Source organism: Flavobacterium limicola, assembly GCF_003634755.1.
GTDB classification, from domain to species: domain Bacteria; phylum Bacteroidota; class Bacteroidia; order Flavobacteriales; family Flavobacteriaceae; genus Flavobacterium; species Flavobacterium limicola.
Window position 1 is genome coordinate 57,672 of record NZ_RBXA01000003.1, and the last position, 57,671, is coordinate 115,342.

Here is a 57,671-nt window from a genome sequence, read left to right on the forward strand (position 1 = left end):
GCCAATACGCGCGAAAACGATAAACAAAGAACAAAATCCGGCATTTGAAATCCACATTTTTTGTCCTGTGATTTTGTAATGTGTTCCATCTTCTGATAAAACGGCTTTTGTTTTTCCAGAATTAGCATCCGATCCTGCGCCTGGTTCTGTCAAACAGTATGCACCAAACCATTCGCCAGAAGCTAATTTAGGAACGTATTTTTGTTTTTGTTCTTCTGTTCCGTATAAAGTGATTGGCATCGTTCCAATTCCGGTATGTGCTCCAAAAGCAGTGGAGAAAGATCCCGTTGCTCCCGAAATATAATCACAAACTAACATTGTGGAAACAAATCCCATTCCTAATCCGCCATAAGCCTCAGGAACTGCAACTCCTAAAAGTCCTAAGTCTCCTGCTTTTCTCATGGTTTCTTCTGTATAGGCATAATCTTTTTTCTCAAAACGATCTTTATGTGCCCATAATTCTTTGTCTACAAATTCTTTTACAGAGTCACGCATCATTAATTGCTCTTCTGAGAAATCTTCTGGAGTAAAGATATCTTCGCACTTTGTTTCTTTAACCAAAAACTGACCGCCACGGGTTACGTTTTTTTCAATTGTATCTGCCATTTTTTTATTTTTTTATGTGTTTTTATTTATAATCTAAATCCTCAATAAACGGATGGAAATCTATGACTACAAAAGTTCGTAAATACCTGCTGAACCTTGACCAGTTCCAACACACATACTTACGATACCGTATTTGCTGCCTCTGCGTTTCATCTCGTCAAATAATTGAACCGATAGTTTTGCTCCTGTACAACCTAGTGGATGACCTAATGCAATTGCTCCACCGTTTACATTTACAATATCTGGATTTAGTCCCAATTCGCGAATTACCGCTAATGATTGTGAAGCAAACGCTTCGTTTAACTCAATTAAATCAATATCATTCAACGTTAATCCCGCTTGTTTCAATGCTTTTGGAATCGCTTTCACAGGACCAATTCCCATAAGTCTTGGTTCAACTCCAGCCGAAGCAAAGTTTACCAAACGAGCAATTGGTTCTAAATTAAGCTCTTTTACCATTTCTTCACTCATAATTAAAACGAAAGCAGCACCATCACTCATTTGAGAAGAGTTACCAGCAGTTACACTTCCATCGGCTGCAAATACAGGTCTTAACCCTGCTAAAGCCTCGACAGATGTTCCTGCTCTAGGTCCTTCATCTTTATTTACAACATAAGATTTAGTTTCTTTTTTTCCGTTTTCATTGATAAAAGTTTGTTCTACTGTAATTGGAACAATTTGCTTGTCAAATTTACCTTCAGCTTGTGCTTTTAAGGCTTTCATGTGAGAGTTAAAGGCAAACTCATCTTGGTCAGCTCTAGAAACATTATATTTGTTGGCAACTGCTTCTGCAGTTAGTCCCATTCCCCAATAGTAATCTTCATTTCCTTCTTTTGCTACAGCATAATCCGGAGATGGTTTGTAACCACCCATTGGAATAAAACTCATGCTTTCTGCACCACCTGCAATAATGCAGTTAGCCATTCCAGACTGAATTTTGGCAGTTGCCATTCCAATTGTTTCTAAACCAGATGCACAATATCTGTTTACGGTAACACCAGGTACATCTTCCACTTTTAATCCCATTAGAGAGATTAGTCGTCCCATGTTTAATCCTTGTTCTGCCTCTGGCATTGCATTTCCTACCATGACGTCATCAATATGAGTTTTGTCGAAATGCGGCAACTCATTCATCATGAACTGAATCGTTTCAGCGGCCAATTCATCAGGACGTTTAAATCTAAACACGCCTTTTGGAGCTTTCCCCACGGCTGTTCTGTATGCTTTAACTATATAGGCTGTTTTCATATTTGTTTTAAATTTTGAATTATAAATTTTAAATTACTGTTGACTTAAATTGTACGAAACTTTTAAAAATCAACATTTATAATTTAAAATAATTAATTACGAAGCGGTTTCCCTTTGGTTAGCATAAATTGAATTCTTTCTAATGTTTTTCTTTCTGTACAAAGTGACAAGAAAGCTTCACGTTCTAAATCCAAAATATATTGCTCTGTTACTAATGTTGGTTCTGACAAATCTCCACCAGCCATTACGTAAGCTAGTTTGTTAGCTATTTTTCTATCATGTTCTGAAATGTATTTTCCGGCTTGCATTTGGTCTGTTCCTACTAAGAACATTCCCAATGCTTGTTTCCCAAGAACTTTTACGTCATTTCTACGAATCGGTTGTGTGTAACCTGCTTCTGCCATTAATAAAGCATGTTTCTTCGCCTCGGCAATTTGACGGTCCTTGTTCACTACAACGATGTCTTTTCCGTGCTGTAATAGTCCAGAATCAAAAGCCTCGTAAGCAGATGTTGATACTTTTGCCATTGCAACGGTCATGAAATATTCTTGTAAAACATTCAATTCTACATCATTTTTATGGAATAAATCAGAGGCTCTTAAAGCCATTTCTTTAGATCCACCGCCGCCAGGAATTACTCCAACACCAAATTCTACTAACCCCATATACGTTTCCGCTGCAGCAACAACTTTATCAGCATGTAAGCTCATTTCGCAACCACCGCCAAAAGTCATTCCGTGTGGTGCAACCACAACTGGAATTCCCGAGTAGCGTACGCGCATCATGGTGTCCTGGAACATTTTGATTGCCATATTCAACTCATCGTATTCTTGCTCGACTGCCATCATGAAAATCATTCCGATATTAGCTCCAACAGAGAAATTCGCTGCTTGATTTCCAATAACCAATCCTTGATATTCTTTTTCAGATAAGTCAATCGCTTTATTGATAGCTTGTAAAACGTCACCACCAATCGTATTCATTTTAGATTGGAATTCTAAATTCAAGATTCCGTCTCCTAAATCTTGTATAATTGCTCCGCTGTTACTCCACACTTTTTTGCTCTCGCGTATGTTGTTCAGTATGATAAATGCATCCTGACCTGGAACTTTAGTTTGTGATTTTGTTGGGATATTATAGAAATAGGTAGCACCTTCTTTAATAGTATAAAAACTAGAAATTCCTGAAGCTAACATATCAGTTACCCAAGCAGCAGGTTGAAGACCTTCCGCTTTCATTATTTCGATTCCTTTTTCGACACCAATGGCATCCCAAATTTCGAAAGGACCATTTTCCCATCCAAAACCGGCTTTCATCGCATCGTCAATTTTGTACAACTCATCTGATATTTCAGGAATTCGGTTCGAAACGTAAGCAAACATTCCTGCAAAACTTTTTCTGTAAAATTCTCCTGCTTTGTCTTTACCTTTTACCAGAACTTTGAAACGGTCAATTGGTTTATCAATCGTTTTGGTCAGTTCCAAAGTAGCGAAAGAAGCTTTTTTAGCAGCACGGTATTCTAAAGTATCTAAATCAAGAGACAAAATTTCTTTTCCTTCTTTTTTGTAAAAACCTTGACCCGTTTTGCTTCCCAACCATTTGTTCTCCATCATTTTGTTGACGAAGTCCGGAAGTTTGAACAACTCGTGTTGCTCGTCATTTGGGCAGTTTTCATAGATTCCGTTGGCAACATGTACCAAAGTATCCAATCCAACTACGTCAACAGTTCTGAAAGTAGCCGATTTTGGACGACCAATAACCGGACCGGTCAATTTATCCACTTCTTCAATAGTAAGTCCCAATTCTTTTACCAAATGAAACAAACTTTGAATCCCGTAAATACCAACTCTATTTCCAATAAATGCCGGAGTATCTTTGGCCACGACCGAAGTTTTCCCTAAGAATTTGGAACCATAATCACTTAGGAAATCCAAAACTTCTGTTGAAGTTTGAGGACCAGGAATGATTTCGAATAATTTTAAATAACGCGCAGGGTTAAAAAAGTGAGTTCCACAGAAATGCTTTTGAAAATCATCACTTCGGGCTTCGCTCATAAAATGAATTGGAATTCCTGAGGTGTTTGAAGTAACCAAAGTTCCTGGTTTTCTGAATTTTTCAATTTGTTCAAAAACCATTTTTTTGATGTCCAAACGCTCCACTACAACCTCAATGATCCAATCGGCTGCTGCGATTTTCGCCATATCATCAGTTGTATTTCCAGTAGTAATTCTGCTGGCAAATTTCTGATTGTAAATAGGGGATGGTTTCGATTTCAATGAATTGGATAAATGCTCATTGACCAATCGGTTTCTTACAATTTTGCTTTCTAAAGTAAGTCCTTTTTTGGCTTCGGATTCGGTGAGCTCTCTTGGAACGATATCCAAAAGTAAGACTTCAACTCCAATGTTGGCAAAATGACAGGCAATTCCTGATCCCATAATTCCGGATCCAATCACTGCAACTTTTTTAATTGTGCGTTTCATTTTCTATTTTTTCGGTTTGATTAAATATATTTTTGTCTAAAATTAATTCGTTGATTGTTTCCGAGACTTCTATAAAATGCTGGAGTTTTTCATCGGAAATATGTTGTTTTACAGTTTCATTGAATTTTAAAACCGTATTCTTAGATAACTCTCTTTTTTCTTTACCAAATTCAGTGAGGTAAATCAAGACACCTCGGCCGTCCACAGGATTTTTCTTTCTAATAATCAGCCCTTTTTCTTCCATAGATTTCAAGGTTCTAGTAAGGCTGGTGGCCTCCATTCCCATTTTTGGTCCTAAAGATGTAGAAGGCGTTCCTTTATCTTTATCCATACTTAACAAAGCAAAACCTGTTGCCATGGTTGCACCGTATTTAGATGCTTCTTCATTATACATTCGTGATACTGCTTGCCAGGTTGCACGTAAAATGTAATCTATTGTTTTGTCTTTCATAAATAACTATATCGATTTCAAATATAATAAAAAATACTATGCACGCATAATATATTTAAACATTTTTTTGTTAAAAAGTATTAAATATAAAAAAACTCTGCTGAAATACAGAAGATTATACTGTTTTTTATGACTAATTATTTTTTGGGTCTGTCCCTTCGGGTCGGGCTGTACGTTGTATCTTTTATATAGTCCCGACGCATCGGGACTATATAAAAGGATGCCACTTCTATGCCTCACATAAAATGGGTGTTGGACACTAATTAAGATTTATAACTTAATTAGTGAGACTACGAGTTTTCGTAATTATAAGTAGTTTCATATAATTTAAGGATAACTGATAGAACGTAGAAAAAAGACTAATTTATTTCCCTGTTGGAAGAATCAAGTCTTATAAATTTTAGATATAATTTGTGATTAGGAATGATGCGGGTTTATTGTATTTAGAATTTAAATATAATCGTAACAATAAAGTAGAAAATTAATTGATGATAAAACGAAAAAACCACGAATATCAATTCGTGGTTTTTTCGTTTTTAATTGTTTTTCCCTTGCTTTCAAAAGTTGAATGAAGAGTATTAACTAGGTTTTTTCTTAAATCTAGATGTAGATTTTATGAAATAAATCAATATACTTATCCATTATTATTTTTCGTTTTAATTTTAAGGTAGGAGTAAGATGTCCACCTTCAACCGACCATAAATCTGGAGTAAGTTCAAAACGTTTTATTTTTTCCCAATTACCAAATTTTTCATTTAGGCTATCAATTTCAACTTGAATCCTTTCGATTACTTTTTCGTTAGCGACTATTTCTTCATTGCTTTTTCCGATGTCGATTCCGTGAATAACCGCCCATTCTTTTATAAAATCAAAACTGGGTTGTATCAATGCAGCAGGCATTTTTTGTCCATCACCAATGACCATGATTTGTTCAATGAAACGGGATTGTTTCATCGTGTTTTCAATTAATTGTGGTGCAATATATTTACCTCCCGATGTTTTGAACATTTCTTTTTTACGGTCTGTGATTTTTAAAAATCCTTCTTCGTCAAATATTCCAATATCACCAGTATGAAAATAACCATCGGTAATTACCTCATTTGTGAGTTTTTCATCTTTATAATATCCCATCATCACGTTAGGTCCTTTGCAAAGGATTTCTCCATCTTCGGCTATAATGACTTCAACATTGTCAATGACTTTTCCAACAGTTCCTACTTTGAAACCTCGATTTCTTATGTCGTTAACAGAGATTACAGGAGACGTTTCTGTTAAACCGTATCCTTCCATAACTGGGATTTCTGCGGCTGCAAAAATACGGGCTAATCTTGGCTGTAAAGCCGCACTTCCAGAAACCATCAAATCTAGATTTCCACCCAAACCTTCTTTCCATTTGCTAAAAATAAGTTTTCGTGCAATTTTAAGTTGAAACTCATACCACAAACCATTTTTTCCATAAGGTTCATAGATTAACCCCAAATCAATTGCCCAGAAGAATAATTTCTTTTTAATCCCGGTTAATTCAGTTCCTTTTGCATAAATTTTATCATAGACTTTTTCTAGAAGTCTTGGTACGGCAGTGATTACGGTTGGTTTTACTTCTTTGATATTATCACTAACTTTATCAATTGATTCGCCAAAATATATCGAAACACCATAATATTGATATAAATACAAAATCATTCTTTCAAAAATGTGGCATATTGGTAGGAAGCTCAACGCTTTACTGCTACCTGCTTCAAATGGGATTCTAGAGGCACTACTTAAAACATCAGAAACAATATTGTGATGAGAAAGCATAACTCCTTTTGGTCTTCCAGTTGTTCCTGAGGTATAAATTATAGTTGCTAAATCTTCAGGTTTTACATTGTTTTTACGGTCTTCAACAACATCTTGATTGCTTTGATCTTTACCTAATACAAGTAATTCAGTCCAGTTTTTAGTCCCTTCAATTGTATTGAATGAATACACTTCTTTTAGCGAAGGAACTCTATCTTTAATTAAATTTACTTTTCTAAGGACTTCCTCATCAGATACAAAACAATAAATAGCACCAGAATGATTTAAAATATATTCATAATCATCTTCAGAAATGGTAGGGTAAATAGGGACGTTTTGTGCACCTGTTTGCAAGATACCAATATCCATAATATTCCATTCGGTTCTATTATTAGTTGAAATTACGGCAATTTTATCATTCTTTTGAATCTCCATCCGAATCAATGCCCTTGAAATCGTATTGGCTTTGTCGATATATTCGGTTGTCGATGTTTTTTCCCAAACTCCGTTGTACTTAGTGACCAAAGCATCTGGAATATTGAAATTTTCTTGTTGATAATATGGAAAATCAAAAAGGCGAGTGATATTTATCATTATCTAAAATATTGTAATTTATTGCAAATTAAATAAAAATTAACAATAAATTTTGGTTTATTTAAATTAAATATTTATTTTTAATTAAATTATTGGTATTCAGCGAAATCGATTTCTTTGAATTAGATTTATTGAATGAATTTTAGTAAAAAAGCGTTCACTGTTAGGTGAACGCTTTTATAAATTTAAAAAAACAGGTTAAATTATTTTTTATCCATCCATTTTCTGGCATTGACAAAAGCTTCATGCCAAGGAGAAACTTCATCATCTCTATCTTTTGGATAATGTGCCCAGTTCCATTGGAACGTAGAACGCTCAATGTGTGGCATCATAACCAAGTGACGTCCTGTTTTATCGCAAAGCATCGCAACGTCAAAATGAGAGCCGTTTGGATTAGCAGGATAGCCTTCATAGGCATATTTAGAAACAATATTATAATTTTCTTCACCCATGGGTAAGTTAAATTTTCCTTCTCCATGCGAAACCCAAACTCCAAGTGTGCTTCCCGCTAATGAAGTAAGCATAACCGAATTGTTTTCTTGTACCGTAACCGATGTAAAAATACTTTCATGTTTATGGCTTTCGTTGTGCAGCATTTTTCCGTGAACTTCGTGCTCGGGATTAATCACTTCGAGTTCCATAAACAATTGACAACCGTTACAAATCCCCACTGATAACGTGTCTTCACGTTTGAAGAAATTGTCTAAAGCGGTTTTTGCTTTTTCGTTGTATAAAAATGCTCCTGCCCAACCTTTGGCAGAACCCAATACATCCGAATTCGAGAATCCTCCCACAGCACCAATAAACTGAATGTCTTCCAATGTTTCACGACCAGAAATCAAATCAGTCATGTGAACATCTTTGACATCAAAACCAGCCAAGTACATCGCATTCGCCATTTCACGCTCCGAGTTACTTCCTTTTTCACGGATAATAGCTGCTTTTGGTCTTGCTTGAGAAGCGTCTATAACTGGTTTTTTTCCTGTGAAATGTGCAGGGAAAGTATAATTTAAAGCTTGGTTTTTATAATTTTCAAAACGCGCTTGAGCCGTTCCGTTTTTCGATTGTTTTTGGTCTAATAAAAACGAAGTCTTGAACCAAATATCTCTGTATTCTTTTATGTCAAAAGTCAAATGGCCAAGGTCTAAAGTTGCTTCATTCGTAGCAGTTCCTAATTTATAGAAAGAAACATTATTTGCGTTTAATTTAGATTCTACTTCAGCATCTGATTTCGCTTGAATGACAATTCCAATATTTTCAGAAAATAGGATTTTAACCAAATCTTTTTCTTCGAATCCCGATGCTTCGGGAGAGAAATCTATTTTTGCTCCCAAATTCACATCTGCAAAACACATTTCTAATAAAGTCGTGATCAAACCACCACTTCCTATATCGTGTCCTGCAAGGATATTGTTTTCTAAAATTAATTCTTGAACGGTATTAAAGGCTCTTTTAAAAAATGCAGCGTCTTTAATTGTTGGCACTTCTTTTCCAATAGTATTCAATGTTTGTGCAAACGAAGAACCGCCTAATTTAAAATCATCTTGGGATAAATTGATGTAATAAATAGAACCACCGTCTTTTTGTAAAACGGGTTCTACTACTTTTCTAATATCGGTACAATTTCCACCTGCTGAAATAATTACCGTTCCCGGTGCAATTACTTCTTCATTTGGATATTTTTGTTTCATGGAAAGTGAATCTTTTCCGGTTGGAATGTTGATTCCCAATTCGATTGCAAAATTCGAACACGCTTCTACTGCAGCGTATAAACGAGCGTCTTCGCCTTCGTTTTTACACGCCCACATCCAGTTTGCCGAAAGTGAAATTCCTTTTAATCCGTCTTTTATTGGAGCCCAAACAATGTTTGATAAAGATTCAGCAATAGCAGTTCTTGTTCCTGCCACCGGATCAATTAATGAAGCAATAGGCGAGTGCCCAATCGCAGTGGCAATTCCCTCTATTCCTTGATAATCCAAGGCCATTACACCACAATTATTCAATGGCAATTGCAATGGACCGGCACATTGTTGTTTGGCTACTTTACCACCTACACAACGGTCTACTTTATTGGTCAACCAGTCTTTACAAGCAACCGCTTCCAGTTGAAGAACTTGCTGTAAATAGGTGGAGATATTTTTCTCGTCGTATGTTACATCAGTATAGTTTCTCTCAATTGTTTTGTCCGTCATCACTACTTTTGGAGAACTTCCAAAAAAGTCTTCCAACGCAAAATCCATTGGTTTAGCGCCAGTTGATTTTGATTCGAAAGTAAAACGGTGATCTCCGGTTACGTCTCCTACTTGATACATTGGGGAACGCTCACGGTCAGCGATTTTTTGCAATAAATCGATGTTTTCTTTGGCGATAACCAATCCCATTCTTTCTTGAGATTCGTTACCAATTATTTCTTTTGCCGAAAGGGTAGGATCTCCCACAGGCAATTTGTCTAAATCAATTAATCCGCCTGTTTCTTCCACTAATTCCGAAAGACAGTTTAAATGTCCTCCGGCTCCGTGATCGTGAATCGATACAATTGGATTAATATCACTTTCTACCAAACCACGAATGGCATTGGCAGCACGTTTTTGCATTTCCGGGTTCGAACGTTGAATCGCATTCAATTCAATTCCTGAATTAAAAGCGCCTGTGTCAGCTGAAGAAACTGCAGCTCCACCCATTCCAATTCTATAATTTTCACCACCAAGGATAACAATTTTATCACCTGTTTGTGGTTTTTTCTTAATCGCTTGGTCTAATTTTCCATACCCAATTCCACCCGCTTGCATAATCACTTTGTCGAAACCTAGTTTGCGTGCGTCTTCTTCGTGTTCGAAAGTTAGGATAGAACCTGTAATCAACGGTTGTCCAAATTTATTTCCAAAATCAGAAGCTCCGTTTGATGCTTTAATCAAAATATCCATTGGTGTTTGATACAACCATTTTCTTTCGGTCATACCGTTTTCCCAAGGTCTGTTTTCGGCTAAACGAGAATATGAAGTCATGTAAACTGCCGTTCCAGCCATTGGCAAAGAACCTTGTCCACCTGCTAAACGGTCCCGAATTTCTCCACCAGAACCCGTTGCAGCACCATTGAAAGGCTCTACAGTTGTTGGGAAATTATGTGTTTCTGCTTTTAAAGAAATAACAGAATCAAATTCTTTTACTTCATAAAAATCAGGTTTGTCAGCACTTTTTGGCGCAAATTGTTGTACCCGTGGTCCTTTTACAAAAGCAACGTTGTCTTTATAAGCCGAAACAATATCGTTCGGGTTTTCTTGAGATGTTTTCTTGATTAATTTGAACAATGAAGATTCTTTTTCTTCTCCGTCAATTATAAATTTTCCGTTGAAAATCTTGTGACGACAGTGTTCTGAATTGGCTTGTGAGAAACCAAAAATTTCAGAATCCGTTAGTTTTCGTCCTAATTTGATCGCTAGATTATCTAAATATTCCACTTCTTCCGGACTTAAAGACAATCCTTCTTTTGCATTGTAAGCAGCAATATCATCGATGTCCAAAATGGCTTCCGGAAGCACATTGATAGTGAAAATATCTTGATTTAACTCGGTGTATTTTTGCGAAAGCATCGGGTCAAAATCAGAAAAATCAGCTGTTGCTTTATGAAATTCTTCGATTCTAATGATACCGGATATTCCCATGTTTTGGGAGATTTCCACAGCATTAGTGCTCCAAGGCGTTATCATAGTGGCGCGAGGGCCAACAAAAAAATCCGTCAGTACGGATTTTTCTATTTTATTTGAATCGGCAAAAAGCCAGTTTAGTTTTGAAATGTCTTGAGCCGAAATTTCGTTTTGCGTGTGTACGGCAAAAACAGTTTTGCTTTGGTTTTCAAAGAAATGGATCATTGTTATGTAGTTTGTTGTATTGCGGTGCAAATTTAGACAATTAAGATTAAATTTTGGCTATAAAAAAAGCGGCAAATTTGCCGCTTTTTGAATTAGTTGATTATTAATTTCTTTATGACCGAATCCGAATCGATGCTGACGCGAACCAAGTACGTTCCTTTAGCAATGTTTGGCAGCGTAATTTCTGATTTGGTGCTGTTTTCTTCGCTGTAAATTTTCTGACCAATGATAGAATAAATTTCGATAGAATACATTTTATTCGAATTATTGACAGAGAAAGTTCCCTGGGATGGATTTGGATAAATAACAATTGCATCGATATCTAAAACAGTTTCTGTTTTCGACTCTTTTGCAACGATGCGGGTTCCTAAATTGTTACACGTATCAGATGTATAAGAATCCCATTGGGTCGTTTTATTGAAAGTAGTCGTAGGAGAAGTAACAGTTGCTTTTCTTCGTAGGGTTTGATCCGCTGCAAAGTTTGCTGTTCCGCCGTTAAAAGTTCCAATGATGTCAATTAAGACTCCATTTTTGAATAACCCCACAGCATCATTTCCGTTAAAAGCCATCTCAGTTGCTGCTGTAGAAAGATTAGCGGAACTTATTGGATAGCAACTGGATGCCATTAAACTATTTATGATGGTAAATTTACTTCCGTTATTCAACGTTCCGGTTAAGGATAGTCCTGTACTCCAGGCACCGGCTCCATTGGTTTGTTTTTTGATGCTGTAAATCGATAAATTAATCGCTGCGCCAGTTGCATTTGAAATTTCCAACGCTTTATTATTTGAAGAACCTTCAATATATTCAGAAAATAATAAATCGGTTGCAGTCGAACCAGTTGCAGCCGTTGTGACATTCAGGGTATTACTCGTTGCAGAAATATTCCCTGCGGCATCTTTAGCTTTTACAGTGAAAGAATAGGCTGTTGAAGCGGTTAATCCCGTAATAGTAGTGGTAAGTCCAGTTACTGTTGTTTTTAAAGCGCTGTTCATATATACATTATAGCCAGTTACAGCTGTATTGTCAGTGGAACCTGTCCAGCTAAGCGAAATTGTAGTAGTTGTTTTTGCAGATGACACTAAATTTGCGGGAGTTGTAGGAGCTTGTGCATCAGCAGTTGGATTCCATATTGCCTGAACGTATTCAGGGTGATCAATATAAGGATTTCTATTGTTTTGGATGGCGTAAATGGCATTGTTACGAGCAATTTCTCTGGAACTCACAGGGTCTTGATTGTGCCATGTTATCAATAAGTTTAAAAAAGCTGTAGTGAAAACCTGATTACTTGTGCCATTAAACATTGCATAGGAATAACCGGCTACGGTATTCTCGTAACGTGTTGCAAAATAAAAATACATACGTGCAATATCACCTTTGAATTCATTGATAGGTTCGAAAATAGGCCCGGAATAACCAGAAGTTGTACTTGATCCAAGTTTACTTCCGTTTAAGGATGTCCAAGTTGCTGTAGTCACCGGTCCGTGTGGATAATTAGAACGCTGACCATTTACTTTCCCATCAGTAGGTGTGATAAAATGTGCATCCGAAACCATAGGTGCGGCAGAATTAAAAGTTGATTGCGGAATAATGTGTTCTCTGTTGTAGCAATCACCTTCAACACTATAAGTTCCGCATCTTTGTGTTGTTCCTGCAGAATAGGTGTAAGGATCTGTTCCTGTTGGTTTTTCGGAATACATGTCTAATATTGTAGCATCATTTTCATAGTAGTAATCACGATCAGATGTTTGGTAAGTTGTGTACAATCCGGCATATCCTTTATCAGTGTGCCCTTTTATAATGTTATAAAGTTGTGTTTTTAATGTGTAGCCAGTTCCTGTGGCTGTTGTGTAATAATTACTCGGGATTTGGGCGATACCAACCGTGACGAATAACAATAATAAGGCAGAGTAGATTTTCTTCATAATTTAAATTTGTTTTGGTTATTGGGGTTAATTTCAGATTTTCAAAACTTAAAATTTAAATTTTTAAAACACTGAACTGACGCAAATTTATAACTTTTAATATCGTTTGTGTTAAGAAATTGTGAATATAATTATGGTTTTCTTAATATAATTATGAACATTGTAACGAAAGTAGTTTTAGTCTTACTTTGGAAAAAATAGAAGTAAAAATTGAGGAAGGTATTTTAAAATGGTATTGAAAAATTGAAAACAAAAAAAAGCGGCAATTGATGCCGCTTTGAATAAATAGTTCGTTTTTTAAACTAGTTTACAATAAGTTTTTTAGTAACCGATTTGTTATCATTTGTTATTTTAACTAAGTAAACTCCTTTTTGAAGATTGTTTACTGTAGCAGAAGAGCTGTTTGTGTATTCTTTTTCAAAGACTTTTTGTCCTAAAACTGAAAATACTTGAACAGAATATTTTTCATTTGAATTTTCAAAATTTATTTTGACATTCCCATTGGATGGATTTGGATAGATATTGAATTCATTTGTATCAAAATCAACATTAGAAAGGGTTGCCAATGAATGACTACCAATTCCATCACAAGTATTATTTGGATAAGAATCCCACTCAGCAGTTTTATCAAAAGTAGTGTTTGGACCTGTAATACTTGATTTTCTTCTTAATGTTACATCAGCTGCAAAGTTGGTTGATCCTCCATCAAATTTTCCTATGATATCGATTAACACTCCATTTTTAAATAATCCCATAGGATCATTTCCATTGTATGCTTCTTGAGCTGATGATAGATTGGCATTTGCCACTGGATAACACGTTGTAGCCATTTGTGGATCTACTAACACAAATACAGCACCTGAGTTTAGTGTTCCTGTTAGATTAAGTCCTGCACTCCAAGCTCCGGCTCCATTTGATTGTTTTCTTATTGAATAACCTGTCAAATTAACTACTGCTCCAGTAAAGTTAGCAATTTCTAACGCTTTGTTAAATCCGCTTCCTTCAACATATTCTGAAAAGAATAACTCTGTAGCTCCCGATCCACTTGTTGGGGTTGCAGTTGTTGTTCCGGTTACTATTGCACTTGCTACAGATGAATTTCTTTCATCATCTCTTGCAATTAAATAAAAGTTGTAGCTAGTGGAAGCTAATAAACCAGAAACAGTTGCAGTGAGTCCAGTATGAGTAGATTTTAAAGTGTTATCAACATACAAGTCATAGCCAGTAACAGCAATATTATCTGTAGCGGCTGTCCAGGTTAATGTTATAGCGTTTGATGTAGTAGTAGTTACCGCCAAATTTGTTGCGGCGGTTGGAGCTTCTGTATCTGCAGGTTGTGTAGTCCAAACGGCTGCTACATAACTTGGATTGTCAATGTAAGGATTCCTGTTGTTTTGACGCGCATAAATTGCGTTGTTACGCGCAATTTCTCTAGCACTAACCGGATCTTGATTGTGCCAAGCCAGTAATTGATTTAAAAATGCTGTGGTAAATACTTTCCCCGTAGAATTATTGAACATCGGGTAATTGTATCCGGCTACAGTATTTTCATAACGTGTTGCAAAATAGAAATACATTCTGGCAATATCGCCTTTGAACTCATCTATTGGTTCAAAAACAGGACCTGTATAACCAACAGTTGTGCTTTCACCAAGTTTACTTCCATTAAGAGTAGTTTGAGTAGCAGTTGCTACTACAGAATGCGGATAATTAGACCGAATCCCGTTCACTTTTCCATCTGTAGGAGTGATGAAATGTGCATCAGAAACCATTGGTGATTGTTCATTGAACACAGATTGTGGTATAATGTGTTCTCTATTGTAGCAATCTCCTTCATTAGTATAGTTTCCGCATCTTTGCGTAGTTGCTATAGTGTAAATGTAAGGATCTGTTCCTGATGGATTCTCGGAATACATGTCCAATACAGAACCGTCGTTTTCAAAGTAATTATCAATATCTGACGTTTCATAAGTAACATACAAGCCTGCATAATTTTGTACTGTATGGTCTTTAATGATGTTGTACAATTGAGTTTTCAACGTGTAGCCAGTCCCTGTGGCATTTGTATAATACCCTGCTGGTGCTTGCGCAAAACCTGCTGTGAAAAGAAATAAAAAGAATAGCGAGTAGATTTGTTTCATAGTTTAATTGGATTACTTAGTTTAAAATTAATTTGATTTATGGATTAAAATTTTGACAAAACTACTATTTAAATTGATATTGGAAGTTACTAAATGTTTAATTCGATTAAGATTCTTTTTTATTTTTAAATAGTTAGGATGCGCTAATTCAGAGTTATTTATTTTGGAAAAGCTTTGCTTTGATACGCACCTAAATCAGGTGGTAAAGTTCTAGTGTTTCCTATAATATCAAACGGGATCAGATACGCTGAATTCCCTTTTGCGTAAGCGGCCGAAGTTTCATCGATATTAAATTTGTTCTGTGAAATATTGAAAAATTTTGGATCCTTGTTCAAAATTATCGAGTTGTAATGTGCGGTATCCGTATTGAATTGATAATCGGGATTCGCTGTAAACTGATTGGATACGTTATCAAATTTTATCAGGCAATTGTTGAATTGGTATTCAAAAACGGCTCCTGTTTTTTTGGTTAAATTCATTTCATTGGAATATGAACCATAAATAATGCAATTGTTAAACGTGGCTGCTGTTAAATCTTTCGCTTCCGGAATTGCTCCCAAAATATAATTACTTACTAAAACGGCCACCTGTTGCGAGCTGTTCCAATTATTATTGAAAGTGGAATGAGTAAAACTATAATTTCCGCCATAGGTACAGGCTAAACTGACTAATCCGGCATTATTAATGACAACATTTTCGCCATTTATTTTTGCGGTCTGCGCCAAAATACCGTAGTTGCTACTGTTATAGATTTGGGTGTTTTTTACAGAAACTGTTGTACCATCGTTGTTTTGAATTAACAATCCAATCGTTGCATTTTTGATGGTGAGATGATTCAAAGTATTATTGGTGCTTCCATCAGTAAGCCAAATGGTTCCCCATTGTCCAGGAACATCAGAAAAATCAGGCTCTAAACGGTCTCCTTCAAAAATGACTTCGTTTTCGAGTTTATCCGTTGTTGATAGAGTTCCATTAATATTGATTGACGCATTATTGGCTACAATAAGTCCAGAATTAGCGTGGAAATGTATTCGAGTTCCTGCTTCAAAAGTGGCTGTTTTATTTGAAGGAACCGCAGCATAGCCATAAATTACATACGGTTTGTCATTCGTAAACTGCAATTCGTTCCCGTTGACAGGGTCATTTTCATCTAGATAAAATCCATCAATTTTTTCGTTTCCAATAGGAAGTGTTTCAGTAGTTCCATCAGCAAAACGCTTTGGATACAGGAAAACAGCATCTTGTATAAGTGTTACCAGTTCTACATTTTGAAGATTTTCGCCACTGTCAAACTGAATTTGATCAGTGTACAAAAAATCAGAAGCATTGGCGTCAGTACTATTTGCGGTTGTTTCTATGAAAATATACAAACTGTCTTTTGCTAAAAGGTCCACATTGTTAAAAATTTTCCCGTCTGTTCCCTGCATTCCGTCAACGGAGATTCGGTATTTTGAACTCAAACCTTTTCCTAATTTAATGCTTGGAATCGTAATGTCATTTTTACTTTTGTTGTACACTTTGAGTCGGTACGTGCTTGAACCGATGTTAGAGAAAACAGTGTCAAGATAAATCGTGTCCTTGGAAAATTCTAAATCTCCTGTGCTAGCTACGGTCTCAAAATCAGAACGGCAGGAACAGATAGTCAATATGATTCCAATAAAAAACAATACTATTTTGGGACTCATTTGGTTATATTTTTTGTAAAAATAGGTAAAATCTATTTCGAAATCAGAATAACAATAGTATTTACTGTTATGTGACTTATCTTTTAATTATTTTTACATTTTTAAAGATAAAAACATGATATTCGACAAAGAAAAAATACTTCATTATTGCAATCACGTTTCTAAAAACACCTTAATGGAAACGTTGAATATTAAATATACGGACGCAGGAGAAGATTTTCTTATTGCAACAATGCCCGTCAATCCTTCTGTGCATCAGCCAATGGGATTATTGCATGGAGGAGCATCGGTGGCTTTAGCAGAAAGTGTAGGCAGCGCCGCATCTATGATTTATGTAAATTCAGAACTAAGCGAAGTCCGCGGAATTGAAATTTCAGCCAATCACTTGAAAGCAAAACGGGACGGAATTGTAACGGCAACCGCTAAGATTGTTCACAAGGGCCGAAGCATTCATCTTTGGGAAATACGAATTACGGATGAAAACAATAATTTAATTTCACTTTGCAAGCTGACGAATATGGTTTTGCCAAAAAGAAAAAGCGAAAATAAATAATTGAATTTAATTTTAGCTAAAGCCAAAAATCAGTTTCAGTCAAATTGACCAAGATGGTTTCGATACTATTAAGCAAATCAAAATGCCTTTAGGTTTAGTGGAATTTATATTTTAATACATTATATATGATCGATTTTTTTATAAAAGTAAAGCAACAAAAAGCTCAAAATCTACCTTTTGTGTTATACCGAAAACCAAATAACATCAAATTAATAGGTTTTTTTCAAAATAACGACCACTTATATTTTGCCGAGAATTTTGAAGAGACGGGATTTGTTTTTGCTCCTTTTGAAGGAAGTCAGATGATACTGATTCCTAGAAATCAATCGGTAAAATGGGAAACCCTGATTACTTCTTTCAAGGAAAATGAAGATTCAGATTTCATAGATTCAGAAGACATTCAAGCGAAAGAACATTTTGAAAGTCTTGTCCAAAAAGGAATTGATGCTATTGCAAAAGGGACTTTGAAAAAAGTGGTCTTGTCACGAAAAGAAATTGTTGGTTTGTCAAATTTTGATTTAGTTTCAATTTTCGAAAAATTAATTCAAAATTATCCCACCGCTTTCTGCTATTGCTGGTTTCACCCAAAAATAGGCTTATGGATGGGCGCTACACCGGAGCGATTACTAAAGGCTAATACGAATACTTTTTATACAATGTCATTAGCTGGAACGCAAAAGCTTCAAGGTGATAAAGAAGTTGTCTGGGAGAAAAAAGAAATGGAAGAGCAGCAATTTGTTACCGATTTTATTTTGGATAATCTAAAGGAATTGACTTTAGAAGTTTCCGTTTCAAGCCCTTATACTGCGCAAGCGGGAACTTTAGCACATATTAAAACCGATATTGAAGGGGTTATTAATGACAATTCAAGTTTGAAGGAAGTTGTTTCTGTTTTGCATCCAACACCCGCTGTGTGTGGATTACCAAAAGAGGTTGCTAAAAATTTTATTTTGGAAAATGAGGGCTATGACCGTGAATATTACACCGGTTTTTTAGGCGAATTAAACAAAGAAGGATTCAATAAAGGAGAAATAAAATCAGATTTGTATGTGAATTTGCGATGCATGCAAATCAAAGATAATCAAGCGCATTTATATATGGGTTGTGGTATTACAAAGGACAGTATTCCTGAAAACGAATGGAGGGAAAGTGTCAATAAGTCAATGACTATGAAGAAAATATTGGATTTGAAGTAGTATTCGCAACTTTAAACATTAAACAAAAAAACATTAAACGAATTTTAGATGAAATTAGATATACTTGCTTTTGGTGCGCATCCTGATGATGTGGAATTGGGTTGTGCAGGAACCATTTTAAAAGAAATTTCTTTAGGAAAAACGGTGGGAATCGTTGATTTGACCCGTGGTGAATTAGGAACTCGTGGTTCAGCGGAAATCAGGGATCAGGAAGCCAATGCTGCTGCAAAAATCCTAGGAGTTTCTGCACGTGAGAATCTGGAAATGCGGGATGGGTTTTTTGTCAATGACGAAAAGCATCAATTGGAAATCATAAAAATGATTCGCAAATACCAACCGGAGATTGTTTTGTGTAATGCTATTGATGACCGACACATTGATCATGCAAAAGGAAGTAAATTAGTTTCTGATGCTTGTTTTTTGTCTGGATTGATGAAGATTGAAACTGTGCTAGAAGGAGAGAAACAAAAGGCTTGGAGACCCAAATTAGTGTACCATTACATACAATGGAAAAATATTGAACCGGATTTTGTGGTTGATATTACTGGTTTCACCGATAAAAAAATCGAATCTATTTTGGCTTACAGTTCTCAGTTTTACGATGCAAATTCTGAGGAACCAGAGTCCCCAATTTCAAGTAAAAACTTCTTGGAGAGCCTGAATTACCGTTCTAGAGATTTAGGAAGGCTCACTGGGGTCGATCATGCAGAAGGTTTTACGGTAGAAAGATATTTGGCAGTCAATAGCTTAGGAGATTTGATATAAATTTCGTGTAATTTTTTAAAAAAAATATTTGCAAAAGTAAACTTATGTCGTATATTTGCCACCGCTAAGCAAATGGTGGTTGTAGCTCAGTTGGTTAGAGCATCGGTTTGTGGTACCGAGGGTCGCGGGTTCGAGCCCCGTCTCCCACCCAGAAAGCAAAAGCTTCGAAGAAATTCGAGGCTTTTTTTGTGGAATAAAGTCTCGTGGATTGTAGGTGCTATTTTCTGGCTTGAAAATTGTAAAAGGGAAATAGTATTAGAGAGGTGTTAAAAAAGTCATGTAGGATTTCGGACATACATTCTTCTGTTAGGGGTTATATTCTGTGATTTACAGAAATCGTGTTTTCTTTTGTGTATCTTTGAACGCATTGCATAGTTAAATCAATCGAAAATAAGCTTTCAAAATTTTAAATATTATTTACATAATTTAATGGAAAAAGAGAAAATCAATTCTAAAATTCTTAAAAGTAATTACATTCCAACAGCCGAGTTTTACAGCCAAATAATAGATAGTTTACAAGATTATTCGATTTTTACTCTTGACAATGAATTTATAATTAATAGCTGGAGTTCAGGTTCAACCAAAATATTTGGATATGAAGCTGACGAAATTATAGGACAGCATTTTGATGTTATTTTTACTGAAGAAGATGTACAAAATGGTATTCCGCAATCAGAAATTCAAGCTGCATTAAAAGAGGGGAGAGCTACGGATAACAGATGGCATATTTGTAAAGACAGGAATGAATTTTATGCTTATGGTTTGGTTTTTCCGCTTATTGGAATTGATGGCGACATGTTAGGTTACGTAAAAATTCTACGAGATTTGACGGAGAGAAAGAAATCGGAGGATGCCATAAAAAAATATGTAAAAGAACTGGAAGACCTTAATACGCACAAAGAGAATGTTCTTGCAATTGTTTCTCATGATTTAAGAAGTCCGTTATCTGGAATTATCGGAACGGCTGAGTATTTGAAAACAAATTTTGACAGATTAGAATCCAATAAGGCAAAAGAAATGCTTGATTTGCTTCAAAAAACTGCAGTAGATGAGTTAAACATGCTGGATAATTTAGTGGAATGGGCTAGAATAAAATATGCCTCGGAGGTGTTTTCTCCGGCAAAAATTGAACTTTTTGATTTTGTACAAAAGGGTTTTGAATCATTGAAGGAATCGGCTTCTTTAAATTCTATAAATCTCCTTAATGAAATCGAACCCAACATCAGTGTTTTTGCAGATGGAAAAATGTTGCTTTCTGTTTTTCAAAACATAATTTCTAATGCCATCAAGCATTCTTTACCTGGAGGGGAAATTACCGTTTTGGCGAAAATTGAAGTGGAAAAAGTAATAATTCAGATAAAGGATTCAGGAATTGGAATGTCAAAAGAGGTGCAAAGTAAACTTTTTACCCCACAAATGAGTACGCTTTCTAAAGCAAGAAAAGATAACAAAGGTGCCGGAATTGGATTGTTGTTGGTGAAAGGGTTTTTAGAAAAAAATGATGGTGAAATATGGGTTGAAAGTATTGAAGGAATTGGTTCTTCATTTTATTTTACATTGCCTATTGAGGAGCCTTTGTATAAAATTGATAGTTCAGATAAAATAGAATTTGACGAAAGGGTTTAATAAATAAATGATAAAAAAAAGAGCTTTGAAGTGATTCAAAGCTCTTTTTTTATGGGGTTTGCACAAGGGATAGCAGTGGAAATCCTTTATACCCTGTCAGGGTTAAAAAAACCTGACAGGGTATAAAGATTGTAGCGTATAGCCCGACCACGCTGTAACGCTAGTGAAAGCGTGGATGTGCCCAAATATTTAATCTATTTTTTATCTACGATAGGTCTTTCGGTGCGGTTTGCCAATTCCCAAGCGGTAACAAATGCAAATTTTGCTCTTTTGGTCAACGCATCGTATTCGATTTTGTCTGGACTGTCTGTAGGTTTGTGGTAATCAGCATGCACTCCGTTGAAAAGAAATACCGATGGAATTCCGTGTTTAGCAAAGTTGTAATGATCCGAACGCTCATAGAAATGGTTTGGATCTTTTGGGTCGTTGTATTTGTAGTCTAAATTTAATTGGGTGTATTTAGCGTTTGCAATGGTACAAATGTTATCTAAATCAGTTGATAATCTGTTTGCGCCAATCACATATACGTAATTATTACTGTCAGCATGTGCTTCGTCACGACGGCCTATCATGTCAATATTGATATCGGTAATGGTGTTCGCTAACGGGAACAAAGGATTTTCTGAGTAATAGCGGCTTCCGTGCAATCCGTGTTCCTCGCCGGTTACATGAAGAAACAGGATAGAACGTTTTGGGCCGTGTCCTGCTTTTTTAGCGATTTGGAACGCTTGTGCAATTTCAAGTAAAGCAACAGTTCCGGAACCATCATCATCGGCACCGTTATAAATTTCTCCATTTTTTGTACCTACGTGATCGTAATGGGCTGAAATCACCAAGACTTCATTTGGTTTCTCAGATCCTTCAATATACGCCCAAACGTTTTCGGAATCTGGTAAATTTTCATTTCGCTTGGCATTCAGGAAAGCAGCAGGAATTTTTTGGTAAAAGTCTGAAGCGCCAGTTGGGAAGCTGATGTCGTTTTTCTTGTATTGATCGATGAGGTAAACACCTGCTTTTTTCTGACCTGCAGACCCGGTTTCTCTACCTTCCATTTCGTCTGAAGCTACAATGTACAAGTGCGTTTTTAGTTCATCCGCGGTAATTGTATTCATGTATTTTGTTGGGTCGACATGAGTGACACTCGCCTTTTGAGTCGTACAGCTTATGGTTAAAGCAACCATTAAACCTAATAAAGGGATTTTTTTCATTTTTTAATGTAAATTAATAAAGGTGTAAATAGCAAAGATTGATAATATGATAATAATTAGCACGAAGTTAATAAAAAATAGCAGACTGCTTTTTATAAAGGATATCAAGCGGGTTTCACCATAAAAACGATGATGTGCTGGATAGAAATAATAAATCATCCATCCAATACCAATAAAATTAATTACTATTTGTATGAAAGAAACGAGACTCGATTCTGAAAATGGTGTCAATCCTTTGTTAATTATAAACAATAACAAAAACAGCAATAACAAAAAGGAAAAGTAATGTAAGGTAAAAATCCCATGATCAAAATAATACCAGCGTTTCTTATTGTGGAAAAGCCAGAGGAAAAGAGCAAAAATAGGCATGAATACAAAAAGTACTTTTGGTAAATTATGGGTAAAGGAGCTTATGAATTTTTCAATAATTTCGCTTTGTGTATTATTTTCTTTAACGATTTGGATTTTTTTATTCATCCAATAACTAATATCGGAAAGCTTTTCAGATTTAGGGGAATGCTTTTGAATAGAGTCTAATTGTTCTACAGATTCGTATCCAAAATTAAATAATTGAATATCTCCTTTTGTGTTAGTTAGGTTCTTTTTGATTGAATCATTTATGGATAAGGAATTCTGAAATGCTTTGCTTTTAGTGGTAATAATAGATTTCTTTTCAAGAGTTTTATCTGAAGAATTGTTGGCAGTAGGAAAAATGGCAATCAATAGAAAAGTGATAAAGCTTATAAAAATGTACAATCTGACCGGAGCCAAATAAGACAATCTTTTTCCGGAAAGGTATTCTTTGGTTAGCGCAGCAGGTTTGAATAAAAGATTTTTTATGGTGCGCCAAAAAGCGTTTTCATAATGTGTCAAGTCCTCAAAAAAGTGGATAAAGAGATGGTGAAACGTTTTTCGGGTATCGGTGTTTTCTTGTCCGCAATTAGGACAGAATCTATTTTCAACCACATACCTGCAATTGAGGCAGGTTTTGTCGGTCCTGATTTTACTTTTTGACATAAAAAAAAATAGTATAAGTTCTAGATTTTTGTTAAATTTCAATTGATAAAACTAACAAAAATCTAGAACTTATACTGTTTTTGAAAAAAATATATTTTCTGAATTATTTCAAAACTTCTTTTAAGAAAGAATTCATGCGTTCCCAAGAACGTTTGGCAGCTTTTTCATTGTATGCCGCACCTTTAGAATTATCATTTCCAGCTTCAGGATCTGTAAAAGCATGTACTGAATTAGCATAATAAATCATTTCCCAATCTGCTTTTGTGTCTCTCATTTCTTGTTGAAAAGCGGCTACTTCAGCAGCTGGAACATACGTGTCATCTGCACCGTGTAAAACCAAAATTTCTGCAGTGATTGGATTATTTACTCTTGCGGCATCACGACCTAAACCACCGTGAAAAGAAACTGCACCTTTAATTTTCATTCCTGCTCTTGCCGCTTCAATAACACCAGTTCCTCCAAAACAATATCCTATCACAACAATATTATCTGGATTTGCACCTGCTTTCACTAATTGATTTAATGCAAGCTGAATGCGTCTTTGGTAATCAGCCACATTATTTTTGTAAAAACTGGCTTGCTTTCCAGCTTCCTGAGTGTTTGTCGGGTAGTTTCCTTCTCCATAAATATCGGCCACAAACGCATAATATCCCATCTTTGACAACTTCTCAGCTGATTGTCTTGCGTGCGTATCTATTCCTTTCCAAGCTGGAAGTATTAAGATTCCAGGTTTAGTTTTGCTTCCTTTTTTCGGAGCAATTGACAATCCATTTAATTTTTGATTTCCGTCTGTGTATTTTACTGCTTTCAATTGTGCAAAACCGCCATTGGAAAACAAAAGAAATCCTAATAAGGCAAAGAAAGTATTTTTCATATTGTTTTTTTTATTTTTACAAATATCTCAATTAATTTATTCTGAAATTATAACTGTCATTTTTTTAATTGATAACAGTATTTTTAATTCTTATAATAAACCGAGGAGTTATTACTCTCCCGGATGATAGGTTTTTTCGGCATTTTTTTGGACATCATCTTTGTAGAACAAAACGTCTTTTAACTGCCCTTTTCGATACATTTCAGCTTGGTCGTAAAAATGTTTAGATTTTGGATCACCACTGTTTCCGCCTGCAAGTATTGATTTTGCTTTTATCTTTGGTCCAAATTCGACTGCGCACACAAAACTGTTGCCGTTTGTTCCATAGCGTTTTTTAGTATCTTTTTGGTAATTGCTTTTATAAGCGGGTAAACTTCCCCAAAGTGCCGGTCCATAACCTATGGGCAAACTTTCAAGAGCATCGTTATAAATCAGATTAATGTCGCCGGAAGTTCTTTGGAAACGATTGATTTCTCCCCAAGGAATTTGCCAGGTCCCAAATTTAATTTTCAAATCGTTGACCACCATTTGCAATTGCGGAATCAGTTGATCCGGAAAAGCATTTTTTGTAAAATTCATGGTGTTTTCCACTTGGTCGAGTTCTCCTTCATCAGTATACACTTTTTGAATAATTGGATCTAATTTATAAGCCCATTCCACAGCCAGAGTTGTAGCCACAGAATTTTCCTTGGCGTAATAATCCCAATTTTTTAGTAGTGTTATCGGTTCTGAAAGTTCTGTGTAAAGTGGATCTTCAATGCTGATATTTTTCTCGAAACTAGAAATTAACGCTGGAATCAGAAATTCGAAAGCCGTCAGTTTCGTGTCATAACCGTCAGCAATTACTTTGTCTAAGGTATATTTATCACCTTTGCTCAATAATCGAACGGCATTTAATCCTCTAAAACTTTCTCCGTCCGGAGCCATGTACGGCACGTAATTTTCTTCTTTTGGACTGTTCTCACCTGCTACAGTGTAAGGTGTAGAATTGCAGTTTTGCAGCCAACCGTTTATTGGATTATAGGAATGTACCGTTTCTGAAACGTCGTGTAATCCTTTCCATTGTGTTGCCGGAGTTGTGCCGTCCATCACTTTTGACCAATTCAGTTTTTTGTCCCGAATAGGAACAAAATTTCCGTGCCAATACGCAATATTTCCTTCTTTGTCAGCGTAAACAGTATTATTTGATGTGTTTGCTTTCAAATCCATTGCTGATTTATAGTCTGCAAAGCTTTTTGATTTTGTTCGTATCCAACTTTGTTCCAGACTTTTCATCGAACGATTATTCGATTTTAAGCTAATCCATTTTCCGTCTCTTTTGGCCATGATTGGACCGTGAATGGTAAAATAGGTATTAAATATTTTAGGAATTAATTTCCCGTTTTCCAAATATTTGATAGTTATTTTTTTCTCGATAATCGGAACTAACTTATTGTCGTATTCGTAAAATAATTTGTTGTTTTTGGTCACGATTTTTTCGGCATACATATCCGCTACATCCACATTTGAAGAGGTATGCATCCAGCCGCAATTCTCATTAAATCCTTGGTAAATGAAAAATTGTCCCCAAGTCACTGCTCCGTAAGCGTTCAATCCTTCTTCGCTGCTCATTTGTATTTCTGGCCTATAATAAAAAGAAGTATGTGGATTAATGTATAAAATGGAGTTTCCCGATGCCGTTTTTGATGGAGCAATTGCAAAACCATTAGAACCTGTTTGCACGTCTTTTTCTCGTTCTATGTAGGCCACTTTATCGGTATTTCCAGAATAAAAAGCTTTCAATTCTCCGGTTGAAAGATCAGCGGTGCTTATGGCTCCAATACTTCCATCGGTCCAAAGCAACGGGAACCATGGTTCAAAACGAGTCAATAAAGCGGGCTTTACCTCGGGGTGATTGTGCAGGTAAAAGTTGATTCCGTCCGCATAACTGTTTAATAATTTTCTCAACCAAGGTGCCGCTTTTTTATAATCGGCTTTTGCCTCTTCGGCGTCCATCAAAAGTTTAATTTCTAGATCATTATACAAAACCGACTGTCCTTTGATTTCCGAAAGGCGTCCGATTTTTTCAATATAATTCATTTCTACCCGCTTGAAATCGTCTTCACATTGTGCGTATAACATTCCAAAAACGGCATCCGCATCGGTTTTTCCATATACGTGTGCAATTCCCCAATTGTCTCTGATAATGGTGACTTGTTGCGAGAGTTTTTTTAATCGTTCTATTTCTTGGCTTGATATTTTTTGTGAAAACATCGAGAAACTAAAACAAAAAACTAGGATTGTAAGTGGCAAATGGTTCTTGAAGTGCTTCATTTTTATGGAATATTATGTTAGAGACTTACATTTCTTTTGAAAGCACAACCCAATTCAATTATTGAATCCGTTTTGGCAATGCCGGGAATAGTATCAATTTTTTCATAAAGAACTTTACGCATGTGTTCGTGGTCTTTGGCAATAATTTTTATGTAAAGGGTAAACGATCCGGTAATGTAATAACACTCGGTTATTTCCGGTATTTTTTTCAGTTCTTCAATAATCCTATCTGAATCCTGGTCTTTATTCAGCGTAATTCCTGTAAAAGATCCCCAATCATATCCTACCTTTTTTTCATTGATTACAGGTTTTATTCCAGTAAGTATTCCTTGTTCCATTAATCTGTTGATGCGTTGATGCACCATGGTGTTTGATATTTTTAAGTTGGCAGCAATGGCTGAATAGGCCATTCTTCCGTCTTTCTCTAATTCTTTAATAATATTAATATCGAATTCGTCCAGTATTTCCATATTTGTTTAATTGTATGATTATGCTTTTTCTGTTTGTCTAAAAGTACTTATTTTTATTTATTTTTAAATTCATCTGTAAATTGAATTGTAAATTTAAAAATGACTTATTTTTAACCTAAATTAGATAAATATTTTTAAATAAACACTTTTTAAAAGTCAAAATATTTATTTTTATTGGTAAATTAAAAAAAAATAGTAATTTTGTTTTTTTAAACAGTAAATCTGAAACATCATGACACATACAGAACAAAACCTTTCTTCAAAATCTGAAGCGTTGATAGCAAAAGAGAATCAATATGGTGCACACAATTACCATCCTTTACCTGTAGTTTTAGAAAGAGGTGAGGGCGTTTATGTATGGGATGTGGACGGAAAAAAATATTATGATTTTTTATCGGCATATTCAGCTGTAAATCAAGGACATTGTCATCCAAAAATTGTAGGCGCTATGATTAAACAAGCACAAACATTGACGTTGACGTCACGTGCTTTTCACAATGATCAATTAGGACCTTTTGAGGAATATGTGACCAAGTATTTTGATTTTGATAAAGTGTTGCCAATGAATACTGGTGCAGAAGCTGTTGAGACTGCTTTGAAATTATGCAGAAAGTGGGCGTATGAGGTTAAAGGAATTCCTGAAAATCAAGCACAAATTATCGTTTGTGAAAACAATTTTCACGGAAGAACTACAACAATCATTTCATTTTCCAATGATGAAACTGCCCGTAAAAGCTTCGGACCATTCACAGCTGGATTTATTAAAATTCCATACGATGATGTCGAAGCATTGGAAAACGTTTTAAAATCAACCAAAAATATTGCTGGATTTTTAGTGGAACCTATTCAAGGTGAAGCAGGAGTTTATGTTCCGAGTGAAGGATATTTAGCAAAAGCCAAAGCACTTTGTGAAGCACATAATGTTTTATTTATTGCAGATGAAGTACAAACAGGAATCGCCAGAACCGGAAGATTATTAGCAACTTGTGGAAATTGCGATTGTAAAAAAGGATGTGAAAACAATCCTGAAGTAAAACCAGATATCTTAATCCTAGGGAAAGCAATTTCTGGTGGTGTATATCCTGTTTCGGCAGTTTTAGCGAATGATCACATTATGAATGTGATTAAACCAGGACAACACGGCTCTACTTTTGGCGGAAATCCAATAGCGGCTGCAGTTGCAATAGCTGCGCTTGAAGTGGTAAAAGAAGAAAATTTGGCGCAAAATGCAGCTTACTTAGGTGAAGTTTTAAGAACGGGACTGAATGCCATTGCATCTAGAAATCCATTAATTACCTTGGTGAGAGGAAAAGGATTATTGAACGCCATAGTTGTCAACAGTGATGAAGAATCTGATTTGGCTTGGGATATTTGTATGAAATTCAGAGATTATGGATTATTGGCAAAACCAACACACGGAAATAAAATTCGATTTGCGCCGCCATTAGTAATTACGGAATCTCAAATACACGAATGTTTGGCTATTATCGAGAGAGCATTAAACGATTTCAGATAATGGGAAAAACAATAAAATTAATAAAGAACAGATCCGATATTGGGGCTGGAACAAGAGGATCAGACTTAGGAATTGATGCTATCGAAATTGCTGCAATTAATAAAAACAGCGATTATTTTAATCAATTTGAGTTTGAAGATGTAAAAACGCATAACGAATCCATATATGATAAAAATCGAAGTTCTTCTGCTAAAAGGATTGAGCACGTTGTGGAGCAATGCAACCGAGTTTGTAATGCAGTTAAGAAAAATATAGAGGGGAATTATTTTCCAATAGTATTGTCGGGAGATCATTCTTCGGCATTAGGAACTTTAAGTGGTATAAAAGCAGCATATCCAGAGCAAAATATTGGTGTGTTTTGGATTGATGCACATGCTGATTTGCATTCGCCTTACACTTCGCCATCTGGAAATATTCACGGAATGCCATTGTCTGCAGCGCTTGGCGATGATAATTTGAGTTGTCAGAATAACGAAGTCCCTGCTGAAACACAGCAACATTGGGAGGGCATGAAAAATATTGGCTATAACGGACCTAAAGTTTTAGCCGAAAATCTGATTTATTTTGGAGTTCGTGATACCGAGGAAGAGGAAGACAAGCAAATTGAAAAATTGCATATCAAGAATTATAAAGTTGATGAAGTGCGTTATAGAGGATTGCAAACTTGTGTCGCTGAAGCTTTATCAAAACTCACGCATTGTGAAGTTTTGTATATTTCTTTTGATGTGGATTCCATGGATTGCGATATGATTTCCTATGGGACAGGAACACCAGTTCCAAAAGGTTTTGATCAATATGAAATCATAGCGATTATCAATCAAATTATCCAAACTAAAAAAGTGGTTTGCATTGAATTTGTAGAAGTAAATCCATTATTGGATACTAAAGGAAATAAGATGGCAGAAACTGCTTTTGAGGTTTTAGAAGCCATAACTTCAGAACTTATTTTGCCTATCGAATAGTTCCTGTAAAAAATTTGTAAAAGCCCGAAATCAATTTTAGATTCCGGGCTTTTTTAGTTACTAGATGTAAATAATAAGCAATGGTTATGAAATCAATATGATTCGATTTATTGTTGTTTCTAATTCATTTATCAGTTTACATTATTATTGGTTTTCAAATGGTTTCAAAAAAGTAATTCAGTTCTTAAAAAAATTAACCATTTCTTGTCAAAACAAGGTATTTTTATCAAGAGATTATTGTTGTTTTTTAAAATTTAGTAAGTTAGAAATTTTGCAACTTTACAAGTTTTAGTATCTTTGGCTTCCTATGGAGCCAATAAAAATTATAGAATGTCCACGCGATGCTATGCAAGGTATTAAACCATTTATTCCTACGGAAAGAAAAGTTGCTTACATTCAATCATTATTGCGTGTAGGTTTTGATAGTATTGATTTTGGGAGTTTTGTTTCGCCCAAAGCAATCCCGCAAATGCAGGATACAGCCGAAGTTTTGGCACGACTTGATTTGTCTCAAACCCGAAGCAAACTCTTAGCGATTATTGCTAATACACAAGGGGCAACTCTGGCAGCAGTTCATCCTGAAATACGATATTTAGGTTTTCCATTTTCGATTTCTGAGAATTTCCAAATGCGGAATACCCACAAAACCATAGCCGAATCATTAATCACTTTACAGGAAATTCTGGAAATTGCAGCTAAAAGCAACAAAGAAGTGGTGGCGTATTTATCAATGGGTTTTGGAAATCCATACGGCGATCCTTGGAGCGTTGAAATAGTAGGAGAGTGGACTGAAAAATTGGCCATTATGGGAGTGAAGATCCTCTCACTTTCGGATACGGTGGGAAGTTCGACTCCTGATGTAATCTCGTATTTGTTTTCGAATTTGATTCCAAAATATCCCGAAATAGAATTTGGGGCGCACCTTCATACCACACCTGATAAATGGTTTGAGAAAATTGATGCTGCTTACAAAGCAGGATGCCGTCGATACGATGGTGCTATTCAAGGTTTTGGTGGTTGTCCAATGGCTACAGATGATCTTACGGGTAACATGCCTACGGAGAAATTATTGTCCTATTTTACGGCGCAAAAGGAATTTACAAATATGAGTCCAATGAGTTTCGAAAGCGCTTACAATGAGGCTTCAATGTTGTTTGGGGAGTTCCATTAGAAATTAGATAAATGAAAATACAATTGAACTCATTACATTGTTGATACTAAGTTTAGTATTGATGCGTTGAGTATAATATCCACTAAAATTACTTTTAATTTATAAAATCATGAAACTACCTGCTTTAAATAGAGTTGTAGGCCTATTAATTCTTCTATTATTTTCTTTTTCATGTGCAAGTGATTTAGATTATGATCAGGCGAATGATTTAAAACTGGAGCCTGTTTTTGTCGCTAATTTAGCGTATTTTGATGTTCCAGCAAATGGATTTGTTACTGATGGAGTAGAGCAAAGTGTCATTTTTGACACGCCAACCGTTGATGTGTTCAATGATGATTTTTTTAGAGATAATTTGAAAAAAGTAGAGTTTTTCTTTGAAATGGAAAACACCATAAATAGAGCTTATTCAGTAGATTTAGTATTTTTAGACAATAATAATCAACGGGTTCATGCTACTAATTTTACTGTCCCGGAATACGCGGGCGCAGAAAATAAAGTGACCAAGACTGAAATATTCGAAAATGCCCAACTTGACTTATTAAAAAGAACTACAAAAATTGTTTTTACACTGACGATGTTGCCGGGTGCTCCATTGAATGAGAATAGTTCAGGTAGATTAAAATTGCGTTCAGGTGTAACCGCTTATTTAGTAGTAGAATGAGAAAAATAATCCTGATTTTTGTTCTATTCCTGGCGATAGATTGCTTTTCACAAAACAAACAAATTTTATATAATTTTACTTCAGTTCCTCAGTCTTTGATGACAAATCCGGGTGCAGATTTCAAGTACAATTGGTACGCTGGAGTTCCTTTATTGTCTGGGATTTCTGCCAATGTAGGTTCAAGCGGTTTTTCGGCGTATGATTTATTTGCGGATAATGGAGTCGATTTTAATGTGAAATTACGCAATGTGGTATTTTCTACCACCCGAAAAGATAAAGTAGCAATAAACGAACAAATAGAAATTTTTAACGGAGGTTTTAAAATAGCAGGAGAGGAAAGTGATTCCTATATTTCGTTTGGAATGTATCAGGAATTCGATATGCTGAGTTATGTTCCTAAAGACATTGCCATTTTAGCTTTGGATGGAAACAGAGACTATTTGGGTAAAGTCTTTAATTTGGGCGATTTGAGTGTCAAAGCAGAAATGCTATCCGTATTTCACCTTGGATTTCATAAAAACATCACCGAAAAGATTATTTTAGGAGTCCGTGGAAAAATTTATTCCAGTATTTACAATGCTAATTCTACAAATAACTCCGGTTATATTTATACGATTCCTTCAGATACAGGAGTTTATGAACAGATGATTTATTCACAATTACAGCTGAATACATCTGGAATTGCTCCATATGATGATGAAGATTATGAGCCAAATGTGGCCAAAGATATTACCAAAAGAGCCCTTTTAGGTGGTAATTTAGGTTTGGGATTTGATGCCGGTTTTACCTATTATCCAAAGAAAAACATACAGCTTACCGCCAGTGTTATTGATGTAGGATTTATTAAACACAGCAAAGAAGTGGAAAGTTTAACTTTTAAAGGAACGTATAAATACGAAGGTGTGGTTCCAAATTTCAGCTCGGGAAATTCAGCAGGAGGTGGATATCAAGAATTTAAAGATGCTATTCCTTTGGACACGTTATATGCGGATTACACAACTTGGCGTCCATCAAAGTTCAATACTTCGGTTCAATATTCTTTTAATGAAGAAAGACCGGAAGATTGTAATTGTCTTAATTATGACCCGGAAACGACTTATAAAAGTGCGGTTGGCGCCCAGTTATTTGTGATGTCTACGCCACGAACGCCATTAGTTGCTTTTACCACGTATTACCGAAGAAAAATATTCAAGGCTTTACAAATGAAAGCGACGTACACACTAGATTCGTATTCATATAAGAACATAGGATTGGGATTGTCCAGTCATTTTGGACCTGTGAATTTCTATGTTCTTGCCGATAATCTTTTAGAATATAGCGATGTTACCAAGGCAAATAGTCTTTCTTTTCAACTGGGACTGAATGTTATTTTTAAGAATACTAAAAAATAAATTTCAGAGATTAAAATTGGACTTTTCTTCGTTTAAATCCTTTGTAAATTTCGATCCAAAGCACCGAAACAAGACCCACTAAAATACTTAATCCTATTTGGAATCCCGAAACCCTTTCGAACTGGAAAAAAGCAGCAAATAATGGTACAAACAACAAGGAAGCTGTAATTAGAATGGTTACGCTGATGATCATTAAGACCAAATTGTTTTTGTATTTTAATGTTGTAAATATCGAGTAATAAAAAGAACGATTCGTCAGCGTCAGAAAAATGTTAGACGAAATTAACGTCAGAAAAACTACTGTTCTAGTTGCGCTTTCGGAACAACCTGTAGCTACACAATATTGATAGACAAACAAAAGTCCCGCAGTAATTACAAGTCCTTGAATGATACTGATCGTAACTTCCTTAAGTTTGAAAAAAGTATTGGTAAAAGGTCTTGGTTGTAACAGCATTAAATTGCGTTCCATAGGTTCATTTTCATAAATTATAGAACAGGTTGGTCCCATAATAATTTCCAAAAAGATGACATGAACCGGGGAAAAAATATTGGGGTAAATCCATCCCAATGCCAAAGGAATAAAGACAATCATGATGATTGGAATGTGGATGGAAATGATGTACTGGATGGCTTTTTTTAGATTGTTGTATATTTTTCTGCCCATGGCAATGGCGTCAATCATTTTAGAAAAATCATCGTCAATTAGAATTAGATTGGCGGCTTCTTTGGCAATTTCGGTTCCCTTTTTTCCCATGGCAATTCCAATGTGCGCTGATTTTAAAGCAGGTCCGTCATTAACACCGTCACCCGTCATGGCTACAATTTGATTGTTGTCTTTGAGTGCTTTTATAATTTTGAGTTTGGCCTCGGGAAACATTCTTGTAAAAATGGACGTTTCCATTACTTTTTCTCGAAGTGTAGCATCGTCCATGGCCATTAATTCATCTCCATTTAGCGTTTTATCCGCATTTCTGAAGCCAATTTGTTTGGCAATTGTGGCGGTTGTTTCAGCATTATCGCCCGTTACAATTTTGACTTGAATTCCAGCTTTATAAAAAGTTTCGAATACTGCTTTGATATTCGCTTTTGGAGGATCGTAAAACGCAACCAATCCTTTAAATGCAAAAGAAAATTCTTGTTGCTTTTTAGGATAATCAGTACCTGAAAATTCAGCTAAACCAACACCCAATACGCGATATCCTTGCAAAGCCATTTTTGTCATTGCAGATAGAATTTGTTTTTTTTCGTTTTCGGTTACATATGAAGTGGCAATCAATGCTTCGGGAGCCCCTTTGGCAGCAATATATCTCGTTCCATTTTTATTTTCGAAAACATGGGTCATCATCGGTGGCTTTCCATCCAATGGATATTCGTGAACTAATTTAAAATTAGGGCGTTCATCTGTTATTTTTAGCTTCGAATATGCTTCGTGCAATGCAATTTCCATCGCATCAAACGGAATGGGTTCGCTGGCCCACATGGCCAGACTCAATAATTCGATGTCACTATTATTATTATTATTATTAGTTTCATCACTGTTGCTTCCTTTAATAGTATCATCAGATAACGTGTACCATTGCGCCAGACTCATTTTGTTCTCAGTGATTGTTCCCGTTTTATCCGTACAAATTACGTTTGCGCTTCCTAAGGTTTCGACCGTTTTTGTCTGTTTTACAATGATTCCCATTTTCATTAAACGCCAGGAGCCTAGTGCCATAAAGGTGGTGAATGCTACCGGAATTTCCTCAGGAATGATGCTCATGGCCAAAGTAAGCGCTTTCAACAGGCTATCTAAAACATTATTTGAATTGTAATAATTGATAACCCATACAAAAACAAAAATCACCAAGCCAACAAGCGACATTTTTTTGACAAAATTCCCCATTTGGATTTGCAACGGGGTTTTTTCTTCAACGATTGCCTCCAGACTTTTACCGATTTTACCCAATTGGGTTTTGTTACCAATAGCAGTTACTTCGCAAATTGCCAAACCACCAGTTACAATGGTTCCAAGAAATACGGTGTTATTTTCGGCAGTTTCATTTTTAAATACTGCCATCGATTCTCCGGTAAGAATAGATTCATTTACTGCAAAATCATTGGATTGAAGAATAACACCATCGGCAGGAATAAAAGTTCCTTCTTCTGTTTGTATGAGGTCACCTATGACAATTTCCTCGCTTGGAATTTCGGTAATTTCTCCATTGCGGATGACTTTGCTTTTGGGTTGTGACAGTTTTTTTAAAGCTTCAATTGCCGTTCTGCTTTTGGATTCCTGATACAGTGAAATTGTGGAAACCAATATAATTGCTGCACTCATGAAAATTCCGTTTCCGTAATCTCCTGTAATAAAATAAATACTGGTTGCGGTGAGTAAGAGGAGAAACATAGGTTCTTTTACCATTTCAAAAAGGGATTTCAAGAACTGATTTTTATCCTGATTCACGATAGCATTCGAACCAAAATTTGTTCTCGAAAGTAAAACTGCCTCATTTGAAAGTCCTTTTAATTCTTGTTGAGTTTCTGTCATAGCAAAATAAATTAAACGGATTTTCTGGGTTGGAAAGCAAGGGGTAATTTAGAACCAAAGAATTGACTTTGAACTGCAATTTAATTATTTATTGGAAAATGATAGCGATTTTTTGCTTAAAATTATCTATATTTGCACGCAATTAAACTCCAACTACAATTGCAATGATCGCACACAACTCTAAGATTATCGGTGAAGGATTAACTTACGATGATGTTCTATTAGTTCCCAACTACTCAAATGTGCTTCCTCGCGAAGTGAGTATTCAATCCAAATTTTCAAGAAATATAACGCTAAATGTTCCTATTGTATCCGCTGCTATGGATACCGTAACCGAAAGTGCTATGGCAATTGCTATGGCTCAAGAAGGAGGAATAGGCGTTTTGCATAAAAATATGACTATCGAGCAACAAGCTGCGAAAGTTAGAAAAGTAAAACGTGCAGAGTCTGGAATGATTATCGATCCGGTTACTTTGCCATTAACTTCGACAGTTGCCGATGCTAAAAACGCAATGAAAGAATTTGGTATTGGAGGTATTCCAATTGTAGATGAAAATCAAATATTAAAAGGAATCGTTACCAATAGAGATTTACGTTTCGAAAAAAATAGTTCAAGACCTATTGTTGAGGTAATGACCAGTGAAAACTTGGTTACTGTTGCTGAAGGTACTTCTCTGGAACAAGCAGAAGTAGTTTTGCAAGGTCATAAAATTGAAAAATTACCTGTTGTAAATGATAAATATGAGTTGGTTGGATTAATCACTTTTAGAGACATCACTAAATTAACCCAAAAACCAATTGCTAATAAAGATGTTTATGGTCGTTTGCGCGTTGCTGCAGCGATTGGTGTAACAGGTGACGCAGTTCAAAGAGCAGAAGCATTAGTGAAAGCCGGTGTTGATGCCATTATTATTGATACCGCTCACGGGCATACGCAAGGTGTTGTGAATGTGTTGAAAGAAGTAAAAAGTAAATTTCCACAAATAGATGTTATCGTAGGTAATATTGCAACTCCTGAAGCAGCTAAGTTTTTAGTTGAAAATGGAGCAGATGGTGTGAAAGTAGGAATTGGTCCAGGTTCTATTTGTACTACTCGTATTGTTGCAGGTGTCGGTTTTCCTCAGTTTTCTGCTGTTCTTGAAGTGGCTGCGGCGATTAAAGGAACTGGAGTTCCAGTTATCGCTGATGGTGGAATTCGCTACACGGGTGATATCCCGAAAGCAATTGCTGCCGGTGCTGACTGTGTGATGCTAGGTTCATTATTAGCAGGAACAATGGAGTCTCCAGGTGAAACTATCATTTTCGAAGGTAGAAAATTCAAATCCTACCGTGGAATGGGTTCTGTTGAAGCGATGCAGGAAGGTTCAAAAGATCGTTATTTTCAAGATGTTGAAGATGATGTGAAAAAACTAGTTCCGGAAGGAATTGTAGGTCGTGTTCCTTACAAAGGAGAGTTGAACGAAAGTATGCAACAATTCATTGGTGGTCTTCGTGCCGGAATGGGATATTGTGGTTCAAAAGATGTTCCAACGTTGCAGGAAACCGGTCGTTTTGTTCGTATAACTGCCAGCGGAATCAATGAAAGTCACCCTCATAATGTAACAATTACGAAAGAAGCTCCAAATTATTCAAGATAGTTTTTAGTTTTTTAAAACAATAAAAAAGGCATAATCAATTCCGTTAGCGGTTTTAATTATGCCTTTTTCTTGTATCTGAAAATCGTTATTCGGAAGTGTCAGCTAAGTTGTTTTTCAAATGTTCGCTGTCCCAACTGTGGTTCGTTGCCGCAACTTGCGAATAGATATCAGTTTTTAAAAGCTGTTCCTGTAATTCAATTTCTTCTTTTATGGTAATCATATACGCCATTTTATCATGACGTTTTTCGGCTAATTTTCGGGTGGTAATTTCATCATATTTTATAAACTGCTGACCTTGTCTGGTAGCCGAATATTTTCTGTGACCTAATTCTACCAATGCATCAACGCCCATGTTTACGGCACTATACAATGTTTCCCGATAGATATGTTGCACTTTATGATCGATTAATTCATACGCATCGTTTCTATTTCGGGCACGAGTTAGTATTTTTAAATTCGGAAAATGCTTTTTCAAAGTTTCAATCACTTGTAAATTTACCGTAGGATTATCTATAGCAGCAACGAAAATTTTAGCATTCTCACAACCTGCGGCTTTCAATAATTCCAGTCGTGTTGCATCACCATAATACACTTTGAAACCCATTTTTCGCAATAAATCAATTCGATCAGAATCATAATCCAAAATGGTTGCTTTCACTTTATTAGCTCGCAACAAACGTCCAACTGTACTTCCAAAATGACCAAAACCAGCAATAATAACAGGGTTGTCTTCGTCTATAAAATCATTATCCTTTTTAGTTTCGGTTGTTTTTTCTTTATACCTTGAATTCGGATAAATTAACCGCTCATTTATCAACAGTAAAAAAGGAGTTGCCACCATACTCATTGCAATTACTGCCATTATTTGATTGGCTAACATGCTAGGAACAATATTCAACTGCATGCAAAAACTCATAATTACAAAGCCAAATTCTCCCGCTTGGCTTAAGCCAAAAGCAAACAATAAATTTTGATCGATGTTTTTTTTATGAAATCTGCTGATTACAAATAAAACTCCAAATTTTACAAGAGTCAGTATTGCTCCAAAAGCAAAAATAAAAAGTGGATTTTCAATAATTAATTGGAAATTTATCGATGCGCCTACGCCAAGGAAAAACAATCCCAAGAGCAACCCTTTGAACGGTGCAATATCGCCTTCTAACTCATGGCGAAATTCAGAATTCGCTAATACGACACCTGCCATGAAAGCCCCAAGCGCAGGACTTAAACCGACTAATTGCATGGCATAAGAAACGCCTACAACTAGTAATAATGCTGATGCTGTAAACAATTCTTGCAACCTTGTTTTTGCAATGATGTGTAATAACGGTACAAAAACATAACGACCTGCAAAATAGATTGTAGATATTATTCCGAGTACAATTAATGTTTGTAACCAGCTTGGAAATTCCGTAATTAAGGATTGTGGCGCATCATTTGTCGTCTCCAGATTTACTGTTGACAGAAGCGGTAAAAAAGCTAAAATTGGGATTACCGCAATATCCTGAAAAAGTAAAACCGCAAATGAAGAACGTCCAACAGAGGTGTTTGACAATCCTTTCTCCTTCAAAGTTTGTAAAACAATAGCTGTAGAGGATAATGCCAATGCCAATGAAATAGCCAATGTAGTTTCCCATTTCCAGTCCATAAAAAATAGGCATCCCAAAAAGAGTATGAGCGTTGTTCCAATTAATTGTGCCGAACCCATTCCAATAATAAATTTCCGCATTTTCCAAAACTTGCTGGGTTCCAGTTCTAAGCCAATCAAAAATAACATCATCACAACTCCAAATTCAGCAAAATGCATGATGTCCTGACCTTCTTGACCAATAAATCCAAGTACATAAGGACCAATTACGATTCCGGCTAATAAATAGCCCAAAATAGAACTTAACCCTAATTTTTTAGCAATTGGGACACAAATCACCGCTGCTGTTAAATAAATGATTGCTTGTAATAAAAAATTGGTATCCATCTTATGTTAGTATTGTAGCAAACCATTCGTTCAAATAATAGTATTGCAAAATTTCATCGGTATCTAAATCATTATTTTCTAAATAGTCCAGAAAATAACCGTAAACCAATCCGTTTTTTTCATAATCTTCCTTAGTCATGTTGTGTGTACCATGAACTACAAAAGGAGGTAAATAAGTCATATTACAAACTTTTGCCGTTTGATTAAATGGTTCTAATAATTCAAGAACAGTGTATCTGTCACTGCCTGTTTCGCAATAATTTTCTTTGTCGCCACCAGTTGTAATAACCTGAAAAATAATTTTATGCTGCAACATAGTCCCTTTTTTGCCATAAGCCCAGTTGTGTTCCAGAACCATGTCAATCCATTGTTTCATCAATGGCGGACAGCTATACCAATACATGGGATGATGCCAAATGATAATATCGTGCTGACTTAACAACGCTTGCTCTTTTTTTACATCAATATCAAAATCGGGATATTCCTCATATAAATCATGAAAAGTTATGTTTTCTGAACTGGGAATATTTTTCACCAAGGCTTTATTCGCATGTGATTTCTCAAAAAGCGGATGGGAAAATAGGATTAAGATTTTGTTTTTTGACATGAAAAATATTTTTGCTGTTTATTTTTTTAAATTAAGGCTTAATATCTATTTGATTTTTAATGCAATATGTAATTTTAAAACATATTGAAAGATATAAAATATTGGTTAATTCTAATACTATAATTTTTTTTAGAACCTATTTTTTTATTTAAAAACAGAAAATCCTGTCAAAACAAAATCGTAACTTTTATTCTGACAGGATTTAATTAAATAGATATTAGGTAAGTAATTTTTCCAATAAAATTGATTTGGAATCATAATTATTAACGCATTTATCGAATGTTTAATTTTTGAAAAACGTGGTTAGTAATTTTTTGCTTCCCACCACCCAAAGAATATCATTTTTTTCTAAAATCATATTGGACTCTGGATTCAAGATTCGTTTTCCACTTCTTTCAATTCCCACAATCAAACCATTTGTTTTTTCACGTAATAATGAGTCGCGGATATTTTTACCAATAAATTCTTCTTCCTTAAGCTCTAATTGTTTCAAAATAATATCGGTGTCCGTGACTTTTTCAGGGATTTCTATTTCATTTTGATGCAAATACGATTTAAATTCCTTGACTTGGTTATCTGTTCCAATGACACAAATTTCATCACCAGGAAATAAACGTTCATTTTTATTGGGGATATTAATCATGATTTCCCCGCGCTTTATGAAGGCGATATTAATACCTAATTGCTCCCGAATGCGTAATTCTTCTAATGTTTTTCCGGCAATATTGGATGTTGGCGCAATATCAAAAGTGGTCATGTGTCCGTCCCACGGTGTCAAATCGCTTCTGCTTCTAATGGCTTTTTTGATTTCTCGCGCATTAAGGTTTTTTAAGAAATGATCTTCTATTTTATGATATTGTGCGTTTAATTTTTTCGGAAAAACAAAATAAATGACAACAGCCGCAATTAAAGCTATAAATGCAATTATTGGAGAGAAAAAGATATTCAATAAAAATCCAATATAGAAAAGAGTCAACACCATTCGCAACAAAATCATCATCAAAATGGGACCGCGATATTTGCGTTCCTCTCTTAAAATAGCTACTTCTTTCACTGCAACTCGGCGTAAAGAAAGAGCCCATAAAAAAGGGGAAAGTATTACTATTGTAATTAATGCAGCAATTATATTTCCAAATTGTGAGTCTTTTACTAAAGGTAAAATGAATTTAGACGAAAGTAAAATAACTGCGACTATAATAACGGAATGTATAATTACCTGTGTCAGAAAAGCGCGTACCACGATTTGCCAGTTGCTTACCAGTTTTATAGATTGTGCGTTGGCACTGTAGCGTTCAATTTTTTTAATCCATTTCCGAGGCAGTTTCTTTTCCAGATATTCAGAAAACGGAGTAGAGAATTTCACCATAAAAGGCGTGGTAAAAGTTGTTACTGCTGATACTGCCACTACAATAGGATAGAGGAAATCACTCGTTACATTCAACGTCATTCCCAGCGTGGCAATTATAAAAGAGAATTCCCCAATTTGCGATAAACTCATTCCGGTTTGCACCGATTGTTTCAGTGGTTGTCCAGAAAGTAAAGCACCAATCGTAGAACTGATGGACTGTCCCAAAATCACCACAAAAGTCAAAATAGCGACTGGTAAAGCATATTCGTACAACGTATCTGGGTTAATTAACATACCTACTGACACGAAAAATACGGCTCCAAAAAGATCTTTTACGGGTTTAACTAAATGTTCAATATGTTCTGCCTGCGTTGTTTCAGCAATGATAGAACCCATGATGAATGCACCTAAGGCAGGCGAAAAACCAACATTGGCAGCAAGAATAACCATCATTAGACACAAAGCCAGTGAAATGATTAGCAGCATTTCATCGGTCAAAAGACTTTTTGCTTTTTTAAGTAATGTTGGGATGAAAAAGATACCGCCAACAAACCAAATGGTCAAGAAAAATATTAATTTAAAAACAGACAATAGCAATTCACTTCCTGAAAACTGTTGGCTAACCGCAATTGTTGATAGTAAAACCATCATTAAAATGGCAACTAAATCCTGGACAATAAGCGAACCAATAACGATTCCAGCAAATTTTTGGGTTTTTACTCCGAGTTCGTCAAAGGTTTTCAGGATAATTGTAGTAGAGGAAATGGAAAGGATTACTCCTAAAAATATGCTGTCCATAGGTTTCCAGCCAATCCATTGACCTACTAAATAACCGATGGAAACCATTGCAAGGATTTGTGTTATGGCTGTAATTGATGCTGTTCCGCCCACTTTCATCAGTTTTTTAAAACTGAATTCCAGTCCTAAACTAAATAACAAAAAGATTACTCCAATCTCGGCCCAAACTTCTACGCTTTTAATATCTTTTATGGAAGGGAAAAAATCAAAATGGTTTCCAGCCAAAAATCCGGCTATTAAATAACCGAGTACTAAAGGTTGTTTGATTTTTTTAAATAACAATACGGCCACCGCGGCGGTCATTAGGATTAATCCTAAATCACTGATTAAGGGTTGTAAATGGTGTGAGGCGTTTGCTACTGTTTCTGCGGCATTCATAGGCGTTTACTCTTTTTTTAGGTTTTTGTGTATTGTGGTAAGATATAAAAAAACTTTAATTTTGAAAGTATAATTAATGCTAAAAACGGCTTTTTATGATTTTTTTAGCAACAAAAATCCCGTTGAAAAGAATTTAGTGTTCCTTTTCAACGGGATTTTATAAAATCGAATAATTTTGTTAAACTATATTCCTAAGAAATTGCTTGGAGTGATTTTCATTAACTCTGCTTTAATTTCGTCCGAAACTTCTAAAGTTGCAATAAAACCGTGAATTGCGTTTTTATCAATCGCTTCATTGGTTCTTGTCAATCCTTTCAACGCTTCATACGGATTAGGATATCCTTCACGACGTAAAATGGTTTGAATCGCTTCAGCAACTACGGCCCAGTTTTTCTCTAAATCTTCGTGGAATTTTGGTTCGTTCAATAACAATTTGTTCAATCCTTTCAAAGTAGCTTCAAAAGCGATTAAGGTGTGTCCCATTGGTACACCAATATTTCTCAAAACCGTACTGTCCGTCAAATCACGTTGTAATCTTGACAATGGTAATTTAGCCGATAAATGTTCGAAAATCGCATTGGCAATTCCTAAATTCCCTTCTGAATTTTCAAAATCGATAGGATTAACTTTGTGTGGCATAGCTGATGAACCTATTTCTCCCGCTTTGATTTTTTGTTTAAAATATTCCATTGAAACGTAAGTCCAAATATCTCGGTCTAAATCAATAATGATTGTATTTATTCTTTTCAACGCATCAAAAAATGCAGCGAAGTGATCGTAATGTTCAATTTGTGTAGTAGGGAAGGAGTGGTGTAAACCAAGATTTTCCTCTACGAATTTACCACCAAATTTTCTCCAGTCAATTTGTGGATATGCCACGTGATGCGCATTGTAATTTCCGGTTGCACCGCCAAATTTAGCAGCAAAAGGAACATTAAACAACAAACGCATTTGCTCTTCTAGACGCTCTACAAAAACACCAATTTCTTTACCCAAACGCGTTGGAGAAGCCGGTTGTCCGTGCGTACGCGCAAGCATTGGAATGTCCTTCCATTCGATACTTAAATCTTTCAATTTTGAAGTCAAAGTAATCAATGAAGGCATGTATACTTTTTCGAAAGCTTCTTTTGTTGAAAGCGGAATCGCAGTGTTATTAATATCTTGTGATGTCAATCCAAAGTGAATGAATTCTTTATATTGGGATAAGCCTAATTTTTCAAAAGCATCTTTGATAAAGTATTCCACCGCTTTTACATCGTGGTTGGTTACTTTTTCGGTTTCTTTAATCCAAAGCGCATCTTCAGTAGAGAAATTTTTATAGATGTTACGTAAACTTTCAAATACATCTGGGTTTACGGTTGTAAGTTGTGGCAAAGGCACTTCGCACAAAGCAATGAAATATTCAATTTCAACCAATACGCGGTATTTGATTAAGGCTTCTTCAGAGAAAAATGGAGCCAAAGAAATAGTCTTGTTTCTATATCTTCCGTCAATTGGCGATATAGCATTCAATTCGTTTAAAGTAGTCATTGTTTAGTTGTTTGTTCGAAAGGCACAAAAATAGTTATAAGTTATAAGTTATGGAGTATAAGTTTATATTTTTATTGCAATTATAATTCATTTTTTGCCATTGTCATTGTGTTTGTCATTGCAATTGATTGAGTAATTTTTCTTTCATAAAAGCAACACCTGTTGAAGCCACTTCTGGAATGACTTCCAATGGGTATCTAAGATTTGGGATTTTTATCGGTTTTGGATCAATATAAAAAATAGGTGTTTCCCGACTCGTAAAATCGATTAATCCTGCTGCTGGATAGACTTGCAAAGAAGTCCCAATTACAGCAAAATAATCCGCACTTTGAGTGAGTGTTATGGCTTCATCAAGCGCAGGAACTTCCTCGCCAAACCAGACAATATGCGGGCGTAATTGATTTTTATTTTCGTCTAAATCGCCAAAATTTAAATCGTCCTGCCAATCCAGAATATAATCTGGGTTTTTGGTGCTTCTGACTTTCAATAATTCGCCATGCAAATGCAACACATTAGAACTTCCGGCGCGTTCGTGCAAATCATCCACGTTTTGTGTGATTATGTACACCTCAAAATCCTTTTCTAATTCAGCCAAAATTTGATGACCCAAATTAGGTGCAACTTCTTTGAGTTGTTTTCGTCTTTGATTATAAAAATCTAGCACTAAAGCCGGGTTTTTATGCCAACCTTCCGGAGTGGCGACATCCTGGACATTATGACCTTCCCAAAGTCCGTCACTATCGCGAAATGTTTTGATGCCACTTTCGGCACTGATTCCTGCTCCAGTCAAGACGACAAGTTTCTTTTTCATTTAATGGATTTTTTTTAAGGGTTTAAGTTTCTTAGAACATAAAATTTATTTTAAAGCATTGTAAAAAAAATAAACATATAAGTCATATGAGTTTAAATAAGTAATCATATAAGTAAATAAAATAGGTTTATATGAACTTAAGCAATGCGCTTGAAATAATATCCTATAAGTTTTTAGAGCAAATTTAATCATTACTGAGGTTTTGATACTTTAAAATAAGGCAATACATTGATTCAATTACTTATATTACTTATATGTTTATTTTTATAGAATATGCTCTTAGCTTATAAAGCTAGTCTTTTTTACTATTTTTGCAAAAAAATAATTCCCAATGATTGATTTAGAGTATCTCGCTTTTCTTGAAAATATTTTAACTGATAACCGCAAAGAAAAATTTCTGAAAGTCTTGGAAAACAGAACCAAACATTTTACCATTGCTGTCGAAGATATTTTCCAAATGCACAATACCAGTGCGGTAATGCGCAGTTGTGAGATTTTTGGAATTCAGGAATTGAATGTGATCGAGCAACGCTACGGAAAAAGTATCGATAAGGAAATTGCGATGGGCGCTCAAAAATGGGTCGACATCAATACCTTTGACAGTATTACGAATTGTCTGGATACGTTAAAAAGTAAAGGCTACCAAATCATTGCTACCACGCCACATGAAAATGATTGTTTGATGGAAGATTTTGATATCTCAAAACCCAGTGCTTTATTTTTTGGAACAGAAAGAGACGGATTATCCGAAGAAATTTTGAAACGCGCCGATGGTTTCCTTAAAATCCCGATGGTAGGTTTTACAGAAAGTTTGAATATATCGGTTTCGGCGGCAATCATCATTCAAAACCTCACGAATCGATTGCGCAATTCAAACATTGATTGGCATTTATCTGAAAATGAAATTTTAGAAAAGCGTTTGGCTTGGGCCAAAAATTCCATCAAAGACATCAATCGAATTGAAGCGCGGTATTTTGAGGAAAACCCAAGATAGTATAAACAAACGCTTAAATTAGATTCTTACGGTTTGCTGAGTTATTGCGAGGAGCTCTAGCTGTTAGCAACCGTAATTTATTTGATTTTTCAATTTGTAGAAAATTCGGTGCTTTCGATTCCGCTATTTTGTGTAATTATTTTCACGAGTTTTTCTAAATCAGTACTAGCAATGTTATGGATTTCGAATATTTTGTCGCTTCCGGATTTCTGAATGATTTTTAAATTAGTGTTGTCTAATTCTAATTTCTTAACATTTTCAAATTTTATGGATTTACTGATTAATCTATTTATTTTGATGTTCATTCCCAGTTTATTCCACTCAACATAATTTTTGTACCAAAACATTTTACTGTAATAGGCTGCTTGGATAAAAAAACCAATGGAAGCCAAAATTTTATTTGTCCTTTTATATTCAAAGTCAATAATTTCAAAACTACCCATAAGAATAAAAACTAATGAGATTAACATTAAAACGGATGTCCAATTTTTAAATGTCAAGTGATTGAAGTGTATTTTTTTCATCTTTCTCGGTTCTTGTTTATGTTCCAATTCAAAAGCAGGTTAATGAAAGTCAGCCACTTTATTATGTTTTAATATACTTTCAAGTTATAAAAATTGCGCAAAGTCAGAGACATTTGCGAAGCATTTACGAAAAATTTATGTGTTTTCAGGGATACTTTGCGGAGCGGGGACATTAGCTTTTAACTGGAGTAGTTTATCCTATTCTCAATATTTGATTTGATATAATTTTCAAGTTCTGCTGAATCCTCTATACCAATGACTCTCCTGAGTTTATTATTTTTTAGTCTTATGTCTAAAAAACTATTTCCAAATCGTTGTTTAACAGTTATTGACTCTATATCACTAAATAAAATTTCATTCTGATTTGACCGAAATAAACTTAGGATAAAAAACACTAAATGACCTATTCCAATAAATAAACCCGTCCAAAGTAAGAACTGGTCGCCAGTTTTGAAATATCTCAAAACCGATAAAGTTCCAAATATTGTCCAAATACCTGCACTGATTAGCATAATAAGATTATGTTTCTTTGAATTGTCCGAAATACTAACTTTATCGGTTTCAAAAGAAATTTGTCCATTTTTTATGTTGAATATCTGTGTCATTTTTATCTTTTATTATGGTAGCGGTCGAATCAATTATATCTTGTATTTTCTTTTGATTAAGTGCTTATCGATATCGATGTGTATTCTAAAAATTGCGCAAAGTCAGAGACATTTGCGCAACATTTACGAAAAATTATGTGTTCTCAAAAGTGTTTTGCGAAGCGGATATTATTTTCCTCTGACTTTCATTAAATATCTTTCTCAAAATACAAATGAATATAAATGGCAGAACCAAAATTTGTTGATGTTGATGTAGTGAACCTATATCCTTTTGCGGCATATTCATCTAGTTTTTCTTGAATTTCTTTTTTTGAGTCATTAGCAATGTGCTTTGAATCTAAAGTCAATTTAGAGTAATAAATTAAACTTTCTACTTTGTATTCTTTCATAATAGTTTTTTTAGTAATGTTAATAGTTTTCTAACTTTGCATGTAAATATAATAGATTTTGCTTACAAAAAAAGATGTTTTTTCTTATTTTTCAAAAATAACTCAAACAAGATACACGATCCATTTGTAATAAATTCAGGGATTCTTTTTCTAAAAGACCTTTTAAAGTCAGCCGCTTTATGACGTTTTTAATATGATTTCTATTTATAAAAATTGCGCAAATTCAGAGACATTTGCGCAGCATTTACGAAAAATCTATGTTTTTTAGGAATACTTTGCGTAGCTGAAAATTCTTTAGTTAGTGAAAAATCCGTTCTTCACCTAACATGTCTTTTATGTTTTTAATATGTTTTTCAGTAATTTTCTGGCTATTACCATTTTCGACTGCTGCAGATAAAATATTTACAACATCACGCTTACTTTTGTAATTTACAGGTTCATTATCTTTGATAATCTTTTTCACAACATCTATTACTCTTGGAGATTTCGTTAAAAAAGTATTGTTTGGAATAAAGCTAACATCTCTAAATTTGCAATCTCCAAAGAATACTACAACTGAAAAAAATTGAATATTTTGAAAATCAGTAAGCGTTGTTTTAAGATTTTCAACATGTTTTTTATTTTGAAGAATTGGATTATAAAAGTAATACTTGTCTTTTCCGTAAGCTAAAACTTGTGTCCATTTATTCTGATTTCCAGTTCCAAAAATCCATCCGCTATATTTTTTAACTTCAAATACAATTATTCCAACTTTTGTGGCAAGAACCAAATCAATTTGAGAATAATTTCCATCTCTATTCTTAAGATATAAATCGTGAAAAATAGTTTGTGCCGGAAATCCTGCTTTTAAAAGTTTTAAAACTAATTTTCTTTCAGTTTTAGTACCTCGATGAGATTTCGTAACAGTTTCTAATAATTTTTTATCTCTAATATATAAAAAGATAAATATAAAAATCGCTACTAATATTACTCCACCGATTATCATAAAATATTATTTTGAAGTTCCTATTTTGGCTACTGATTTTTCATTAACGTCCCGCAACTTGGCGATGTGGCGGATTAAGGAAGCCTGAACTTTTGATTAATGACTAATTTTCCAAGTACAAAACTAACTTTAAATTATGCCTAAACCCGACATATCGCCAAATTGCGGTTATGGGCTGGCCTTTTTTTACGCTAATGTTTTTACATCATTATACAATATTTTTAAATGGTCGTCAGTCAAATCCATTAATGGTTCATACATAAATGAATTAACGTGAATATTTTCTGGAGTCATTAAATTTACTCTATCTAAAATTCCTAAGTTGTCTATTTCTGTAGGGAATTCAGCTCGATATTTATCTACAATTTGTCCTGTTTGTTTTTTCAATATGTGATTATGAAAATGAGGGTCAACTATTTTTGAAATCATAAAATTTTCAGCAAGAAGTCTTATTCCAATTGAGATACAGATTTTATACTTTATGTCTATGGGATTTCCATCTGCGAGATTATAGATTTCCTTTGCTTTGGTAATTATAAGGTCAAAAACGTTATCGGTTGAATTTTCTTTTATTTTTGTCTGTTGAAAAGTTGTATTGAAAACGTCTAAAACTGATTGTACTGTTATGTCTTCTGTTTTACTAATTCCTTTATCCGCTCTTTCAGGCTTCATATGGAGTAATGAAGTTAAAAGTAAATAATTATTGTTATCGTCTCCAATAGTGAAATCAATTAGGTTTCTTACAAATGGAACACAAGCAATAAAAGTAAAATCACAAATGTCATAATTACTTCTTAAAATTGGAAAGACATCTCTTTTTTCTCCAATAGTCAGTTCTATTTCTCCTGATTTTCTGGTTGTAGTCCAATTTCCTTGGTAGTTAATTTTAGCTCCTAATCTACTTTTGATAGTTTTATAAAAATCAAAATTGTGGGTTAGAACGATCATAAAAAAATGAGGGTCGTCCAAAACGTCTTTTAAATATTCTATTATGGCATATTTGTTTTTGTAATCAAATGAGTCTGCTATATCGTCAACAATTACAAGTTGGTTTTTATTTAGTTTTCTTCTTGTCTCAATTTGAAAAATAATATTCAAAAGATAAAATACTCTTTGCTCTCCCGTACTTAGTGATTCTTGCAATTCAGTACCTCCTAAAAATTTTGTGTCTTCAGGTCCATTGCCGTCTGTATACTTAAATAATAATGATGCAGGCTCACTATTTAAGATTACATTTTCTTGATTTTTTATATGTACTTCAAAAGGAACTGTAAATCTTCTTTTAAAAATATCAATTACTTTTTTCCAATCATCTTGTTCCTTTTTTGCTTCCTGTATGATTTTATCTCTTTGTGTAAATGTGTCATTATGTAATTTTAAAAGGACATTAAACTCGCTTTTGAATTTTGCTAAGTAGTTTAATATGAGTTTCTTCTTAAAGTTGGATATATCGGCAAATTCTTTAATAATTTCTTGATTTTCTTCTACGTAATTTCTAAACTTTCTTAGTTCTGCACTACTACTAAGTAATTTGTCAATTTCATTGAATGTACTTGCTAATAAAGGGTCTTTAAGAACTTTCTCTTTTTCGTTAAAGATTAATTCCTCTAATTCTTTGGCATTTGTTATTTCCTGTTCTTTTATTTTTACTTTATGATTTGCGGAAAAGAAATTATTGTCTTTAAGTGATTTTGTAACTGTGTCGGCATTATAATGATTAAATGTTCCCTTCATAAAAAGAGAGTCGTTTTCATTTACAAGAGTATCATAGACTTTTATGTAATCTTTAATTTTTGATTTAAAGTCTTTGCTTTCAAGGAATTTTATAGATTTATCATTAAATACTTCTGAATAAATTATCTCTGAATATATTGGGTCTTTAATTTCATTTATATCTGCGTCATATCTTTCAAACGTTTTGAAAAGCTCTTGTTTGAAAACCGTTTCAATTTCACTTTCAATTACATTGCTCTTAATCCCAAATAATGGTTGAATTTGTTTTAAAAAATCATTTTTGGACACGTTTAATTTTGAGTTTAATGTGTCGTATTCATTTTTGAGTTTTTCATTTGCAAGAATTGTTGAGGCTTCTTTGAACTCTGCAGACTTCATTCTTTGAATGACAAAAATTTCATCCTTTTCGATATCTACTCCGTCAATCTTTACTTCTCTGTGATTTACTCTGTTTGAAAAAATTCTATCTTTAGAAACTTTACCTTCTGCAATATCTTCCAATGTGGATGCAAGTGAAGATTTCATTACTCCGTTTGGAGCGTAAATAAGTTGTGTTTTCGATTGCCCAAAGTTGAATTTATGTTTGAATCGTCTTATTCCGTAACAGTTTTCTAAGTGAATTTCTAATTCTGTCATTTATTTTGGTTTTGTCAGTTGGTGGTTGTGCGTTAGATTCTTGATTCTGCGGTAGGCTTGCCTATGACTAGTAAATAGGTCTGACACTATAAGACTTATCACCCCATAATTGGGTAGATTGGTCTGATAAACGTCAGATTTTATTTATTTTCAAATATATAAATAAATCGCTGAAAATACTTATAAAAATAAAATAGCTATTCATTTATTTTCAAATATATATTCTTGGCGTACAGGATTATTACGGTAAACCGTAAACAGAGTTATTTACCACAAAATTCCTAGCCCCGACTGCAGTGAAAAGCCTATGCCGGTTGAAAACCACTTTTTTCTGGTGGTGGCAGAGCGACTAAAAGAAGCTCCTGCCAGCGGCTAGAAAAAGGGTTTAAAACCCAATAGCTTGCAGCGTAGGGCGGGTATGGCTCTTGAAAATGAGGTGCAAAAAAATTCCCCAACTACTTTCGTAATTGGGGAATGTAATAGTAAGGAATTGAAACGGTTATTAGTTCACGATAACCCATTGTCCTGAAGCGATTAGGCTTTCGGCTTTTTTGTATTTCATTTCTTGAATTTGTCCGTTGGCCACGTTTTGAATCGTCACAGTATCGTTACGATTAATTTTTGGCATATCTCTCACGATAGTTTCGGTTACTTGGCGTTGTTGCGTTTGGCCAGCTTCACGATTTGCAGCTTCGCTACTTACGATTTCATCTTTTGAAGTCGTGTAATCTTCTACCGGAGCAACTTCTTTCGCTTCTTGAATTTGTTGGTTTTCCTGAGCCGGTAAATCACCTTTGAACAAGAATGAAATCACTTCTTTATTTACATTGTCAATCATTGCTCTAAACAAATTGAACGCTTCCAGTTTGTAAATAAGTAATGGATCTTTTTGTTCGTGAACCGCAAGTTGAACCGATTGTTTCAACTCATCCATTTTGCGTAAGTGTTTCTTCCAAGCTTCATCTACAATAGACAAAGTGATATTTTTTTCGAAATCGGCCACCAGTTGAGCTCCCTCAGTTTCGTAGGCTTTTTTCAAATCAGTAACCACATTCAACGATTTGATTCCGTCTGTAAAAGGAACTACAATGCGTTCAAATTGGTTGTTTTTATCTTCGTAAACACTTTTTATAATTGGGAATGCTTCTCTGGCACTTCTCTCGGTTTTCTCGGTATAATATTCCAGCGTAGCTTTGTATATTTTACCGGTTAATTCCATTTCACTCAATTTACTGAATTCACTTTCAGTAACTGGCGATGTGATTGAGAAATAACGAATCAATTCGAATTCAAAGTTTTTGAAATTATTTGATGCTTTGTTTTGGTCAACGATCAATTCACAAGTATCGTAAAGCATGTTAGCAATGTCTAATTTCAATCGCTCTCCAAACAATGCATGACGACGACGTTTGTAAACCACTTCACGTTGTGCATTCATAACGTCATCATATTCCAATAAACGTTTACGAACACCAAAGTTGTTTTCTTCTACTTTTTTCTGAGCACGTTCGATCGATTTTGTCATCATAGAATGCTGAATCACTTCACCTTCCTGCAATCCCATTCTGTCCATCACTTTAGCCACTCTTTCAGAACCAAATAAACGCATTAGGTTGTCTTCAAGAGAAACATAAAACTGAGAACTTCCAGGATCACCTTGACGTCCTGCACGACCACGTAACTGACGGTCTACACGACGCGAATCATGACGTTCCGTACCTACAATTGCTAATCCACCAGCGGCTTTTACTTCGGCAGATAATTTAATATCGGTACCACGACCAGCCATATTTGTTGCAATAGTTACCACACCAGGTTTTCCGGCTTCTTCAACAATTTGTGCTTCTTGTTTGTGCATTTTTGCATTCAAGACATTGTGTGCAATGCCTCTCATTTTCAACATTCGGCTTAACAATTCTGAAATCTCTACAGAAGTGGTACCAATAAGAACCGGTCTTCCTGCTTTAGATAATTCAGTTACGTCTTCGATAACGGCATTGAATTTTTCACGAGTCGTTTTATAAATAAAATCCTCTTTGTCTTTTCTGGCCATTCCTCTGTTCGTAGGAATTTCTACAACGTCCAATTTATATATTTGCCATAGCTCACCTGCTTCAGTAGAAGCTGTTCCAGTCATTCCTCCCAGTTTGTTGTACATTCTGAAGTAATTCTGTAACGTCACGGTTGCAAATGTTTGAGTTGCAGCTTCGATTTTTACATTTTCTTTGGCTTCAATCGCTTGGTGCAATCCGTCAGAATAACGACGACCGTCCATGATACGACCCGTTTGCTCATCTACAATCATGATTTTATTGTCCATGATTACATATTCTACATCTTTTTCGAATAAAGTGTAGGCTTTCAAAAGTTGTGTCAAGGTATGAATACGCTCACTTTTTATACCAAAATCTTGAAACAATTGTTCTTTTTCTTCTGCTTCAGCGTCTTTGTCTAATTTTTTCTTTTCGATAGCGGCAATTTCAGTTCCAATGTCCGGAAGTACAAAAAAGTCAGAGTCCGTATCTCCAGAAAGGTATTTAATTCCGTTGTCAGACAATTCTACCTGATTATTTTTTTCTTCAATAACAAAATACAATGCCTCATCAATCTTGTGCATTTCTCTTTTGTTATCCTGCATGTATTGATTTTCTGTTTTCTGAAGCAATTGTTTAATTCCTTCTTCACTCAAAAATTTAATTAATGCTTTGTTTTTTGGTAATGCTCTGTAAGCTCTTAATAATTGGAATCCACCTTCTTTGGTATTTCCTTCTTTTATTAATTTTTTTGCTTCAGATAAGAAACCGTTCGCCAATTGTCTTTGTAAACTAACTAAGTTTTCAATTTTTGGTTTCATTTCCATGAATTCATGACGATCTCCTTGCGGAACCGGACCTGAAATAATTAATGGTGTTCTAGCATCATCAATCAAAACAGAATCGACCTCATCGACAATGGCGTAATTGTGTTTTCTTTGCACTAAATCTTCTGGCGAATGAGCCATGTTATCTCTTAAGTAGTCAAAACCAAATTCATTATTGGTTCCGTAAGTGATATCAGCGTCGTATGCTTTTTTTCTTCCTTCTGAACTTGGTTGGTAATTGTCAATACATTCAACAGTCATACCATGAAATTCGAATAATGGCGCTTTCCAAGTACTATCTCTTTTTGCCAAATAATCATTCACAGTTACTAAATGTACCCCTTTTCCGGTCAACGCATTTAAGTAAAGTGGTAATGTAGCCACTAATGTTTTTCCTTCACCGGTTTGCATTTCAGCTACTTTTCCTTCATGCAAAACCATTCCGCCAATTAATTGTACGTCATAGTGAATCATGTCCCAAGTAATTTCTTTCCCTGCAGCACTCCATGAATTTGCCCAAATCGCAGTATCACCATCCAAAGTGATATAACTTTTAGTTGCGGATAGTTCACGGTCTTTTGCCGTAGCTGTTACCACTATTTGAGAGTTGTCTTTGAAACGTCTTGCTGTTTCTTTTACCACTGCAAAAGCTTCCGGAAGAATTTCCATCAATGTTTTTTCCGAAATATCGTAAGCTTCTTTTTCAAGGGCGTCAATGGCTACGTAAATATCTTCTCTTTTGTCAATATCTACAATGCTTTCCACCTCTTGTTTCAGAGCTGCGATTTTCGTGTCTTTTTCTGAACGAGCTTGTTTTATTTTGTCTTTAAAAAAGATCGTTCGACCTCTAAGTTCATCATGGGATAATGCCTTTAGTGGTTCCTCAAAAGTTTTTATTTTGTTGAGATAAGGTTGTAAAGCTTTGACATCTTTTTGTGACTTATCGCCAACAAAGACTTTAATAATACTGTTTATGAAACTCATGATATGTTTTTATTTCTAATTGTGTACTTCTGTAAATTTAAACCAAAAAAAAGCCTCTTTTGAGACTTTTTTATTGGTTTACCTTTTAATATTCATCCTCATTCCAAAGATAATCTTCGTCAGTAGGATAATCTGGCCAAATTTCTTCCATTGATTCATATATCTCGCCTTCGTCCTCTATAGATTGAAGGTTTTCTACTACTTCTAATGGAGCTCCTGCTCTAATAGCGTAGTCAATAAGTTCGTCTTTGTTAGCAGGCCACGGTGCATCGCTTAAATAAGATGCTAATTCTAATGTCCAATACATTTGTTGTCGATTTAGTTTTGTGCAAAAATAAATTTTTTACTGAAAAATACAAGTAAAAAATCATTTATTTTTAGTTAAAGTTAAGAACGTTTTATTTAGTGCTCAGTGTTCGGTATTTAGTGTTCAGCTTTTAACTGTAAACTTACAACTGCAAACTACCAACTACTTCCTCGGAATCCATTGAACTTCGGCAGCGTTCAAGTCATGAGACAACTTTCGTGCCAACACAAAAAGGTAGTCAGAAAGTCGGTTTAAGTACTTGATTGCGATTTCAGCAACGGGTTCATTGTGGCTTAAATGGACCGCTAAACGCTCTGCTCTGCGACAAACACAACGTGCAATATGACAATATGACACAGTTGTATGTCCGCCAGGAAGTACAAAATGAGTCATTGGCGGCAATGCTTCTTCCATAGCGTCAATTTCATTTTCCAATAATTCAATATCCGATTCGATAATTCCCAGTTTTTTCAAACGAAGTTCTCCGTTTTTCATCACTTCTTTCTCAGGTGGGGTTGCTAAGATAGCACCAACAGTAAATAAACGATCCTGAATTTCGATAAGAATTTCTTTGTAATGATTGTTCATTTCCTGATCGCGAATCAGACCAATATGAGAATTTAATTCGTCAACAGTTCCGTAACTTTCAATTCGGGCATGGTCTTTTGGGACTCTGGTTCCGCCAAAAAGTGCCGTTGTTCCTTTGTCTCCAGTCTTTGTATATACTTTCATCTACCGTTTATTTTATTTAAAAAAACAAATTTAGCGTATTAATTCCACTATTTCCGCAACAAATCGTTCCATTGCGTTTTCACTCAAATTGAAATATAAATCGGGTTCAATGCATTCAATTTCCATTAAATAAAGTTCGTCGTCAATAAGAATTCCATCTACACGGCCATATAATAGGTTTTCCTTAAAGGTGTCAACTACTTTTTGGGCTTTTTCAATCATTTCAGGATGGGGTTGAACCAAAGTATATTTTCCTCCAAAAAGTGATTGTACTCTGAAATCACCATCAACGGGTTTTTTATTCACCGCGTGCGAGAATTTTTTATTAAAAAAGATAAAAGAGGTTTCTCCTAATGTTTGAATCTCGGGCATGAATTCCTGCAAAAGCAGCTCTTTCTCAGCTGCAATACTTTTATATCTCTCGCTTATTGCTAGAATTTCGGATTTTTCAAAAACTTCGGTAAGATAGGAACCTGCCGAAAATGCTGGTTTTATAACCGCTTTTTTCCAATGAGAAGGAATCAATTCAGCAAGATTAAGATGGTCAGTTTTGTCAATAAAAACGGTTGGCAAAATCGTAATTCCTTGCTGTTCCATGTCACGCAAGTAAAATTTATGGATGTTTTGCTTGATGATTTCAATAGGATTGAGGGTTTTTATACCTAATTTTTCTATTTGGTTGAGCCAAATTTTAAACTCGGTTTCTTTTTCAAAATAATCCCAAGTATTGCGAAAAATCAAGTAATCAAAATCAGACCAATTGATGGTTTTGTCATTCCAGATAGCGGCGCTAGCTTCTATATTATGTTTGGCTAATTCCGGAATTATTTTTTGATCTTCGGGATTTAAATTGGGAAGTTTTTCGCAGGTTAGGATGGCGATTTTCATTTTTTGGTAGGTGTTATTTGGAATTCTGAATGCAATCATGATTGGAATTTTCTAGCCCGGATACAAGCGGTATCCTCTTTCTTGTTATTCAGACGAAGGAAGAATAACAAGAAAGAGATACAAGCGGATAGTCGGAATAAGCTCCTAAAAAAAAATTATTTTGTAGTGTCGCTTTCGATAAGTCCGTCACGCAAGCGGATGATTCTGTGTGCATAAGCAGCGATTTCCTCCTCGTGTGTTACCAAAATAACGGTGTTTCCATTAGCGTGGATGTCTCCAAAAAGTTTCATGATTTCAAGCGATGTTTTGCTGTCCAGATTTCCGGTAGGCTCATCGGCAAGAATGATGGACGGTTTGTTGACTAAAGCGCGGGCAATGGCCACACGCTGGCGTTGTCCTCCGGAAAGTTGGTTGGGCTGGTGATCCATTCTGTCGGCAAGATTTACTTGTTCCAGTACTTCGGTGGCGCGTTTGTTTCTGTCGGATTTAGAGAAACCGGCATAAATCATGGGTAAAGCCACATTATCTAGCGCAGTTGTTCGGGGTAAAAGGTTAAAAGTCTGGAAAACGAATCCGATTTCTTTATTTCGAATTTCGGCTAATTCATCATCTTTCATCTGGCTGACGTCTTTTCCGTTCAGAATATAACTCCCGGAAGTTGGCGTGTCTAAGCAGCCTAGTAAATTCATTAAAGTTGATTTTCCAGATCCTGAAGGTCCCATTAATGCTACATATTCGCCTTTATTTATTTCTAAATCAATGCCTTTGAGAACATAAACGATTTCATTTCCAAGTACGAAATCTCGTTTGATATTGGTTATTTTGATTAGCGGGTTTGCCATTAGAATATATTATTTTTGACCTTCGACTGTTCGTAGGGTCCTATTAAATTAGATTTTAAAAGTACAAAAGACTTTTGAATTATTAATAAGTAGTTATTTTTTAAATTTGTTACAATTTAAAGGGCTTCAAATTTTAAACGCTAGATTTTAATTTTTGTGTTGTTTTTACAAAACAGTCGTTTTAAGGTTTTTTTATACACTAAATCCAAGTTTTAATTTTTACATAATTTCAATATCAATTTATATAATTCACACTTTTATATTTTTTATTTCACAATTATTTAAATTAGTTATATAATTTTTGGTTGTTTATTGATTATAGTGTAATTCTATTTACATTTGTTTAGATAATTAACAAAATCAAAATTATGAAAAATACAAAACTAGCATTAGGAATAGCAGTAATCGCTATTGGATTTACATCTTGTAAGGATGAAAAAGCTGAACAAGCAGAAAAAACGGTAGATACATATGTAACGTATGTTGATTCATTAGGAAATGTTGCATCAGAGGATGCTAAAGCAAACTGGCAAGGAATTGAAGCTACGTATCAATTAAGAAGCGGAGATGCTCAAGCAGCTTTAGCTAATATGAAAGACAACGCAGAAGCGCAAGAACGCCTAGATGCTGCAACTGCTAAATATGAGGCTTTGAAAGCTAAATATGAAGCTGAAATGCAAGAGAATGCTAAAGCTGCTGTAGCTGCAAATCCAAAACAACAACTTAGAAATGCTTTGTTTGGTGAAGGAAAAATAGGGGATGATATGAGTTTTACTTGGGTAAACAAAGACAATATCCTTGGAGTGTATCAACAATTTGTTAATACTGTTGAAACAAATAAAGATGCTTATTCACGTGAAGATTGGGATGAGGTTAAGTTGATGTATGAAGCACTTGACAGCAGAAAAAATACTGTTGAAAAAGAAGGTCTTTCAGGTGAGGACAACAGAAAAATTGCTAGTTTGAAATTGAAATTTGCACCGATGTACACATTGAACAGAATGGGAGCAAAATCAGGAGAAATGAAGAGAGCTAAAGAATAAGGAATAATTAATTCAATGTTAGAAATGACA

Annotated in this window: 42 protein-coding genes and 1 tRNA gene (1 of these 43 only partly in view); 13 read left to right on the forward strand and 30 right to left on the reverse strand. The window is 35.0% G+C overall.

The genetic code is table 11. The annotated features are described in order from the left end of the window. The 9 genes from BC952_RS10315 to BC952_RS10355 form a co-directional block, all read right to left on the reverse strand. Positions 1–606 carry the 5' end (the start) of an acyl-CoA dehydrogenase family protein gene (locus BC952_RS10315; RefSeq protein WP_121365592.1) on the reverse strand. Its footprint begins 1,200 nt before the window's first position, so 606 of the gene's 1,806 nt are visible here — the first part of the coding sequence; the start codon lies at positions 604–606; its stop codon lies beyond the left edge, outside the window. Positions 607–672: 66 nt separating this feature from the next. Continuing rightward, positions 673–1,854: an acetyl-CoA C-acyltransferase gene (locus BC952_RS10320; RefSeq protein WP_121365593.1), complete on the reverse strand. Its 1,182-nt coding sequence runs from the start codon at positions 1,852–1,854 to the stop codon at positions 673–675. 92 nt (positions 1,855–1,946) lie between these two features. Continuing rightward, entirely contained in the window at positions 1,947–4,337 is a 2,391-nt protein-coding gene (locus tag BC952_RS10325; protein ID WP_121365594.1) for a 3-hydroxyacyl-CoA dehydrogenase/enoyl-CoA hydratase family protein, read from the reverse strand. After that, on the reverse strand, positions 4,321–4,788 hold the full coding sequence (locus BC952_RS10330; RefSeq protein WP_121365595.1) for a MarR family winged helix-turn-helix transcriptional regulator: 468 nt from the start codon (positions 4,786–4,788) through the stop codon (positions 4,321–4,323). The genes BC952_RS10325 and BC952_RS10330 overlap by 17 nt, the downstream gene beginning before the upstream one ends. A gap of 600 nt (positions 4,789–5,388) precedes the next feature. Next, on the reverse strand, positions 5,389–7,161 hold the full coding sequence (locus BC952_RS10335; protein ID WP_121365596.1) for an AMP-dependent synthetase/ligase: 1,773 nt from the start codon (positions 7,159–7,161) through the stop codon (positions 5,389–5,391). Between the two features lie 203 nt (positions 7,162–7,364). Then, the gene (gene purL, locus BC952_RS10340) at positions 7,365–11,030 is read right to left on the reverse strand and encodes a phosphoribosylformylglycinamidine synthase (protein ID WP_121365597.1); all 3,666 of its coding nucleotides are present in this window, start codon (positions 11,028–11,030) and stop codon (positions 7,365–7,367) included. A 92-nt stretch (positions 11,031–11,122) separates the two neighbouring features. Continuing rightward, positions 11,123–12,955 (reverse strand): endonuclease, encoded by a 1,833-nt coding sequence (locus tag BC952_RS10345; RefSeq protein ID WP_121365598.1) that lies wholly within the window; start codon positions 12,953–12,955, stop codon positions 11,123–11,125. Between the two features lie 302 nt (positions 12,956–13,257). Next, positions 13,258–15,096, reverse strand: a complete 1,839-nt coding sequence (locus tag BC952_RS10350; protein ID WP_121365599.1) for an endonuclease — start codon at positions 15,094–15,096, stop codon at positions 13,258–13,260. Between the two features lie 158 nt (positions 15,097–15,254). Then, on the reverse strand, positions 15,255–16,781 hold the full coding sequence (locus BC952_RS10355) for a hypothetical protein (protein ID WP_121365600.1): 1,527 nt from the start codon (positions 16,779–16,781) through the stop codon (positions 15,255–15,257). Positions 16,782–16,896: 115 nt separating this feature from the next. On the opposite strand from BC952_RS10355, the gene BC952_RS10360 reads away from it, so the two are divergent. The 5 genes from BC952_RS10360 to BC952_RS10380 all read left to right on the forward strand — a co-directional run bounded on the left by BC952_RS10360 (position 16,897) and on the right by BC952_RS10380 (position 20,921). Beyond that, entirely contained in the window at positions 16,897–17,334 is a 438-nt protein-coding gene (locus tag BC952_RS10360; RefSeq protein WP_121365601.1) for a PaaI family thioesterase, read from the forward strand. 125 nt (positions 17,335–17,459) lie between these two features. Further along, positions 17,460–18,530 (forward strand): isochorismate synthase, encoded by a 1,071-nt coding sequence (locus tag BC952_RS10365; protein WP_121365602.1) that lies wholly within the window; start codon positions 17,460–17,462, stop codon positions 18,528–18,530. A gap of 48 nt (positions 18,531–18,578) precedes the next feature. Continuing rightward, on the forward strand, positions 18,579–19,295 hold the full coding sequence (bshB1, locus tag BC952_RS10370; RefSeq protein ID WP_121365603.1) for a bacillithiol biosynthesis deacetylase BshB1: 717 nt from the start codon (positions 18,579–18,581) through the stop codon (positions 19,293–19,295). A gap of 74 nt (positions 19,296–19,369) precedes the next feature. Further along, a tRNA-His gene (locus BC952_RS10375) sits at positions 19,370–19,445 on the forward strand. Positions 19,446–19,724: 279 nt separating this feature from the next. Further along, positions 19,725–20,921 carry a PAS domain-containing sensor histidine kinase gene (locus BC952_RS10380; protein ID WP_121365604.1) on the forward strand — a complete coding sequence of 399 codons (1,197 nt, stop codon included), beginning with the start codon at positions 19,725–19,727 and terminating at the stop codon, positions 20,919–20,921. Positions 20,922–21,115: 194 nt separating this feature from the next. Here the strand turns inward: BC952_RS10380 and BC952_RS10385 are convergent, their stop codons facing one another. The 5 genes from BC952_RS10385 to BC952_RS10405 all read right to left on the reverse strand — a co-directional run bounded on the left by BC952_RS10385 (position 21,116) and on the right by BC952_RS10405 (position 26,803). Then, positions 21,116–22,129 (reverse strand): M28 family metallopeptidase, encoded by a 1,014-nt coding sequence (locus tag BC952_RS10385; RefSeq protein WP_121365605.1) that lies wholly within the window; start codon positions 22,127–22,129, stop codon positions 21,116–21,118. A gap of 3 nt (positions 22,130–22,132) precedes the next feature. Continuing rightward, positions 22,133–23,146, reverse strand: a complete 1,014-nt coding sequence (locus BC952_RS10390) for a DUF3667 domain-containing protein (RefSeq protein WP_121365606.1) — start codon at positions 23,144–23,146, stop codon at positions 22,133–22,135. A 103-nt stretch (positions 23,147–23,249) separates the two neighbouring features. Continuing rightward, a complete protein-coding gene (locus tag BC952_RS10395; protein WP_121365607.1) occupies positions 23,250–24,020 on the reverse strand; it encodes a dienelactone hydrolase family protein in 771 nt (256 codons plus the stop codon). Positions 24,021–24,131: 111 nt separating this feature from the next. Next, complete coding sequence (locus tag BC952_RS10400) at positions 24,132–26,333, reverse strand: penicillin acylase family protein (protein ID WP_167445765.1); 2,202 nt, start codon at positions 26,331–26,333, stop codon at positions 24,132–24,134. 17 nt (positions 26,334–26,350) lie between these two features. Then, positions 26,351–26,803, reverse strand: coding sequence for an Lrp/AsnC family transcriptional regulator (locus tag BC952_RS10405; protein ID WP_121365609.1), 453 nt, complete (start codon positions 26,801–26,803; stop codon positions 26,351–26,353). 232 nt (positions 26,804–27,035) lie between these two features. Between BC952_RS10405 and rocD the strand changes: the two genes are divergently transcribed. From rocD to BC952_RS10430, 5 genes are all read left to right on the forward strand, one after another. Beyond that, a complete protein-coding gene (gene rocD, locus BC952_RS10410; RefSeq protein WP_121365610.1) occupies positions 27,036–28,319 on the forward strand; it encodes an ornithine--oxo-acid transaminase in 1,284 nt (427 codons plus the stop codon). After that, positions 28,319–29,281 (forward strand): arginase, encoded by a 963-nt coding sequence (locus BC952_RS10415; protein ID WP_121365611.1) that lies wholly within the window; start codon positions 28,319–28,321, stop codon positions 29,279–29,281. Before rocD ends, BC952_RS10415 begins: the two co-directional genes overlap by 1 nt. 307 nt (positions 29,282–29,588) lie before the next feature. Then, on the forward strand, positions 29,589–30,452 hold the full coding sequence (locus tag BC952_RS10420) for a hydroxymethylglutaryl-CoA lyase (RefSeq protein WP_121365612.1): 864 nt from the start codon (positions 29,589–29,591) through the stop codon (positions 30,450–30,452). A gap of 109 nt (positions 30,453–30,561) precedes the next feature. Next, on the forward strand, positions 30,562–31,113 hold the full coding sequence (locus BC952_RS10425; RefSeq protein ID WP_121365613.1) for a hypothetical protein: 552 nt from the start codon (positions 30,562–30,564) through the stop codon (positions 31,111–31,113). Further along, positions 31,110–32,504 (forward strand): DUF5723 family protein, encoded by a 1,395-nt coding sequence (locus BC952_RS10430; RefSeq protein ID WP_121365614.1) that lies wholly within the window; start codon positions 31,110–31,112, stop codon positions 32,502–32,504. The genes BC952_RS10425 and BC952_RS10430 overlap by 4 nt, the downstream gene beginning before the upstream one ends. Before the next feature lie 10 nt (positions 32,505–32,514). On the opposite strand, the gene BC952_RS10435 is transcribed toward BC952_RS10430, so the two are convergent. Beyond that, positions 32,515–35,034 carry a cation-translocating P-type ATPase gene (locus tag BC952_RS10435; RefSeq protein WP_121365615.1) on the reverse strand — a complete coding sequence of 840 codons (2,520 nt, stop codon included), beginning with the start codon at positions 35,032–35,034 and terminating at the stop codon, positions 32,515–32,517. Positions 35,035–35,198: 164 nt separating this feature from the next. Between BC952_RS10435 and guaB the strand changes: the two genes are divergently transcribed. Further along, positions 35,199–36,671 carry an IMP dehydrogenase gene (gene guaB, locus BC952_RS10440; RefSeq protein WP_121365616.1) on the forward strand — a complete coding sequence of 491 codons (1,473 nt, stop codon included), beginning with the start codon at positions 35,199–35,201 and terminating at the stop codon, positions 36,669–36,671. Positions 36,672–36,756: 85 nt separating this feature from the next. On the opposite strand, the gene BC952_RS10445 is transcribed toward guaB, so the two are convergent. From BC952_RS10445 to BC952_RS10465, 5 genes are all read right to left on the reverse strand, one after another. Beyond that, positions 36,757–38,646, reverse strand: coding sequence for a monovalent cation:proton antiporter-2 (CPA2) family protein (locus BC952_RS10445; protein ID WP_121365617.1), 1,890 nt, complete (start codon positions 38,644–38,646; stop codon positions 36,757–36,759). A 1-nt stretch (position 38,647) separates the two neighbouring features. Beyond that, positions 38,648–39,253, reverse strand: coding sequence for an NAD(P)H-dependent oxidoreductase (locus BC952_RS10450; RefSeq protein WP_121365618.1), 606 nt, complete (start codon positions 39,251–39,253; stop codon positions 38,648–38,650). A 283-nt stretch (positions 39,254–39,536) separates the two neighbouring features. Continuing rightward, on the reverse strand, positions 39,537–41,777 hold the full coding sequence (locus BC952_RS10455) for a cation:proton antiporter (RefSeq protein ID WP_121365619.1): 2,241 nt from the start codon (positions 41,775–41,777) through the stop codon (positions 39,537–39,539). A gap of 183 nt (positions 41,778–41,960) precedes the next feature. Next, entirely contained in the window at positions 41,961–43,307 is a 1,347-nt protein-coding gene (purB, locus tag BC952_RS10460; RefSeq protein WP_121365620.1) for an adenylosuccinate lyase, read from the reverse strand. 115 nt (positions 43,308–43,422) lie between these two features. Further along, the gene (locus BC952_RS10465) at positions 43,423–44,118 is read right to left on the reverse strand and encodes an SIR2 family NAD-dependent protein deacylase (RefSeq protein WP_121365621.1); all 696 of its coding nucleotides are present in this window, start codon (positions 44,116–44,118) and stop codon (positions 43,423–43,425) included. Positions 44,119–44,449: 331 nt separating this feature from the next. On the opposite strand from BC952_RS10465, the gene BC952_RS10470 reads away from it, so the two are divergent. After that, positions 44,450–45,112, forward strand: a complete 663-nt coding sequence (locus BC952_RS10470) for a TrmH family RNA methyltransferase (RefSeq protein WP_121365622.1) — start codon at positions 44,450–44,452, stop codon at positions 45,110–45,112. An 89-nt stretch (positions 45,113–45,201) separates the two neighbouring features. Here the strand turns inward: BC952_RS10470 and BC952_RS10475 are convergent, their stop codons facing one another. The 10 genes from BC952_RS10475 to BC952_RS10520 all read right to left on the reverse strand — a co-directional run bounded on the left by BC952_RS10475 (position 45,202) and on the right by BC952_RS10520 (position 56,598). Continuing rightward, the gene (locus tag BC952_RS10475; RefSeq protein WP_121365623.1) at positions 45,202–45,636 is read right to left on the reverse strand and encodes a hypothetical protein; all 435 of its coding nucleotides are present in this window, start codon (positions 45,634–45,636) and stop codon (positions 45,202–45,204) included. Positions 45,637–45,815: 179 nt separating this feature from the next. Continuing rightward, complete coding sequence (locus BC952_RS10480; RefSeq protein ID WP_121365624.1) at positions 45,816–46,241, reverse strand: hypothetical protein; 426 nt, start codon at positions 46,239–46,241, stop codon at positions 45,816–45,818. A 188-nt stretch (positions 46,242–46,429) separates the two neighbouring features. Beyond that, complete coding sequence (locus BC952_RS10485; RefSeq protein WP_073355212.1) at positions 46,430–46,630, reverse strand: DUF4177 domain-containing protein; 201 nt, start codon at positions 46,628–46,630, stop codon at positions 46,430–46,432. A gap of 298 nt (positions 46,631–46,928) precedes the next feature. Then, a complete protein-coding gene (locus BC952_RS10490; RefSeq protein WP_121365625.1) occupies positions 46,929–47,615 on the reverse strand; it encodes a nuclease-related domain-containing protein in 687 nt (228 codons plus the stop codon). 186 nt (positions 47,616–47,801) lie between these two features. Beyond that, entirely contained in the window at positions 47,802–49,874 is a 2,073-nt protein-coding gene (locus tag BC952_RS10495) for an ATP-binding protein (RefSeq protein WP_147405274.1), read from the reverse strand. Positions 49,875–50,487: 613 nt separating this feature from the next. After that, entirely contained in the window at positions 50,488–53,829 is a 3,342-nt protein-coding gene (gene secA / locus BC952_RS10500) for a preprotein translocase subunit SecA (protein WP_121365627.1), read from the reverse strand. Between the two features lie 85 nt (positions 53,830–53,914). Then, positions 53,915–54,136: a DUF2795 domain-containing protein gene (locus BC952_RS10505; RefSeq protein WP_007138072.1), complete on the reverse strand. Its 222-nt coding sequence runs from the start codon at positions 54,134–54,136 to the stop codon at positions 53,915–53,917. A 162-nt stretch (positions 54,137–54,298) separates the two neighbouring features. Further along, positions 54,299–54,868 (reverse strand): cob(I)yrinic acid a,c-diamide adenosyltransferase, encoded by a 570-nt coding sequence (locus BC952_RS10510; protein WP_121365628.1) that lies wholly within the window; start codon positions 54,866–54,868, stop codon positions 54,299–54,301. A 30-nt stretch (positions 54,869–54,898) separates the two neighbouring features. After that, on the reverse strand, positions 54,899–55,795 hold the full coding sequence (locus BC952_RS10515) for an ATP-grasp domain-containing protein (RefSeq protein WP_244200135.1): 897 nt from the start codon (positions 55,793–55,795) through the stop codon (positions 54,899–54,901). Between the two features lie 116 nt (positions 55,796–55,911). Then, entirely contained in the window at positions 55,912–56,598 is a 687-nt protein-coding gene (locus tag BC952_RS10520; RefSeq protein ID WP_091166715.1) for an ABC transporter ATP-binding protein, read from the reverse strand. A gap of 368 nt (positions 56,599–56,966) precedes the next feature. On the opposite strand from BC952_RS10520, the gene BC952_RS10525 reads away from it, so the two are divergent. Next, positions 56,967–57,641: a hypothetical protein gene (locus tag BC952_RS10525; protein WP_121365629.1), complete on the forward strand. Its 675-nt coding sequence runs from the start codon at positions 56,967–56,969 to the stop codon at positions 57,639–57,641. Positions 57,642–57,671: the final 30 nt, after the last annotated feature.

What these genes read in the sequence shown, in the direction of transcription:
- BC952_RS10345 (WP_121365598.1), bottom strand. Translation starts at nt 12,955, where the DNA reads ATGAAGAAAATCTACTCTGCCTTATTATTGTTATTCGTCACGGTTGGT.
- BC952_RS10490 (WP_121365625.1), bottom strand. Translation starts at nt 47,615, where the DNA reads ATGATAATCGGTGGAGTAATATTAGTAGCGATTTTTATATTTATCTTT.
- BC952_RS10455 (WP_121365619.1), bottom strand. Translation starts at nt 41,777, where the DNA reads ATGAATGCCGCAGAAACAGTAGCAAACGCCTCACACCATTTACAACCC.
- BC952_RS10420 (WP_121365612.1), top strand. Translation starts at nt 29,589, where the DNA reads ATGGAGCCAATAAAAATTATAGAATGTCCACGCGATGCTATGCAAGGT.
- BC952_RS10505 (WP_007138072.1), bottom strand. Translation starts at nt 54,136, where the DNA reads ATGTATTGGACATTAGAATTAGCATCTTATTTAAGCGATGCACCGTGG.
- BC952_RS10400 (WP_167445765.1), bottom strand. Translation starts at nt 26,333, where the DNA reads ATGAAGCACTTCAAGAACCATTTGCCACTTACAATCCTAGTTTTTTGT.
- bshB1 (WP_121365603.1), top strand. Translation starts at nt 18,579, where the DNA reads ATGAAATTAGATATACTTGCTTTTGGTGCGCATCCTGATGATGTGGAA.
- BC952_RS10320 (WP_121365593.1), bottom strand. Translation starts at nt 1,854, where the DNA reads ATGAAAACAGCCTATATAGTTAAAGCATACAGAACAGCCGTGGGGAAA.
- BC952_RS10390 (WP_121365606.1), bottom strand. Translation starts at nt 23,146, where the DNA reads ATGTCAAAAAGTAAAATCAGGACCGACAAAACCTGCCTCAATTGCAGG.
- BC952_RS10335 (WP_121365596.1), bottom strand. Translation starts at nt 7,161, where the DNA reads ATGATAAATATCACTCGCCTTTTTGATTTTCCATATTATCAACAAGAA.
- BC952_RS10515 (WP_244200135.1), bottom strand. Translation starts at nt 55,795, where the DNA reads ATGATTGCATTCAGAATTCCAAATAACACCTACCAAAAAATGAAAATC.
- BC952_RS10475 (WP_121365623.1), bottom strand. Translation starts at nt 45,636, where the DNA reads ATGAAAAAAATACACTTCAATCACTTGACATTTAAAAATTGGACATCC.
- BC952_RS10480 (WP_121365624.1), bottom strand. Translation starts at nt 46,241, where the DNA reads ATGACACAGATATTCAACATAAAAAATGGACAAATTTCTTTTGAAACC.
- BC952_RS10470 (WP_121365622.1), top strand. Translation starts at nt 44,450, where the DNA reads ATGATTGATTTAGAGTATCTCGCTTTTCTTGAAAATATTTTAACTGAT.
- BC952_RS10450 (WP_121365618.1), bottom strand. Translation starts at nt 39,253, where the DNA reads ATGTCAAAAAACAAAATCTTAATCCTATTTTCCCATCCGCTTTTTGAG.
- BC952_RS10520 (WP_091166715.1), bottom strand. Translation starts at nt 56,598, where the DNA reads ATGGCAAACCCGCTAATCAAAATAACCAATATCAAACGAGATTTCGTA.
- BC952_RS10435 (WP_121365615.1), bottom strand. Translation starts at nt 35,034, where the DNA reads ATGACAGAAACTCAACAAGAATTAAAAGGACTTTCAAATGAGGCAGTT.
- BC952_RS10360 (WP_121365601.1), top strand. Translation starts at nt 16,897, where the DNA reads ATGATATTCGACAAAGAAAAAATACTTCATTATTGCAATCACGTTTCT.
- BC952_RS10325 (WP_121365594.1), bottom strand. Translation starts at nt 4,337, where the DNA reads ATGAAACGCACAATTAAAAAAGTTGCAGTGATTGGATCCGGAATTATG.
- purB (WP_121365620.1), bottom strand. Translation starts at nt 43,307, where the DNA reads ATGACTACTTTAAACGAATTGAATGCTATATCGCCAATTGACGGAAGA.
- BC952_RS10430 (WP_121365614.1), top strand. Translation starts at nt 31,110, where the DNA reads ATGAGAAAAATAATCCTGATTTTTGTTCTATTCCTGGCGATAGATTGC.
- BC952_RS10355 (WP_121365600.1), bottom strand. Translation starts at nt 16,781, where the DNA reads ATGAGTCCCAAAATAGTATTGTTTTTTATTGGAATCATATTGACTATC.
- guaB (WP_121365616.1), top strand. Translation starts at nt 35,199, where the DNA reads ATGATCGCACACAACTCTAAGATTATCGGTGAAGGATTAACTTACGAT.
- BC952_RS10380 (WP_121365604.1), top strand. Translation starts at nt 19,725, where the DNA reads ATGGAAAAAGAGAAAATCAATTCTAAAATTCTTAAAAGTAATTACATT.
- BC952_RS10485 (WP_073355212.1), bottom strand. Translation starts at nt 46,630, where the DNA reads ATGAAAGAATACAAAGTAGAAAGTTTAATTTATTACTCTAAATTGACT.
- BC952_RS10395 (WP_121365607.1), bottom strand. Translation starts at nt 24,020, where the DNA reads ATGAAAAATACTTTCTTTGCCTTATTAGGATTTCTTTTGTTTTCCAAT.
- BC952_RS10415 (WP_121365611.1), top strand. Translation starts at nt 28,319, where the DNA reads ATGGGAAAAACAATAAAATTAATAAAGAACAGATCCGATATTGGGGCT.
- BC952_RS10365 (WP_121365602.1), top strand. Translation starts at nt 17,460, where the DNA reads ATGATCGATTTTTTTATAAAAGTAAAGCAACAAAAAGCTCAAAATCTA.
- BC952_RS10495 (WP_147405274.1), bottom strand. Translation starts at nt 49,874, where the DNA reads ATGAAATCTTCACTTGCATCCACATTGGAAGATATTGCAGAAGGTAAA.
- BC952_RS10425 (WP_121365613.1), top strand. Translation starts at nt 30,562, where the DNA reads ATGAAACTACCTGCTTTAAATAGAGTTGTAGGCCTATTAATTCTTCTA.
- BC952_RS10405 (WP_121365609.1), bottom strand. Translation starts at nt 26,803, where the DNA reads ATGGAAATACTGGACGAATTCGATATTAATATTATTAAAGAATTAGAG.
- rocD (WP_121365610.1), top strand. Translation starts at nt 27,036, where the DNA reads ATGACACATACAGAACAAAACCTTTCTTCAAAATCTGAAGCGTTGATA.
- purL (WP_121365597.1), bottom strand. Translation starts at nt 11,030, where the DNA reads ATGATCCATTTCTTTGAAAACCAAAGCAAAACTGTTTTTGCCGTACAC.
- BC952_RS10350 (WP_121365599.1), bottom strand. Translation starts at nt 15,096, where the DNA reads ATGAAACAAATCTACTCGCTATTCTTTTTATTTCTTTTCACAGCAGGT.
- BC952_RS10510 (WP_121365628.1), bottom strand. Translation starts at nt 54,868, where the DNA reads ATGAAAGTATATACAAAGACTGGAGACAAAGGAACAACGGCACTTTTT.
- BC952_RS10445 (WP_121365617.1), bottom strand. Translation starts at nt 38,646, where the DNA reads ATGGATACCAATTTTTTATTACAAGCAATCATTTATTTAACAGCAGCG.
- BC952_RS10385 (WP_121365605.1), bottom strand. Translation starts at nt 22,129, where the DNA reads ATGAAAAAAATCCCTTTATTAGGTTTAATGGTTGCTTTAACCATAAGC.
- BC952_RS10330 (WP_121365595.1), bottom strand. Translation starts at nt 4,788, where the DNA reads ATGAAAGACAAAACAATAGATTACATTTTACGTGCAACCTGGCAAGCA.
- BC952_RS10525 (WP_121365629.1), top strand. Translation starts at nt 56,967, where the DNA reads ATGAAAAATACAAAACTAGCATTAGGAATAGCAGTAATCGCTATTGGA.
- BC952_RS10465 (WP_121365621.1), bottom strand. Translation starts at nt 44,118, where the DNA reads ATGAAAAAGAAACTTGTCGTCTTGACTGGAGCAGGAATCAGTGCCGAA.
- secA (WP_121365627.1), bottom strand. Translation starts at nt 53,829, where the DNA reads ATGAGTTTCATAAACAGTATTATTAAAGTCTTTGTTGGCGATAAGTCA.